Annotated in this window: 57 protein-coding genes (1 of these 57 only partly in view); 42 read left to right on the forward strand and 15 right to left on the reverse strand. The window is 72.1% G+C overall.

Annotation, left to right across the window (positions count from 1 at the left end):
- On the forward strand, positions 1-1582 hold the 3' portion of the coding sequence (gene clpB / locus ACIRB4_RS22040; RefSeq protein ID WP_403293604.1) for an ATP-dependent chaperone ClpB. 1007 nt of this gene lie to the left of the window's left edge; the window shows 1582 of its 2589 coding nt (coding positions 1008-2589); the start codon falls outside the window, past its left edge; its stop codon occupies positions 1580-1582.
- Positions 1583-1765: 183 nt separating this feature from the next.
- Entirely contained in the window at positions 1766-2299 is a 534-nt protein-coding gene (locus tag ACIRB4_RS22045) for a YbjN domain-containing protein (protein ID WP_356888176.1), read from the forward strand.
- Between the two features lie 13 nt (positions 2300-2312).
- Here ACIRB4_RS22045 and ACIRB4_RS22050 read toward each other — a convergent pair whose 3' ends face one another.
- Together ACIRB4_RS22050 and ACIRB4_RS22055 are read right to left on the reverse strand one after the other, a co-directional pair.
- Positions 2313-3488 (reverse strand): glycosyltransferase family 39 protein, encoded by a 1176-nt coding sequence (locus ACIRB4_RS22050; protein WP_403294005.1) that lies wholly within the window; start codon positions 3486-3488, stop codon positions 2313-2315.
- A 252-nt stretch (positions 3489-3740) separates the two neighbouring features.
- Positions 3741-4913 carry a pyridoxal phosphate-dependent aminotransferase gene (locus ACIRB4_RS22055; protein WP_403293606.1) on the reverse strand — a complete coding sequence of 391 codons (1173 nt, stop codon included), beginning with the start codon at positions 4911-4913 and terminating at the stop codon, positions 3741-3743.
- A 100-nt stretch (positions 4914-5013) separates the two neighbouring features.
- On the opposite strand from ACIRB4_RS22055, the gene ACIRB4_RS22060 reads away from it, so the two are divergent.
- From ACIRB4_RS22060 to ACIRB4_RS22140, 17 genes are all read left to right on the forward strand, one after another.
- Positions 5014-5238 carry a hypothetical protein gene (locus tag ACIRB4_RS22060; protein ID WP_403293607.1) on the forward strand — a complete coding sequence of 75 codons (225 nt, stop codon included), beginning with the start codon at positions 5014-5016 and terminating at the stop codon, positions 5236-5238.
- A gap of 324 nt (positions 5239-5562) precedes the next feature.
- Positions 5563-6081 carry a DUF2617 family protein gene (locus ACIRB4_RS22065; protein WP_403293609.1) on the forward strand — a complete coding sequence of 173 codons (519 nt, stop codon included), beginning with the start codon at positions 5563-5565 and terminating at the stop codon, positions 6079-6081.
- 75 nt (positions 6082-6156) lie between these two features.
- The gene (locus ACIRB4_RS22070) at positions 6157-7824 is read left to right on the forward strand and encodes a polyamine aminopropyltransferase (protein ID WP_403293610.1); all 1668 of its coding nucleotides are present in this window, start codon (positions 6157-6159) and stop codon (positions 7822-7824) included.
- Between the two features lie 153 nt (positions 7825-7977).
- Positions 7978-8862 (forward strand): SRPBCC family protein, encoded by an 885-nt coding sequence (locus tag ACIRB4_RS22075; RefSeq protein WP_403293613.1) that lies wholly within the window; start codon positions 7978-7980, stop codon positions 8860-8862.
- Between the two features lie 36 nt (positions 8863-8898).
- Positions 8899-9690, forward strand: a complete 792-nt coding sequence (locus ACIRB4_RS22080; protein WP_403293615.1) for an aldose 1-epimerase — start codon at positions 8899-8901, stop codon at positions 9688-9690.
- 36 nt (positions 9691-9726) lie between these two features.
- Positions 9727-10266 (forward strand): orotate phosphoribosyltransferase, encoded by a 540-nt coding sequence (gene pyrE / locus ACIRB4_RS22085; RefSeq protein WP_403293617.1) that lies wholly within the window; start codon positions 9727-9729, stop codon positions 10264-10266.
- A gap of 269 nt (positions 10267-10535) precedes the next feature.
- Positions 10536-11558, forward strand: coding sequence for a class II fructose-bisphosphate aldolase (gene fbaA / locus ACIRB4_RS22090; RefSeq protein ID WP_403293618.1), 1023 nt, complete (start codon positions 10536-10538; stop codon positions 11556-11558).
- 83 nt (positions 11559-11641) lie between these two features.
- Positions 11642-12808: a MalY/PatB family protein gene (locus tag ACIRB4_RS22095; protein ID WP_403293619.1), complete on the forward strand. Its 1167-nt coding sequence runs from the start codon at positions 11642-11644 to the stop codon at positions 12806-12808.
- 42 nt (positions 12809-12850) lie between these two features.
- Entirely contained in the window at positions 12851-14341 is a 1491-nt protein-coding gene (locus ACIRB4_RS22100) for an MFS transporter (protein WP_403293621.1), read from the forward strand.
- Positions 14342-14473: 132 nt separating this feature from the next.
- On the forward strand, positions 14474-14887 hold the full coding sequence (locus ACIRB4_RS22105; RefSeq protein ID WP_356888196.1) for a DUF3151 domain-containing protein: 414 nt from the start codon (positions 14474-14476) through the stop codon (positions 14885-14887).
- Between the two features lie 311 nt (positions 14888-15198).
- Complete coding sequence (locus tag ACIRB4_RS22110; protein ID WP_403293623.1) at positions 15199-16020, forward strand: DUF3152 domain-containing protein; 822 nt, start codon at positions 15199-15201, stop codon at positions 16018-16020.
- 109 nt (positions 16021-16129) lie between these two features.
- On the forward strand, positions 16130-16978 hold the full coding sequence (locus ACIRB4_RS22115; RefSeq protein ID WP_403293624.1) for a tryptophan 2,3-dioxygenase: 849 nt from the start codon (positions 16130-16132) through the stop codon (positions 16976-16978).
- Entirely contained in the window at positions 16971-18191 is a 1221-nt protein-coding gene (gene kynU / locus ACIRB4_RS22120; protein ID WP_403293625.1) for a kynureninase, read from the forward strand. Before ACIRB4_RS22115 ends, kynU begins: the two co-directional genes overlap by 8 nt.
- Before the next feature lie 103 nt (positions 18192-18294).
- Positions 18295-19164: an alpha/beta hydrolase gene (locus tag ACIRB4_RS22125; RefSeq protein WP_403293627.1), complete on the forward strand. Its 870-nt coding sequence runs from the start codon at positions 18295-18297 to the stop codon at positions 19162-19164.
- Between the two features lie 124 nt (positions 19165-19288).
- Positions 19289-20596, forward strand: a complete 1308-nt coding sequence (locus ACIRB4_RS22130) for a sensor histidine kinase (protein ID WP_403293629.1) — start codon at positions 19289-19291, stop codon at positions 20594-20596.
- Positions 20593-21252 (forward strand): response regulator, encoded by a 660-nt coding sequence (locus ACIRB4_RS22135; RefSeq protein WP_403293631.1) that lies wholly within the window; start codon positions 20593-20595, stop codon positions 21250-21252. Before ACIRB4_RS22130 ends, ACIRB4_RS22135 begins: the two co-directional genes overlap by 4 nt.
- A gap of 46 nt (positions 21253-21298) precedes the next feature.
- Positions 21299-22504, forward strand: a complete 1206-nt coding sequence (locus ACIRB4_RS22140) for a cytochrome P450 (RefSeq protein ID WP_403293632.1) — start codon at positions 21299-21301, stop codon at positions 22502-22504.
- A gap of 13 nt (positions 22505-22517) precedes the next feature.
- On the opposite strand, the gene ACIRB4_RS22145 is transcribed toward ACIRB4_RS22140, so the two are convergent.
- The gene (locus tag ACIRB4_RS22145) at positions 22518-23339 is read right to left on the reverse strand and encodes a diacylglycerol kinase (protein WP_403293635.1); all 822 of its coding nucleotides are present in this window, start codon (positions 23337-23339) and stop codon (positions 22518-22520) included.
- 142 nt (positions 23340-23481) lie between these two features.
- Here ACIRB4_RS22145 and ACIRB4_RS22150 point away from each other — a divergent pair, with 142 nt between their 5' ends.
- From ACIRB4_RS22150 to ACIRB4_RS22180, 7 genes are all read left to right on the forward strand, one after another.
- Entirely contained in the window at positions 23482-24765 is a 1284-nt protein-coding gene (locus ACIRB4_RS22150) for an adenylosuccinate synthase (RefSeq protein WP_356888214.1), read from the forward strand.
- 92 nt (positions 24766-24857) lie between these two features.
- Positions 24858-25709 carry a Scr1 family TA system antitoxin-like transcriptional regulator gene (locus ACIRB4_RS22155; RefSeq protein ID WP_403293637.1) on the forward strand — a complete coding sequence of 284 codons (852 nt, stop codon included), beginning with the start codon at positions 24858-24860 and terminating at the stop codon, positions 25707-25709.
- A 13-nt stretch (positions 25710-25722) separates the two neighbouring features.
- Positions 25723-25911 carry a DUF397 domain-containing protein gene (locus ACIRB4_RS22160; RefSeq protein ID WP_403293639.1) on the forward strand — a complete coding sequence of 63 codons (189 nt, stop codon included), beginning with the start codon at positions 25723-25725 and terminating at the stop codon, positions 25909-25911.
- A gap of 242 nt (positions 25912-26153) precedes the next feature.
- A complete protein-coding gene (locus ACIRB4_RS22165; RefSeq protein WP_403293641.1) occupies positions 26154-26477 on the forward strand; it encodes a hypothetical protein in 324 nt (107 codons plus the stop codon).
- On the forward strand, positions 26477-26749 hold the full coding sequence (locus ACIRB4_RS22170) for a hypothetical protein (RefSeq protein WP_403293643.1): 273 nt from the start codon (positions 26477-26479) through the stop codon (positions 26747-26749). The genes ACIRB4_RS22165 and ACIRB4_RS22170 overlap by 1 nt, the downstream gene beginning before the upstream one ends.
- Positions 26750-26884: 135 nt before the next feature.
- Positions 26885-27127: a type II toxin-antitoxin system HicB family antitoxin gene (locus ACIRB4_RS22175; RefSeq protein ID WP_403293645.1), complete on the forward strand. Its 243-nt coding sequence runs from the start codon at positions 26885-26887 to the stop codon at positions 27125-27127.
- Between the two features lie 36 nt (positions 27128-27163).
- Positions 27164-27343: a type II toxin-antitoxin system HicA family toxin gene (locus ACIRB4_RS22180; protein ID WP_403294007.1), complete on the forward strand. Its 180-nt coding sequence runs from the start codon at positions 27164-27166 to the stop codon at positions 27341-27343.
- A gap of 82 nt (positions 27344-27425) precedes the next feature.
- Here the strand turns inward: ACIRB4_RS22180 and ACIRB4_RS22185 are convergent, their stop codons facing one another.
- Positions 27426-28256, reverse strand: coding sequence for an oxidoreductase (locus tag ACIRB4_RS22185; RefSeq protein WP_403293647.1), 831 nt, complete (start codon positions 28254-28256; stop codon positions 27426-27428).
- 93 nt (positions 28257-28349) lie between these two features.
- Here ACIRB4_RS22185 and ACIRB4_RS22190 point away from each other — a divergent pair, with 93 nt between their 5' ends.
- On the forward strand, positions 28350-29336 hold the full coding sequence (locus ACIRB4_RS22190) for a LysR family transcriptional regulator (protein ID WP_403293649.1): 987 nt from the start codon (positions 28350-28352) through the stop codon (positions 29334-29336).
- On the opposite strand, the gene ACIRB4_RS22195 is transcribed toward ACIRB4_RS22190, so the two are convergent.
- Together ACIRB4_RS22195 and ACIRB4_RS22200 are read right to left on the reverse strand one after the other, a co-directional pair.
- Positions 29324-31264 (reverse strand): serine/threonine-protein kinase, encoded by a 1941-nt coding sequence (locus ACIRB4_RS22195; RefSeq protein WP_403293651.1) that lies wholly within the window; start codon positions 31262-31264, stop codon positions 29324-29326. The two genes, ACIRB4_RS22190 and ACIRB4_RS22195, sit on opposite strands and share 13 nt — an antisense overlap.
- Positions 31265-31332: 68 nt before the next feature.
- Positions 31333-32853, reverse strand: coding sequence for a substrate-binding domain-containing protein (locus tag ACIRB4_RS22200; protein ID WP_403294009.1), 1521 nt, complete (start codon positions 32851-32853; stop codon positions 31333-31335).
- 172 nt (positions 32854-33025) lie between these two features.
- Between ACIRB4_RS22200 and ACIRB4_RS22205 the strand changes: the two genes are divergently transcribed.
- The 3 genes from ACIRB4_RS22205 (at position 33026) to ACIRB4_RS22215 (ending at position 35593) form a co-directional block, all read left to right on the forward strand.
- The gene (locus tag ACIRB4_RS22205; RefSeq protein ID WP_403293653.1) at positions 33026-33970 is read left to right on the forward strand and encodes an NADP-dependent oxidoreductase; all 945 of its coding nucleotides are present in this window, start codon (positions 33026-33028) and stop codon (positions 33968-33970) included.
- Positions 33971-34067: 97 nt separating this feature from the next.
- On the forward strand, positions 34068-34607 hold the full coding sequence (locus tag ACIRB4_RS22210; protein ID WP_403293654.1) for a MarR family winged helix-turn-helix transcriptional regulator: 540 nt from the start codon (positions 34068-34070) through the stop codon (positions 34605-34607).
- Between the two features lie 98 nt (positions 34608-34705).
- On the forward strand, positions 34706-35593 hold the full coding sequence (locus tag ACIRB4_RS22215; RefSeq protein ID WP_403293656.1) for a glycoside hydrolase family 19 protein: 888 nt from the start codon (positions 34706-34708) through the stop codon (positions 35591-35593).
- A gap of 68 nt (positions 35594-35661) precedes the next feature.
- On the opposite strand, the gene ACIRB4_RS22220 is transcribed toward ACIRB4_RS22215, so the two are convergent.
- The 3 genes from ACIRB4_RS22220 to ACIRB4_RS22230 form a co-directional block, all read right to left on the reverse strand.
- Complete coding sequence (locus ACIRB4_RS22220) at positions 35662-35949, reverse strand: hypothetical protein (RefSeq protein ID WP_403293658.1); 288 nt, start codon at positions 35947-35949, stop codon at positions 35662-35664.
- A gap of 171 nt (positions 35950-36120) precedes the next feature.
- On the reverse strand, positions 36121-36576 hold the full coding sequence (locus tag ACIRB4_RS22225) for a MarR family winged helix-turn-helix transcriptional regulator (RefSeq protein ID WP_403293660.1): 456 nt from the start codon (positions 36574-36576) through the stop codon (positions 36121-36123).
- Positions 36573-37181 (reverse strand): DJ-1/PfpI family protein, encoded by a 609-nt coding sequence (locus ACIRB4_RS22230; protein WP_403293662.1) that lies wholly within the window; start codon positions 37179-37181, stop codon positions 36573-36575. Before ACIRB4_RS22230 ends, ACIRB4_RS22225 begins: the two co-directional genes overlap by 4 nt.
- 166 nt (positions 37182-37347) lie before the next feature.
- Between ACIRB4_RS22230 and ACIRB4_RS22235 the strand changes: the two genes are divergently transcribed.
- The gene (locus ACIRB4_RS22235) at positions 37348-38709 is read left to right on the forward strand and encodes an aspartate aminotransferase family protein (protein ID WP_403293663.1); all 1362 of its coding nucleotides are present in this window, start codon (positions 37348-37350) and stop codon (positions 38707-38709) included.
- Positions 38710-38797: 88 nt separating this feature from the next.
- On the opposite strand, the gene ACIRB4_RS22240 is transcribed toward ACIRB4_RS22235, so the two are convergent.
- On the reverse strand, positions 38798-39421 hold the full coding sequence (locus ACIRB4_RS22240; RefSeq protein ID WP_403293664.1) for a TetR/AcrR family transcriptional regulator: 624 nt from the start codon (positions 39419-39421) through the stop codon (positions 38798-38800).
- Positions 39422-39484: 63 nt separating this feature from the next.
- Between ACIRB4_RS22240 and ACIRB4_RS22245 the strand changes: the two genes are divergently transcribed.
- From ACIRB4_RS22245 to ACIRB4_RS22255, 3 genes are all read left to right on the forward strand, one after another.
- On the forward strand, positions 39485-39874 hold the full coding sequence (locus ACIRB4_RS22245; protein ID WP_403293666.1) for a DUF6463 family protein: 390 nt from the start codon (positions 39485-39487) through the stop codon (positions 39872-39874).
- A 100-nt stretch (positions 39875-39974) separates the two neighbouring features.
- Positions 39975-40697: a GntR family transcriptional regulator gene (locus ACIRB4_RS22250; protein ID WP_403293668.1), complete on the forward strand. Its 723-nt coding sequence runs from the start codon at positions 39975-39977 to the stop codon at positions 40695-40697.
- A gap of 123 nt (positions 40698-40820) precedes the next feature.
- Positions 40821-41471, forward strand: a complete 651-nt coding sequence (locus ACIRB4_RS22255) for a hypothetical protein (RefSeq protein ID WP_403293670.1) — start codon at positions 40821-40823, stop codon at positions 41469-41471.
- A 147-nt stretch (positions 41472-41618) separates the two neighbouring features.
- On the opposite strand, the gene ACIRB4_RS22260 is transcribed toward ACIRB4_RS22255, so the two are convergent.
- Positions 41619-42326 carry an SLATT domain-containing protein gene (locus ACIRB4_RS22260; RefSeq protein ID WP_403294011.1) on the reverse strand — a complete coding sequence of 236 codons (708 nt, stop codon included), beginning with the start codon at positions 42324-42326 and terminating at the stop codon, positions 41619-41621.
- Positions 42327-42593: 267 nt separating this feature from the next.
- Here ACIRB4_RS22260 and ACIRB4_RS22265 point away from each other — a divergent pair, with 267 nt between their 5' ends.
- The 7 genes from ACIRB4_RS22265 to ACIRB4_RS22295 all read left to right on the forward strand — a co-directional run bounded on the left by ACIRB4_RS22265 (position 42594) and on the right by ACIRB4_RS22295 (position 49253).
- The gene (locus ACIRB4_RS22265; protein ID WP_356888579.1) at positions 42594-42929 is read left to right on the forward strand and encodes a YbaB/EbfC family nucleoid-associated protein; all 336 of its coding nucleotides are present in this window, start codon (positions 42594-42596) and stop codon (positions 42927-42929) included.
- Between the two features lie 162 nt (positions 42930-43091).
- Positions 43092-43691 (forward strand): recombination mediator RecR, encoded by a 600-nt coding sequence (recR, locus tag ACIRB4_RS22270; protein WP_356888252.1) that lies wholly within the window; start codon positions 43092-43094, stop codon positions 43689-43691.
- Positions 43692-43747: 56 nt separating this feature from the next.
- On the forward strand, positions 43748-44410 hold the full coding sequence (locus ACIRB4_RS22275) for a DUF5063 domain-containing protein (protein ID WP_403293673.1): 663 nt from the start codon (positions 43748-43750) through the stop codon (positions 44408-44410).
- 283 nt (positions 44411-44693) lie between these two features.
- Positions 44694-45965: an aspartate kinase gene (locus ACIRB4_RS22280; RefSeq protein ID WP_403293674.1), complete on the forward strand. Its 1272-nt coding sequence runs from the start codon at positions 44694-44696 to the stop codon at positions 45963-45965.
- 28 nt (positions 45966-45993) lie between these two features.
- The gene (locus tag ACIRB4_RS22285) at positions 45994-47073 is read left to right on the forward strand and encodes an aspartate-semialdehyde dehydrogenase (RefSeq protein ID WP_403294013.1); all 1080 of its coding nucleotides are present in this window, start codon (positions 45994-45996) and stop codon (positions 47071-47073) included.
- Between the two features lie 414 nt (positions 47074-47487).
- Positions 47488-48075, forward strand: a complete 588-nt coding sequence (locus ACIRB4_RS22290; RefSeq protein WP_403294015.1) for a SigE family RNA polymerase sigma factor — start codon at positions 47488-47490, stop codon at positions 48073-48075.
- The gene (locus ACIRB4_RS22295) at positions 48072-49253 is read left to right on the forward strand and encodes a hypothetical protein (protein ID WP_403293676.1); all 1182 of its coding nucleotides are present in this window, start codon (positions 48072-48074) and stop codon (positions 49251-49253) included. The genes ACIRB4_RS22290 and ACIRB4_RS22295 overlap by 4 nt, the downstream gene beginning before the upstream one ends.
- A 116-nt stretch (positions 49254-49369) precedes the next feature.
- Here ACIRB4_RS22295 and ACIRB4_RS22300 read toward each other — a convergent pair whose 3' ends face one another.
- Entirely contained in the window at positions 49370-50110 is a 741-nt protein-coding gene (locus ACIRB4_RS22300; protein ID WP_403293678.1) for an SURF1 family protein, read from the reverse strand.
- A 22-nt stretch (positions 50111-50132) separates the two neighbouring features.
- Positions 50133-51956, reverse strand: a complete 1824-nt coding sequence (locus ACIRB4_RS22305; protein ID WP_403293680.1) for a prolyl oligopeptidase family serine peptidase — start codon at positions 51954-51956, stop codon at positions 50133-50135.
- Positions 51957-52017: 61 nt separating this feature from the next.
- Here ACIRB4_RS22305 and ACIRB4_RS22310 point away from each other — a divergent pair, with 61 nt between their 5' ends.
- On the forward strand, positions 52018-52848 hold the full coding sequence (locus tag ACIRB4_RS22310; protein ID WP_403293682.1) for a class I SAM-dependent methyltransferase: 831 nt from the start codon (positions 52018-52020) through the stop codon (positions 52846-52848).
- A 10-nt stretch (positions 52849-52858) separates the two neighbouring features.
- Here the strand turns inward: ACIRB4_RS22310 and ACIRB4_RS22315 are convergent, their stop codons facing one another.
- Both ACIRB4_RS22315 and ACIRB4_RS22320 read right to left on the reverse strand, forming a co-directional pair.
- On the reverse strand, positions 52859-53146 hold the full coding sequence (locus tag ACIRB4_RS22315; RefSeq protein WP_403293683.1) for a hypothetical protein: 288 nt from the start codon (positions 53144-53146) through the stop codon (positions 52859-52861).
- A 92-nt stretch (positions 53147-53238) separates the two neighbouring features.
- Positions 53239-54354 (reverse strand): protein kinase, encoded by a 1116-nt coding sequence (locus ACIRB4_RS22320; protein WP_403293685.1) that lies wholly within the window; start codon positions 54352-54354, stop codon positions 53239-53241.
- Positions 54355-55036 lie beyond the last annotated feature (682 nt).

Raw genomic sequence — 55036 nt, forward strand, 5'->3', positions numbered from 1 at the left:
GCAGGTCCTGGTCGCCGAGCCGAGCGTCGAGGACACCATCGCGATCCTGCGCGGCCTCAAGGGCCGGTACGAGGCCCACCACAAGGTCCAGATCGCCGACTCCGCGCTCGTCGCGGCCGCCACCCTCTCCGACCGCTACATCACCTCCCGCTTCCTGCCCGACAAGGCCATCGACCTCGTCGACGAGGCCGCCTCCCGGCTCCGGATGGAGATCGACTCCTCGCCCGTCGAGATCGACGAGCTCCAGCGCGCCGTGGACCGGCTGCGCATGGAGGAGCTGGCGCTGAAGAACGAGAGCGACCCCTCCTCCGTGCAGCGGCTGGAGAAGCTGCGCCGCGACCTCGCCGACAAGGAGGAGGAGCTGCGCGGCCTCACCGCCCGCTGGGAGAAGGAGAAGCAGGGCCTCAACCGCGTCGGTGAGCTGAAGGAGAAGCTCGACGAACTGCGCGGCCAGGCCGAACGCGCCCAGCGCGACGGCGACTTCGGCACCGCCTCCAAGCTGCTGTACGGCGAGATCCCCGCCCTTGAGCGGGAGCTGGAGGAGGCCAGCGAGGCCGAGCAGGAGGCCGCCAAGGACACCATGGTCAAGGACGAGGTCGGCCCGGACGACATCGCGGACGTCGTCGGCTCCTGGACCGGCATCCCCGCCGGCCGCCTCCTGGAGGGCGAGACGCGCAAGCTGCTGCGCATGGAGGACGAGCTGGGACGGCGGCTGATCGGCCAGTCCGAGGCCGTCCAGGCCGTCTCCGACGCCGTGCGCCGCACCCGGGCCGGCATCGCCGACCCCGACCGGCCCACCGGCTCCTTCCTCTTCCTCGGCCCGACCGGTGTCGGCAAGACGGAGCTGGCGAAGGCGCTCGCGGACTTCCTCTTCGACGACGAGCGGGCCATGGTCCGCATCGACATGTCGGAGTACGGCGAGAAGCACAGCGTCGCCCGGCTGGTCGGCGCGCCTCCCGGCTACGTCGGCTACGAGGAGGGCGGCCAGCTCACCGAGGCGGTGCGCCGCCGGCCGTACAGCGTCGTCCTGCTCGACGAGGTCGAGAAGGCGCACCCGGAGGTCTTCGACATCCTGCTCCAGGTCCTCGACGACGGCCGCCTCACCGACGGCCAGGGGCGGACGGTGGACTTCCGCAACACCATCCTGATCCTGACGTCCAACCTCGGCAGCCACTTCCTGATGGACCCGCTGACCTCCCAGGAGCAGAAGCGGCAGCAGGTCCTGGAGGTGGTGAGGGCCTCGTTCAAGCCGGAGTTCCTCAACCGGCTCGACGACCTGGTGGTCTTCTCGGCGCTCGACAAGACCGAGCTGCGCCGGATCGCACGCCTCCAGGTCGACCGGCTCGCCAAGCGCCTGGCCGACCGCCGGCTCACGCTCGACGTCACCGACGCGGCGCTGGACTGGCTGGCGGAGGAGGGCAACGACCCGGCCTACGGCGCCCGCCCGCTGCGCCGTCTGATCCAGACGGCGATCGGAGACCGGCTCGCGAAGGAGATCCTGGCGGGCGAGGTCCAGGACGGCGACACGGTCCGGGTGGACCGTGTCGAGGACGGCCTGATCGTGGGCGCGGCCACGGCCTGACGGCGCGGGCCCGGCAGGCGCTGGACGGCGACGAGGGGGTGCCCCCGCCCTCGTCGCCGTACTCCAGGCGCGCGAGATCCTGTCCGCCCGCAGCGGATCTCGCCCGATCCGGCGCGGTCGGGCTTGCGCCGTACCGCCCGGCATGGGAGAGGATGGCCGCAACCGTACGAAGGGATATTCACGGTGAGCATCGACCCGTCCTCGATTCCGAATTTCGGGGGCCAGCCCCAGCCTCAGGCCGCAGGACCGGCGGGCCCCGTCGTCCCTGATCAGGACCTGGTCAAGCAGCTTCTCGACCAGATGGAGCTGAAGTACGTCGTCGACGACGAGGGTGACCTCGCGGCGCCGTGGGAGGAATTCCGTACGTACTTCATGTTCCGCGGCGACGACGAGCAGAAGGTCTTCTCCGTACGGACCTTCTACGACCGTCCGCACTCGGCGGACGACCGCGCCAAAGTCCTCGACGCGATCGACGACTGGAACCGCCGCACCCTGTGGCCCAAGGTCTACACCCACCTGCACGAGGAGGAGGACGGCTCCGCCACCCTCCGGCTCATCGGCGAGGCGCAGATGCTGATCGGCACCGGCGTCGCCCTGGAGCACTTCGTGTCCTCGACCGTCAGCTGGGTCCGCGCGTCGATCGAGTTCGACAAGTGGCTCGTGGAGCAGTTCGGCCTGGAGTCCCCCGAGGACAAGGAGCCCGGCGCGCCCGAGTAGGACGCGCCCGGACTCACAGCGCCATGTGCGCGAAGAGCAGCAGATACGCGCCATAGCCGAACGAGAGCCCGGCCAGGGCCGTGATCACCACGATCGCGGCTCTCGGCCGGGCTCTCGTCAGTGCGAGCGCCAGCGGCAGCAGCAGCGGGAAGGCGGGGAGCAGGAAGCGCGGCTTGGACTCGAAGAAGCCGGACCCGCCGACGGCGATGAGGACCAGCACGCCCGTGTAGACCAGGACGCACAGCGGCGGGCGCTCCACCAGCGCGAGCAGCGCGAAGAGCAGCACGCCGGCCGCCGTGATCACCAACGCCATCGCGAAGCCGAACTGCGTCGGCCCCTTCAGCATGCCCCGTACGAAGAGCAGCGCGCCGGCCCCCAGGTCGAACCGTGAGGACCAGCCGTCCTGGACGGCGAAGTAGCCGCCGAGCGGATCACCGCGGCGGGCACCGACCCACAGCAGGTACGAGAGCCATCCGGCCGGAGCCAGCGCCGCGGCCGCCCACATCCGCCCGCCCACCCCGCCGCGCCGCCTCCACAGCTCGCAGGCGACCGTGGCGAGGACGGCCGCCGCGACGGCGATCCCGTTCGGCCGGGACAGGCCGGCCAGAGCCGCGAGCGTGCCCGCCCAGAGCCAGCGGTGGGTGAGCAGCGCGTAGAGCGACCACGCGGCGAAGGCGGTCATCAGCGGTTCGGTGTACGCCATCGTCAGCACCACCGAGTGCGGCAGCAGCCCCCAGAGCAGCACCAGGACGACCGCGGTGGGGCGCCCGTACAGCCGTTCGCCGACCAGGTAGACGCCCCAGGCGGCGGCGCCGGCCGCGAGCCACGACAGGAGCAGGCCGGCGGTGCCTCCGGTGACCGGGAGGACGGTGGTGACGGCCCGGACGAGCGCCGGGTAGAGCGGGAAGAACGCCAGGTCGGACTGGACCATGCCGTTGGGCCAGTGGAGGGTGCGGCCGTATCCGTGGGCGGCGATCCGGATGTACCAGTCGGAGTCCCAGGACGTCGCGAGCAGCGCGCGCGGTGAGCGTCCGACGTGCCAGGCCCAGAGCGCGAGAGCGAGCGTCCCGGTCAGCCGCGCGGCGGCGAACAGGCCGAGCGCGGGGGCGGCCCGGTGCAGGGAGGCCCGCCATCGGGGGACCCCCCTGACAGCGGCGGACGCCGGGCGGTCGAGAGTCTCGGCGGACAGGGTGCACCTCCGTGCGCGCGGGAATCAGGTCGGCCCGACAAATCGGTCTACCTGACGATCCTCACGGCACGGAGGGGGCGCGCGAGCGCGGTGGGCCCACCCGGGTGAAAGATTCCCGGGCGCCGTGGGGGCCCGCGTGCTGCGGGTGGCTCGATGTACGCCGGGCTCCCCGCGCGCTTCGGGTGGGCCGGACGCCCCGCGTGCCCCGCGTCCTTCGGGTCGCCCGGGCGCCCGGGTCCCTGGGCGCCCGGGTCAGCCGGCCAGTGTCTTCAGCCGGGAGACCGCCTCTTCCAGGACGGGGCGCTGCTTGCAGAACGCGAAGCGGACGAAGGGGGCGCCCGCGTCGCGGTGGTCGTAGAAGACCGCGTTGGGGATGGCGACCACGCCCGCCCGTTCGGGCAGGGCACGGCAGAAGGCGACGCCGTCGGACTCGCCGAGCGGACGGATGTCGGCGGTGACGAAGTAGGTGCCGGCCGGGCGGTGGACCGCGAAACCGGCCCCGGCGAGCCCGTCGCTCAGCAGGTCCCGCTTGGCGAGGAGATCGGCGCGCAGGGCGTCGAAGAACGTGTCGGGCAGCCGCAGCGCCTCGGCGATCGCGTACTGGAAGGGGCCGGAGGCCACGTATGTCAGGTACTGCTTGGCGGAGCGGACCGCCGTGGTCAGGCCGGGGCTCGCGGTGACCCAGCCGACCTTCCAGCCGGTGAAGGAGTACGTCTTGCCGGCCGAGCCGATGGTGACCGTGCGCTCCCGCATGCCGGGGAGGCTCGCGATCGGCAGGTGCTCGGCACCGTCGAAGACCAGGTGTTCGTAGACCTCGTCGGTGACCACGAGCAGATCGCGCTCGATCGCCAGTTCGGCGACGGCGGTGAGTTCGGCGCGGGTGAGGACCGTGCCGGTGGGGTTGTGCGGGGTGTTGAGGAGGATCAGCCGGGTCCGGTCGGTGACGGCGGCCCGCAGCTCGTCCAGATCGAGGACGAAGCGGCCGTCCGCCGGGCGGAGGGTGACCGGGACGCGGGTGCCGCCGGCCATCGCGATGCAGGCGGCGTACGAGTCGTAGTACGGCTCCAGAGCGATCACCTCGTCGCCCGGCTCCACGAGGGCGAGCAGCGCGGCCGCGATCGCCTCCGTCGCGCCCACCGTGACCAACACCTCCGTGTCGGGGTCGAACTCCAGCCCGTACCGCCTGCGCTGGTGCTCGGCGACGGCCGTGCGCAGCTCCGGGACGCCGGGGCCCGGCGGGTACTGGTTGCCGCGTCCGTCGCGCAGCGCCCGTACGGCGGCCTCGCGGATCTCCTCCGGGCCGTCGGTGTCGGGAAAGCCCTGGCCGAGGTTGATCGCCCCGGTCCGTACGGCCAGCGCGGACATCTCGGCGAAGATCGTCGTCCCGAACTCGGCGAGTCGGCGGTTGAGCAGCGGTCGTGTCATGCCGCCATCGTGGGTGGAAGCTCTGGACTTCCTCAAGTGCGCTTTGGGCGCGGATGGCGTGGGGCATCTCCCCTCCACACAACACACGGGGGTGAAACTGATGACAGCACTGCTGATCGGAGCCGTGATCCTCGTCGTCGCGCTGGGCGTGCTGGCTGGTCGTGGCAGTCGGCGCAGTCAGAGCGGGCGGCGGCACAGCTGGTGGGAGGGCGGCGGCTCCTCCTGCGGCGGCAGCTCGTCGTGCGGGGGCGGTGGCGGCGGGAGCAGCTGCGGCGGGGGCGGCGGCGGAGGTGGCGGCGGAGGCGGCTGCGGCGGCGGCAACTGACACGGGGGTGGTCGCGACGCATCCCCGATGCCGACGAGGCTTGAGGTGCCCTTGGGGTCAACGCCCCATGGGCACCTTCTTGTTGAAGGCGCGCGAGCGATTCCGACTGAACAGTTGAACCGTGAGGCCCCCGAGGGGATGGAAACCACTGCAAGTTGGGTAAAAACGCTGTGAGCTTCCCACAGTTCATGATTCCCTCGCTGTTGAGAACATCCAGCCCTCGGACCGTGTGTGGACCCGAGTCGGCGATCCCCCACTCCCGTTGAACCCTTTCTCCGGGGCGCCCCCGGCCCACCCGTCAAACCGTGTTTGCGGAGCCGACCCATGCTCACGACCCTGAAGACCTCCTATACCGACACGCGCGCGGCCGACCTGGCCTGGGCGCTGGGGCGCGAGCCGCTGCCCGCCCTCGCCGTGCTCGACCTCGAACTGATGGGAGCCAAACTGCAGTTGCGCCTGCTCGGCGCCTCTCATCAGGTACTTCTGCAAGAGGAGGACCGTAGTTGCTCGGAGACCGTCGCCTGTCTGCCCGGCAGCAGTACGCCGCTGCCGCTGGGCGTCTCCAAGCGCGTCGGCGGGTGGGAGTACGAATTCGCGGCGCGCGTCGAGACGTTGTCGCACGGCTCCTTCGCCGGCCGCGCCCAGGAGTTGCTCGCGCTCGTCGCCGACCATCCGAACGGCCTCGCGGGGACGTTCCCCGGCTCGCCGCACGCCTTCACGGCGATGCTGGCGCAGCGCCACGAGGGCCAGGTGCGGTGGCGCACCTGGCACGCCTATCCACAGGAGGGGCAGTTGGTCGTCACGCGGACCCGGGTCGGCGACCGTATGCCCGCCGCAAACTGATGCGCCGTCGGAATGCATCAGCTCCACTCGTGTGGGTGACATAAAGCGATACGGGTGTGACGTAGCGTTACGCGCATGATCGATCCGCCCGTGACCATGCCACCCCGGAGGGTGACAGGGCCGCCCGCGCGTCCGGGTGCGGTGCGGTATCCGGTCCTCGCGGTGGTCTTCGTCTGCGCGGCCTGCGGACTGGTCTACGAGCTGGAACTGGTCGCGCTCGCCTCGTATTTGATCGGCGATTCCGTGACCCAGGCGTCCGTCGTGCTGTCCGTGATGGTCTTCGCGATGGGCGTCGGCTCACTGCTCGCCAAGCGGTTGCGCTGTCGCGCGGCGGTCGGCTTCGGCCTGGTCGAGGCCGGCCTCGCGCTCGTCGGCGGCTGCTCCGCGCTCGTGCTCTACGCCGCGTTCGCCTGGCTCGGCGAGTCCCGGTACGTCCTGGTGGCGTTCTCCCTCGCCATCGGGGTGCTCATCGGGGCCGAGATCCCGCTGCTGATGTCCCTGATCCAGCGGGCCGGGTCGGCGCGCGCCCCCGGCGCGGGGGACGAGGACGACGCGGCCGGGACGGTCGCCGACCTGTTCGCCGCCGACTATGTGGGAGCGCTGGTCGGCGGCCTCGCCTTCCCCTTCCTGCTGCTGCCCTGGCTCGGCCAGTTGACGGGAGCGCTGGTCACGGGCGCGGTGAACGCCGTGGCGGGCGGCGGCCTGGTGCTGTGGCTGTTCCGGCGTGATCTGACCGCCCGGTCCCGGGCACTGCTGATCGGCGCCAATCTCACCGTCCTCACCGTCCTCGCCACCGCCACCGTCCTCGTCGACGACTTCGAACGGGCGGCGCGGCGCGCGGTGTACGGCGACAGCGTGCGGGTCGCCGTACAGACGGAGATGCAGGAGGTCGTGGTGACCGGGGCCCCGGGAGGGCCGCCGGAGCTGTTCCTCGACGGTCGGCTGAGGGTCGGCGGACAGGACGAGTACCGCTACCACGAGGCGCTGGTGCACCCGGCGATGAACGGGCCGCACGCGCGCGTGCTGATCGTCGGCGGCGGCGACGGCCTCGCCGCGCGCGAGGTGCTGCGCCATCCGGGGGTCCGCTCGGTCACCGTCGTCGAAGTCGACCCCGGAGTCGTACGCCTGGCCCGGACCGACCCCCAGCTCGCCACGCTCAACGAGCACGCGCTCCGGGACCCCCGGGTGCGGGTCGTCCACGCGGACGCCTTCCACTGGCTGCGCGGGGCCGGCCAACGGGCCGGAGCGGGGCCGGCCGCCGGTGGCGAGCGGTACGACGTGATGATCTCGGACCTGCCCGACCCGGGGATCACCGCCAGCACCAAGCTGTACTCGGAGGAGTTCTACGGGCTGGCGGCGCGGATCCTCGCGGACGGCGGACGCCTCGTGGTCCACGCCGGATCGGCCTCGGCCCGCCCCCGTACGTTCTGGACCGTTTACTCCACCCTGCGGGCCGCCGGTTTCGCGGTCCGGCCCTACGGCGCGAGCGGGCACGCGGCCGGATTCGCCACGGGCCCCGACCGGGGCGATCGCGCCGAGGACGGGAGCGCGGGCCCGGCGGAGTGGGGCTACCTCCTCGCGGCCCGGGGCCCGCACCCACCCGCGCTGGGCCTCGCCGCCGGCACACCCCCGCTGCGCTCCCTCACCGTCGAAGCCCTGGCGACGGGCGCGCGGACCGTGGAGCGGACCCGGAGCGGCGACCTCCCCGCGTCCACGCTCGTGCACCCGCGTTACAGCGGCTGACACCGGCGGACGCGGGACCCGAGGCCGACCCGGCCGCCGTCCACACTGATGCACCCACGACAGCGGCTGACACCGGCCGGCGCGGGACCCGCGGGCGAGCCCGGCCGTCGAAACAGGCGACGGGGCGGGCGGGGCTGAGTAGGCTCGGCTTCCATGGAGCATGAGGTGTTCGTTCCGGTTCCGGCCGAGGTCCTGCGCGAGACGCTGACGGACCCGGCACGGGTGGCGCACTGCGTCCCCGGCCTCCAGCAGGACGCCGACACGGAGGCGGGCCCCCTCTCGGGCCGCCTCAGGATCCGGGCCGGCGGCAACACCATCACCTACCGGGGCACGCTCCGGCTGACCGAAAGCGACGGAGTCGTCGCCGTCGAGGGCGAGGGCGCCGAGGTGCGGGGCAAGGGCTCGGCCCGGCTGTCCCTGACGATCGCGCTCGCCCCGGTGCCGAACGGTACGGCACTCACCTTCACCGGCACCCTGACCTCGGACGGCCGCCTCGCCGACCTCCCCGACGAGACGCGCGCCTCGGCCGGCGGACGGCTCCTCGACCGGTTCGCGGAGAGCCTGGCCGCAGCGGCGATCGACCACCTGCGCGCCGACGCCGACGCGGACGACGCCGACGACGCCGAAGCCCACACCGCTTCCGGTCTCGACGCCGGGCTCGACGCCGACCTGGAGGCGGAGGACGACATCGACAGCGACGGGGTCGACGACGGCGTGGAGGAACCCCACCGCCCCTCCGTCTACGACACGCCCGTCCCCCCGCCCTCGCTCGACCCGCTCGGCGAGGAGGAGTTCGACGAGACGGCGGGCGACTACCCGGCCGGAGCCCCCGCCGCCGAGGCCGCCCACGCCCGCCGGACCATGATCGGACGCAGCGCGGAGGAGGTCGACCACGCCCCGCCGCGCGGCCGTTACGCCCCCGTTCCCGCCCCCGACTCCTCCACGGCAGGTGCCACCCTGCGCTGGATCGCGCCCGCCGCCGCGCTCGCCCTCGCCTCCGCCGTCGTCATCGGCCGGGCCCTGCGCCGCCGCCGCTGAGGGCGTTCCCGGGCGGGCCGGTCTAAGGTCGGGGTCGTGAGCGAGCAGACGCGACTGACGGCGGGCGACGCCGAGTTGACCATCAGCCCCGACAACGGCTGCCGGATCGAGAGCCTGCGCATCGGTGGTACCGAACTGCTGCGCCAGGGCGAGCGGTACGGCTGCTTCCCCATGGTGCCCTGGTGCGGGCGCACCGCGAACGGACGCTTCCGCGACGGTGCGACCAGTCATCAGCTGCCCCTCAACGCGCCCCCGCACGCCGTCCACGGCACCGGCCGCGACACGGCGTGGAAGACCGCCCGCGCCGGTGAGCGGGAGGCCGCCTTCACCTACGACCTCGCCGAGCCCTGGCCGTACACCGGCCGGGTCACCCAGCTCTTCGAGCTGACCGAGGACGCCCTCACCCTCACCCTCGGGGTCGAGACGGTCGACGACTCCTTCCCGGCCCAGGCCGGCTGGCACCCCTGGTTCCTGCGGAACCTGGGCGACGGCGGCGAGGACGTACGGATCGACTTCACCCCCGGCTGGCAGGAGGAGCGCGGCCCGGACCACCTCCCCACCGGCCGCCGGATCAGCCCCACCCCCGGCCCGTGGGACGACTGCTTCGGCATGCCCGACGGCGTCGACGTCACCCTCACCTGGCCGGAGCGACTGGAGCTGAAGGTGACCAGCCGGGCGGAGTGGGTCGTGATCTACGACGAGCAGAAGGAGGCGGTCTGCGTGGAGCCGCAGTCCGGCCCGCCGAACGGCCTCAACACCCACCCCCGGTACGTGACCCCGATCGACCCCCTGGAGATCACGGCGACCTTCGCCTGGCGGCGGCTCTGAGCGTGCGGCGCGAGGACACCGCATAAGCTCGGGGTCATGACTGACGTACGCGCTGACCTGCTCCAGCAGATCAAGGACAAGGCCGTGGTGCACGGCAAGGTGACCCTCTCCTCGGGTCGGGAAGCCGACTACTACATCGACCTGCGCCGGATCACGCTGGACGGCGAGGCCGCGCCGATGGTCGGTCAGGTCATGCTCGACCTCACCGCCGATCTGGACTTCGACTGCGTGGGCGGTCTGACGCTCGGCGCCGACCCGGTCGCCACCTCGATGCTGCACGCCTCCGCCGCGCGCGGGCAGCGCCTGGACGCCTTCGTCGTCCGGAAGGCGCAGAAGGCGCACGGCATGCAGCGCCGTATCGAGGGCACGGACGTCAAGGGCCGCCGCTGCCTGGTCGTCGAGGACACCTCCACCACCGGCGGCTCGCCGCTGACCGCCGTCGAGGCGGTCCGCGAGGCGGGCGGCGAGGTCGTGGCCGTGGCCACGATCGTCGACCGGGGCGCGGCGGGCGCGATCGCCGAGGCCGGTCTGTCGTACCTCACGGCGTACGAGCTGAGCGACCTCGGTCTCGCCTGACCGACGCCGACCACCGACGCCGACCACCGACGCCGACCGACGCCGACCGGCGCCGACCGACGCGAAGTCGTGACGTCGGCCCCGGGCCGTGTGCTCCATGGGCCTGACCTGCGACTTTGGTAGGGGGTGGACCGTTTCACGTGAAACAGTCCGCCCCTTCGCCCTGGTGTCCGGGAAAGAGTCTGGAAAGATGGGGCCCGACGATGACGTCGCCCCAGGTCAGGGCCAAGCACGCCACGCACACACCGCACATCACAAGGAGCGGACGAATGCCCATCGCAACCCCCGAGGTCTACAACGAGATGCTCGACCGGGCGAAGGCAGGCAAGTTCGCCTACCCGGCCATCAACGTCACCTCGTCCCAGACCTTGCACGCTGCGCTGCGCGGCTTCGCCGAGGCCGAGAGCGACGGCATCATCCAGATCTCGACCGGCGGCGCCGAGTTCCTGGGCGGCCAGTACAACAAGGACATGGTCACCGGCGCTGTCGCCCTGGCCGAGTTCGCGCACATCGTCGCCGCGAAGTACGACATCACGGTCGCCCTGCACACCGACCACTGCCCGAAGGACAAGCTGGACGGCTACGTCCGCCCGCTGCTCGACATCTCCGCCGAGCGCGTCAAGGCCGGTCGGGACCCGCTGTTCCAGTCCCACATGTGGGACGGCTCCGCCGAGACCCTCGCCGACAACCTGGCCATCGGCCAGGAGCTGCTTGCCAAGGCCGTCGCCGCCAAGATCATCCTTGAGGTCGAGATCACCCCGACCGGCGGCGAGGAGGACGGTGTCACCCACGAGATCAACGACGAGCTGTACACCACCGTCGACGACGCGATCCGCACCGCCGAGGCCCTGGGCCTGGGCGAGAAGGGCCGCTACCTCCTGGCCGCCTCCTTCGGCAACGTCCACGGCGTCTACAAGCCGGGCAACGTCGTGCTCCGCCCCGAGCTGCTGAAGGACCTCCAGGCGGGCGTCGCCGAGAAGTACGGCAAGGCCTCCCCGTTCGACTTCGTCTTCCACGGCGGCTCCGGCTCCACGGCCGAGGAGATCGCCACCGCGCTGGAGAACGGCGTCGTGAAGATGAACCTGGACACCGACACCCAGTACGCCTTCACGCGTCCGGTCGCCGACCACATGCTGAAGAACTACGACGGCGTGCTGAAGGTCGACGGTGAGGTCGGCAAGAAGTCGACCTACGACCCGCGCACCTGGGGCAAGCTGGCCGAGGCGAGCATGGCCAAGCGTGTGACCGAGGCGTGCGCGGCGCTGCGCTCGACCGGCACCAAGCTGAAGTAACCGCGGTCCACCTTCCGCGGAAGGGGCCCGGCACCATCGCCACCGCGGTGGTGCCGGGCCCTCCGTCTGTCTGGAGGCTGTGAGTGACGACGTACGACTTCGACCGGGAGATCGACCGGCGCGGCACCTCGTCGGTCCAGTGGGACGGGATCGCGGACCGCTTCGGCGCCGGGGACCTGCTCCCCTTCACCATCTCCGACATGGACTTCGCCTCCCCGCCCGAGGTCCTGGCCGCCCTGCGCGAGCGGGTCGACCACGGGGTCTTCGGCTACACGGACTGGCGGCTCGGAGAGTTCCGGGAGGCGATACGGCACTGGTACGCCACCCGGTACGACACCGGGGTCGACACCGAGACGCTGGTGTACGCCCCCTCGGTGCTGAGCCAGCTCTCCCAGCTGCTGCGGATGTGGACGGCGCCCGGCGACGGGGTGGTCGTGCACACCCCGACGTACGACGGCTTCCGCAAGGTGGTCACCGGCCTGGGGCGGGAGCTGCGGGGCGTGCCCGTCGGTGACACGGAGGCGCTGGCGGCGGAGCTGGCCCGGCCGGACGCCCGGATGCTGCTGCTCTGTTCGCCGCACAACCCCACGGGGAGGGTGTGGCGGGAGGAGGAACTGGCGGAGTTCGCCCGGCTGGCCGAGCGGTACGGCGTCGCGGTCGTCAGCGACGAGATCCACGCCGACCTGGTGGCGGACGGCCACCGCCATCTGCCGTTCAGCCGCTTCGCCGAGACCGGACGCGGCCGGCGGTGGGCCCTGATCACCTCGGGCACCAAGGCCTTCAACTTCCCGGCGTTGACCGGCTCGTACGGGATCGTGGGCGACCCCGACGAGCGGGAGGCGTTCGTCCGCCGCATGGAGACGGGCGAGGGCCTGGCCTCCCCGGCCGTGCTCTCCCTGACCGCGCACATCGCCGCCTACCGGCACGGCGGGCCCTGGCTGGACGAGCTGCGGCGTTATGTGGCCGGCACCCTGCGGATGCTCGCGGAGCGGCTGGCCGAGGGCCTGCCCGGGGTGGAGTGGACACCTCCGCAGGCCGGCTATCTGGCCTGGATCGATCTGCGGCCGCTCGGTATCGACGAGAGCGCGCTCCAGCGTGAGCTGATCGAGCGCGAGAAGGTCGCGATCATGCCGGGTGCGGTGTACGGAGCGGCGGGTTTCGTGCGGCTGAACCTCGGCTGTCCCAGGAAGAAGGCGGAGCGGGGCGTGGACGCGCTGGTGCGGGCGGCGGGGAGACTGCGGACCGGGTGAGGCCGATGGGCGGAGCGGTCGCGTCGGGGGCAGCATGCAGGCATGGAGGACATCAGGCTCGCCTCGGGGACCGGTCGGTGGATCGTGCTCACCACCGTCCTCGGCTCGGGGATGGCGCTCCTCGACTCCACCGTCGTCAACATCGCCCTGCCCCACATCGGCCGGGAGTTCGACACCGACATGGCGGCCCTTCAGTGGACCGTCAACGCCTACATGCTCACGCTCGCCGGACTGATCCTGCTGGGCGGGGCCCTCGGCGACCGCTACGGCCGGCGGAAGGTCTTCGTCGTCGGCGTGGTGTGGTTCGCGGCCGCCTCGCTGCTGTGCGGGCTCGCCCCGAACGCGGGCGTGCTGGTCGCCGCCCGCGCCCTCCAGGGCGTCGGCGGAGCCCTGCTCACCCCCGGGTCCCTCGCGCTGATCCAGGCGACCTTCCACCCGGACGACCGGGCGCGGGCGGTGGGGCTGTGGTCGGGGTTCGGCGGTGTGGGGGCGGCGATCGGTCCGTTCGTCGGCGGCTGGATGGTCGACGGGCCCGGCTGGCGGTGGGTCTTCCTGATCAACGTGCCGCTGGCGGCGCTGTGCGTGCCGGTGGCGTTGCGGCACGTGCCCGAGTCGCGCGACGAGAGTGCCCACGGCCGGTTCGACATGACCGGTGCCGCCCTCGGCGCCGGTGCGCTCGCGCTGCTCACCTACGCCCTGATCGTGGAGGCGTGGTGGCCCGGCGCGCTCGGTGTCGTGGCCGGTGCCGCGTTCGTGGTGGTGGAGCGGCAACGGGCCGAGCCGATGGTGCCGCCCTCGATCTTCGCCTCCCGCCAGTTCACCGCGGTCAACCTGGTGACGCTGTGCGTGTACGCGGCGTTCGGCGGTTTCTTCTTCCTCGCCGCGCTCCAGCTCCAGGTGGTGTCGGGGTACAGCGCGCTCGGCGCGGGTACGGCCCTGCTGCCGACGACGGTGCTCATGCTGCTGCTGTCGGCGAAGGCCGGTGAGCTGGGGGAGCGGATCGGGGCGCGGATCCCGCTGACCGTGGGCCCGCTGCTGTGCGCGGCCGGGATGCTGCTGATGCTGCGGGTGGGGGAGGACGCCTCGTACGTACGTGACGCGCTGCCGGCGCTGTTCGTGCTCGGCCTGGGCATGACCGTCCTGGTGGCGCCGCTGACCGCGACCGTGCTGTCGTCCGTGGAGGTCTCCCGGGCGGGCCTGGCGAGCGGGATCAACAACGCGGCGGCGCGGGCGGCGGGGATGCTGGCGGTGGCGGCCCTGCCGATGCTGGCGGGAATGGGCCCGGAGGCGTACCGGTCGGCGGCCGAGTTCGGGGAGACGTTCCGGCGGGCGATGCCGATGTGCGCGGGGCTCCTGGTGGCCGGTGCGGTACTGGCGTGGGCGACGGTCCGGGCGCCGGCCGCGGCCGCGGAATGCCACCCCGGATGCCGCGTCCACTGCGGAGTGACCTCGCCACCGCTCGACCCGGGCGGGCAGGAGGGGTCCGCGGGTCGGCGAGGCGGGGACGAGGGTGAGGGCTCCGGAGGGCGGTGAGCGGGGACGAGGGTGAGGGCTCCGGAGGGCGGTGAGGCGGAATCGACGGAAGACTCAGGGGGCCGGTGAAGCCGGGATGAACGGGAGGGCTCCGGGGGCCGGTGCGGTGGGGCGCTGAGGCAGACTGGGGCCATGGCCATCCACGAGAACCTGCTGGGGGGACCTCCCCCCACCCACCTGCCCGACGATCCCGAGCCGCGCGAGCTGCTCGCGAACGGCACGGCACCGGCGGACGTCGCCGCGAAGTACCCGACCTCCTCGCTGGCCTGGGCCCAGCTCGCCGACGAGGCGTACGAGGGCGGCCGGGTCATCGAGTCGTACGCCTACGCCCGTACCGGGTACCACCGCGGCCTGGACGCGCTGCGCCGCAGCGGCTGGAAGGGCCACGGCCCGGTCCCGTGGGAGCACGAGCCGAACCGGGGCTTCCTGCGGGCGCTGCACGCGCTGGCGCGGGCGGCCGGCGAGATCGGTGAGAAGGACGAGTACGAGCGCTGCTCGACGTTCCTGCGCGACTCCTCCCAGACGGCGGCCGACACCCTCGGCTGAGGCGCGGTGACCCCGGGGGCGGGCCCCGCCCCCGGGGTCGCACCCCGGCCCTCGGGCCGCCCGCCCCCCCACCCCCCGGCGTGCCGGAGGAAACCGGTCATAGTTCCGCGAGCGTTCGAGAGCCGTTCGAAAGGACGGTTACGATCCTCCGGACCGTTGTACCGATCCGCCGGCACAGAGGCCCCACCCTCTCCCCCCATCCGGCCGACGCAGGGGAGAAGTCTGTCTTGGGCAAGCGTGCCGCCGCACCCACAGGACGACGACGAGCGCCGAGCCGCGGACGCGGCCGGGGGCGGTCCGGACGGCGTCCGGTGGCGCGGCTGCTCTTCCTCGCGCTCGGTCTGGTCGTGCTCTCCCTCGGCGGCGGCGCCGCCCTCGCCCACTTCCACGGCGGCGGGGACGCCGCCACCGCCGCCGGGCCACCGGAGCCGGCCAGCGAGACGACCGGCGAGACGACCGCCCCGCGAGCCATCCCGCCGAAGCCGAAGCCCACGCCGACGCCTCCCCCCAGACCCCCGTCCAAGCCCAAGCCGAGCACGAAGCCCACGCCGAAGAGGACGACGGTCCCCGCCTCCGGCGCGGGCACCTTCACCACCGCCCGGTCCAGCGGCGACCCCGTCGGCACCGGTGGTTCGCTGCGCCGCTACCGCGTCCAGGTCGAGGACGGCATCGACCTCTCCGCCCGCGAGGCCGCCGCCGAGATCCAGCAGATCCTCGCCCACCCGCGCGGCTGGGCGGCGCACGGCCGTGGCCGGTTCCAACTGGTCGCGGAGAACGCCGACTTCGTCATCCGGATCGCCACACCCGCCACCGCCGACCGGCTCTGCCTCGCCAACGGACTCGACACCCGCGGCGAGCTGAACTGCGAGACGACCACCGGCGTCGTGGTGAACCTCAGGCGCTGGATGCTGGGCTCGCCGCAGTTCGCCGGGCCGCCCTCCGAGTACCGGCATCTGATCATCAACCACGAGGTCGGCCATGAGATCGGGATCCGGCAGCACATGGGATGTCCCGGGCCGGGGCGGCTCGCGCCCGTGATGATGCAGCAGATCAAGGGACTCGACGGCTGCCGTTCGAACGCTTTTCCGTATGACGAAGACGGCACCTACATCACCGGTCCGATCGTGTCATGATGCGCATGGGACCGCGTGCCCGCAGCGCGCGGACCCGAGGGGACCGGGGCTCCACTGCCACACGGAAGGAGCGGACCGCTACCCGGTAGTACGTATCGAGGAGACAGAAATGTCCACCTTCCCCGATGCCTCCGGAGCCGGTTCGGTCGATGACCCGAACCTCGACTTCGCGGGCACGACGCCGTACGAGGACTATGTCCAGGCGGACGTTCTCACCCACCTCCAGCATCTGCGCTCCGACGATCCGGGCGAGATGGTCTTCCTGGTCACCACCCAGGTCATGGAGCTGTGGTTCACCGTCATCGTCCACGAGTGGGACACCGCGAGCCGCGCGCTGCGCGAGGACCGCATACCCGTCGCGATGGACGCGCTCAAGCGGTCCGTGCGCGAGCTGGAGGCGCTGAACCACTCCTGGCGGCCGCTCGCCCAGCTCACCCCGGCGCAGTTCAACTCCTACCGCGGCGCCCTCGGCGAGGGATCCGGCTTCCAGTCGGCGATGTACCGGCGGATGGAGTTCCTGCTCGGCGAGAAGTCCGCGTCGATGCTGGTGCCGCACCGCGGCGCGCCCCGCGTCCACGCGGAGCTGGAGAAGGCGCTCCAGGAGCCCAGCCTCTACGACGAGGTGCTCAGGCTGCTCGCCCGGCGCGGGCTGCCGGTGCCGGCCGCCGCCCTCGACCGCGACCTCGCCAAGAAGTACGAGCCCTCGCCCGAGGTCGAGCAGGTCTGGGCCGGGATCTACGCCGAGCCCGACCAGAACGGCGAACTGGTCCGTCTGGGCGAGGCGTTGAGCGATGTCGCCGAGCTGGTCTGGCGCTGGCGCAACGACCACCTGGTCGCCACCCGCCGGGCCATGGGCTCCAAGACGGGCACGGGCGGTTCGGCGGGCGTGGCCTGGCTGGAGAAGCGGGCGCAGAAGAACGTGTTCCCCGAGCTGTGGACGGCGCGCAGCCATGTCTGAGCCCCTGGAGACCCGGGAGACCTTGCGCGAGAAGGCGCTGCGCCTGGACGCCCACGACGGACTCGGCAAGCTGCGCGAGAAGTTCGCCCTCGACGAGGTGACCTACCTCGACGGGAACTCGCTCGGCGCCCTGCCCGCCCACGTCCCCGCCCGGATGGCCGACGTCATCACCCGCGAGTGGGGCGAGCTGCGCATCCGGTCCTGGGACGAGAGCGGCTGGTGGACCGCGCCCGAGCGGATCGGCGACCGGATCGCCCCGCTCGTCGGCGCCGCCCCCGGCCAGGTCGTGGTCTCCGACTCGACCAGCGTGAACGTCTTCAAGGCCGTCGTCGGAGCCGCCCGGCTCGCCGGTGAGGGCCGGGACGAGATCCTCGTCGACGCGACCACCTTCCCCACCGACGGGTACATCGCCCAGTCCGCGGCCCGGATGACCGGTCACCGGATCGTGCCGGTCGCACCCGCCGACGTCCCCGGCGCCGTCGGCCCGCGCACCGCCGCCGCGCTCGTCAACCACGTCGACTACCGCACCGGCCGGCTGCACGACCTGCCCGGCATCACCGCCGCGCTGCACGCGGCGGGCGCGCTCGCCGTGTGGGACCTGTGCCACAGCGCGGGCGCCCTGCCGGTCGGCCTGGACGAGCACGGAGTCGACCTGGCCGTCGGCTGCACCTACAAGTACCTGAACGGCGGCCCCGGTTCGCCCGCGTACCTGTACGTCGCCGAGCGGCACCAGGCCGCCTTCGATTCCCCGCTTCCCGGCTGGAACTCGCACGCCGACCCGTTCGGGATGACACCGGGCTACGAGGCGGCGGCGGGCGCGCTCCGCGGCCGCGTCGGCACCCCGGACATCCTCTCCCTGATGGCGCTCGAAGCGGCGCTGGACGTGTGGGACGGTGTCGCGATCGAGGACGTCAGGGAGAAGTCCCTCGCCCTGACGGACTTCTTCATGGAGTGCGTACGGGAGTACGTCCCGGCCGGCCGGGTCACGTCGCTGACCCCCGAGCCGCACGGTGAGCGCGGCAGCCAGACGGCCCTGAGCTGTGCCGAAGCGCCCGCCGTCATGGCGGAGTTGATCCGGCGCGGAGTGGTCGGCGATCTGCGCCGCCCGGACGTGCTGCGGTTCGGTTTCACACCGCTGTACGTCGGCTTCGCCGACACCGAGCGGGCCGCGCGCGTCCTCGCGGACGTTCTCGGGGACGTGCCCGCCTCCTGAGGCCGGAAGGTCGGATGATCGCTTGATCTGCGGGGGCCGTACTCCTGGTACCGTCCCCGCAGGTCAGGCCAATTCGGCCCCGACACCGAGAGGTTGGAACAGCATGCCGGACCCCGCCGCGCGCGACGCCGCCGAAGAGGCATCGGCCTTCTCGCACCCGGCCGTCGCCCCGGACGCCTCCGCTCCGTACGGCGAACACCCCGACCAGGTCGTCGACTTCTACGCCCCGCGCGACGGCCGGCTGCGGGCCCCGCTCGTCGTCGCGCTGCACGGCGGCGCCTGGCGGGCACCGTACGACCGGAGACACCTGACCCCTTTCGTGGACTTCCTGGCCCGCCGCGGCTTCGCCGTCGCCAACGTCGAGTACCGGCGCGGCAGCGACATCCCCCGGCAGGGCGGTACGGCACCGGTCGCCGGGCGCTGGCCCGAGACGTTCCACGACGTGGCCGCCGCCCTGGACGCCGTACCCGCGCTGGCCGAGGAGCACCTGCCGCAGGCCGACGCACGGCGGATCGTGCTCACCGGCCACTCCGCGGGCGGCCACCTGGCCCTGTGGGCGGCCGCCCGGCACGTCGTCCCGGCGGACTCGCCCTGGCGGCTGCCCGCGCCGCCCGCGCTGCGCGGGGTGGTGGCCCTGGCCCCCATCGCCCACTTCGACCGGGCGGTGGAGCTCGGCGTGTGCGGCGACGCGGTGACCCAACTCCTCGGCGGACAGGGAGAGTTCGACGTGCGGGCGCGGTACACCGACCCCGCGCTGCTGCTGCCGACCGGGATTGCGACCACGGTCGTCCAGGGCCGGGACGACATCGTCGTCCCGCAGGCCGTCGCCGAGGCCTATGTGGAGGCGGCGGCGAAGGCAGGGGAGATGGTCGGCTTCACGCTCCTCCAGGACGTCGGTCACTTCCCGCTGATCGACCCGGCGGCGGACGCGTGCGCGGTGGTGGCGGAGGAGATCGCCCAGCTCGCCTTCTGAAATCACCCGGCTCGGCCCCCGCCGGGGCAGGGCGCGGAGGAGGCCGGTAGTACTCAGGAATGACGCGGAAGGATCCCCATTCCTGGTGACGACCGGGTCACCCGGGCCCGCCTACCGTTGACGCGTGACCGAGACCCGTGAAACGAGCCGCAGCCCCGAGTTCCGCCTGGCCCAGGGCGCACTCGGCGGGCTGCGCAAGGACCTCTTCCACAACGCCTTCGCCTACCGGCCGCTGCTGCCGTCGCCGCCGGACGGACGGCTGCTCCGGCGGCTTCCGGAGCGGATACGGGGCCGGATGGCGTGGGCCCCGCACGCCGCCGTGGCCGTCTGCGCCTTCTTCGTCTTCCTGATCGGCGCGGCGGTCGCCGACGGGTCCGCGCCTCCGCTGATGGTGGTGTACGCCTTCCTGCCCGCGGTGATCGTGCTGCTCACCCTGGTCCGCCCGGTCCTCGCCTTCTGGGCCTCGCTCGCCTCCACGCCCTTCCTCGCGTACATGGGCGAGTCCGGCGACGGCTGGCCCTGGGCGCCGAACTCCTTCGCCGCGCACGTCGTCGTCCTGACGGTGGTCGCCGCCCGCACCCGGCCCCGCACCGCGGCCTGGATGTGGGTGCTGACCTGCGGGTACGCGGTCTTCGCCGAGTTCTTCCTCGGGATCGGCTACAGCACCGACGCACCGCAGCTCCTCTTCTTCGCCGCGCTCGCCCTGCTCGTCGTGACCGTTCTCCAGGTCCGCCGCCAGGCCGAGGAGCAGGTCACCGCCCAGCAGACCGTGACGGCCCACGAGCGCTCCCGCCGCACGCTCCTGGAGGAGCGCACCACCATCGCCCGCGAGCTGCACGACGTCGTCGCCCACCACATGTCGGTGGTCGCCATCCAGGCCGAGGCCGCCCCCTACCGGGTGGAGAACCCGCCGCCGGAGCTGGAGCAGGCGTTCGTCACCATCCGCGAGAACGCCGTCGCGGCCCTCACGGAGCTGCGGCGCGTCCTCGGAGTCGTACGGGCGGAGGACTACGAGGCCCCCGACGCCCCGCAGCCCACCCTCGCCGACCTGGAAGGGCTGGTCGCCAACGTCCGCGACGCCGGGCTCGACGTCGAGAAGACGGTTACGGGCGCGGTGCGGGAGCTTCCGCAGGGCGTCGAGCTCTCGGCGTACCGGATCATCCAGGAGGCGCTGAGCAACGTCCTGCGGCACGCGCCCGGCGCGGCGGCGAAGGTCGAGGTCAGCTATGTCCTCGGCGGGCTCGGTCTGCGCATCGTCAACGGCCCGGCGCGCGGCCTGGTGAAAGCCTCGCCGGGTGCAGGCCACGGCATCACCGGCATGCGGGAGCGTGTGACCATGCTGAGCGGCGAGATGACGGCCGAGCCGACCGAGGACGGCGGCTACGAGGTGACGGCGTTCATCCCCGTGACGCGAGAGGGAACCGAACAGTGATCCGCGTACTGATCGTCGACGACCAGATGATGGTCCGCGAGGGCTTCTCGGTGCTGCTCGGCGCCATGCCGGACATCGAGGTCGTCGGTGAGGCCGTCAACGGCCGGGAGGCGATCGCGCAGGTGGCGGCCCTGCGCCCGGACGTGGTCCTGATGGACATCCGGATGCCGGAGCTGAACGGCATCGAGGCGACCCGCGAGATCGTGGCGGCGGACGCGGACGCGAAGGTGCTGGTCCTGACGACCTTCGACCTCGACGAGTACGTGTACCAGGCGCTGCGCGCCGGAGCCTCGGGCTTCCTGCTGAAGGACGCGTCGGCACGGCAGCTGGCCGACGGGGTACGGGTGGTGGCGGCCGGCGAGGCGCTGCTGGCGCCGACCGTCACGAAACGGCTGATCACGGAGTTCGCGAAGGCGGCCGAGACGCCCAGGCAGCCGCCGTTGTCGCAGGTCGGGGAGTTGACCGAGCGGGAGACGGAGGTCCTGGTGCTGATCGCCCAGGGCCTGTCGAACGCCGAGATCGCGGACCATCTGGTGGTGGCCGAGTCGACGATCAAGACGCATGTGAGCCGGATCCTGGTGAAGCTGGGGCTGCGGGACCGTACGCAGGCGGCGGTCTTCGCGTACGAGGCGGGACTGGTGCGGGTCGGCGGGTGACGCGGGACTGGTGCGGGCCGGCGGGTGACGCGGGTAGCGTCCGTCCATGGACGCTGCCTTCGACCCCTGGTCCCCCGCCTTCGTCGCCGACCCGTACCCCGCCTACGCCGAGCTGCGGGCCCGGGGCCGCGCGCACTGGTACGCGCCGACCCGGCAGTGGCTGATCCCGCACCACGAGGACGTGTCGGCGCTGCTGCGGGACCGGCGCCTGGGCCGTACGTACACGCACCGCTTCACGCACGAGGAGTTCGGCCGCCAGGCGCCGCCGGCGGCGCACGAGCCGTTCCACACCCTGAACGACCACGGTCTGCTCGACCTGGAGGCCCCGGACCACACGAGGATCCGGCGGCTGGTGTCGAAGGCGTTCACGCCGAGGACGGTGGAGCGTCTGGAGCCGACGGTACGGCGGCTGGCGGCCGCGCTGGTCGGCGGCCTGGTGGACCGGGGCGGCGGTGACCTGCTCGCGGAGGTGGCCGAGCCGTTGCCGGTGGCCGTGATCGCGGAGATGCTGGGCATCCCGGACGACGACGAGGAGCGCGGCCGGCTGCGGCCCTGGTCGGCCGACATCTGCGGGATGTTCGAGCTGAACCCGTCGGAGGAGACGGCGCGGCGGGCGGTGCGGGCGTCGCTCGAGTTCTCGGCGTATCTGCGGGAGCTGATCGCCCGGCGGCGGAAGGAGCCCGGCGACGACCTGATCTCGGGTCTGGTGGCGGTGGAGGAGCTCACCGAACAGGAGATGGTCTCCACGTGCGTGCTGCTGCTCAACGCCGGGCACGAGGCGACGGTCAACACGACCGTGAACGGCTGGTGGACGCTGCTGCGGCACCCGGAGCAGCTGGCGGCGCTGCGGGCCGAGCCCGAGGAAATGTTGTCCACAGCTGTGGAAGAACTGCTGCGGTACGACACCCCGCTGCAGATGTTCGAGCGCTGGGTCCTCGACGACATCGAGATCGGCGGCCAGGTGATCCCGCGCGGCTCGGAGGTCGCCCTCCTCTTCGGCTCGGCCAACCGCGACCCGGCGCGCTTCGGCGCCACGGCCGACGCACTGGACCTGCGCCGGGCCGACAATCCGCACATCACCTTCGGCGCGGGCATCCACTACTGCCTGGGCGCCCCGCTGGCACGACTGGAGCTGACGGCGGTCTTCGCGGAGCTGCTGCGCCGGGCACCACGGCTTCGGGCGGCGGCGGAGCCGCGCTGGAAGCCGGGGTACGTGATCCGGGGGTTCCACGAGCTCCTGGTGGAAGTCTGAGCCCGGCGGGGGATCAGGCCCCGGCGTGAGTCGGCGCCTTCGGCAGCACCAGGCCCCACGCCTCCGGGCGGACCGCCCAGGTCCGGCGGCGCACCGGGCCCGACACCACGGAATCGGCCCGGTAGCGGAAGTCCGGACCGGAGACGGTGAGGGTGCGGGCGCTCGCGTGGACGGCGGGCCCGGACGGCGGGCGCACCGTGACATCCGCCACTCCGCCCAGCGAGCGGACCGTCACCCCCTCCACCGGCGCGTCCACGTCGCTGAGCAGGACGCCGTCCGCCTCCACCCGCAGCCGGTGGGTGCGCACCACCAGCTGCGCGGGGGACGGGCGCACCAGCGTGCGGACCAGGGAGCGGCAGGTGCCCCACACGGACGGCGGGGCGAAGGCCAGGGAGTCGCCCGGCACGGCGGGCACGTCCAGGTCACCGAGGACGACCCCGTCGCTGTCGTCGACGAGCAGGTCGAGGCGGCGTACGGCCCCGTCCAGGACCGCGCGGGCCGCCGCCACCGCGCTCTGCGGCACGCCGAGGGCGTGCGTCACTTCGAGGGAACCGGGAGCACCGATCGGAACGAGGGCGAGCATCCCGTCCGCGAGGTCACGCTCCCGGTGCAGAAACGTCACGGTACGTAGCAGCGCACGGTCGTCCCCTATCACCACAGGGCGGCGCGAACCCCGCCGCGCCAGGGCCCGGAAGAATTCTTCCGGGGTGTCCGGCAGGCAGATCTTCGCTTCCGCTCCCGCACACAGCACATCTTTCGCGATCCGTACGGACTCGCCGTCACTTCGGCGGGCGACCGGGTCGATGACCACCAGCAGCTGGTCGTGAGCCGACACCTCGGTCCTTCCTCGGGTAGCATCTTTGTGCAAGAGCCCCTTGCGCTATTGCGCCAGGGGCTTCGTCTATTCCGGGGCACACCGGTGAGGCGGCGGAAGCCCGCTGACCTTGACATGCCCCGCCCGGAAGGGGTGTACGCCTGTGCCCGCACTTGTGCTGCTCGGTGCTCAGTGGGGTGACGAGGGCAAGGGAAAGGCCACCGACCTCCTCGGTGGATCCGTTGACTATGTGGTGCGCTACCAGGGCGGCAACAATGCCGGCCACACGGTCGTCGTAGGCGACCAGAAGTACGCGCTGCATCTTCTCCCTTCCGGAATCCTCTCCCCGGGGTGCACCCCGGTGATCGGAAACGGTGTCGTCGTCGACCCGGCGGTCCTGCTCTCCGAGCTGAGCGGGCTGAACGAGCGCGGCGTCGACACGTCCAAGCTCCTCATCAGCGGAAACGCGCATCTCATCACGCCGTACAACGTCACCCTCGACAAGGTGACGGAACGGTTCCTCGGGAAGCGCAAGATCGGCACCACCGGTCGGGGCATCGGCCCGACCTACGCCGACAAGATCAACCGCGTCGGCATCCGGGTCCAGGACCTCTACGACGAGTCGATCCTGACCCAGAAGGTCGAGGCGGCGCTGGAGGGCAAGAACCAGCTCCTCGCCAAGCTCTACAACCGTCGCGCGATCGACGCCGCGCAGATCGTCGAGGAGATGCTCCAGTACGCGGAGCAGATCAAGCCCTTCGTCGCCGACACCACGCTGATCCTGAACCAGGCGCTGGACGACGACAAGGTCGTGCTCTTCGAGGGCGGCCAGGGCACGCTCCTGGACGTCGACCACGGCACGTACCCGTTCGTCACCTCCTCGAACCCGACCGCGGGCGGCGCCTGCACCGGCGCCGGCGTGGGCCCGACGAAGATCAGCCGGGTCATCGGCATCCTCAAGGCGTACACGACCCGCGTCGGCGCCGGTCCGTTCCCGACGGAGCTGTTCGACGAGGACGGCGAGGCGCTGCGCCGCATCGGCGGCGAGCGCGGTGTCACCACCGGCCGTGACCGCCGCTGCGGCTGGTTCGACGCGGTCATCGCCCGGTACGCCACCCGCGTCAACGGCCTGACCGACTTCTTCCTCACCAAGCTCGACGTGCTGACGGGCTGGGAGCAGATCCCGGTCTGCGTCGCGTACGAGATCGACGGCAAGCGCGTCGAGGAGCTGCCGTACTCGCAGACGGACTTCCACCACGCGAAGCCGATCTACGAGATGCTGCCGGGCTGGACCGAGGACATCTCCAAGGCCCAGACCTTCGCGGACCTGCCGAAGAACGCGCAGGCGTACGTGAAGGCCCTGGAGGAGATGTCGGGCGCGCCGATCTCCGCGATCGGAGTCGGCCCGGGCCGCACCGAGACGATCGAGATCAACTCGTTCCTCTGACGGGTGGCGGGTGACCACGGAAGCCGGTGGGGTCTCCTCACCGGCTTCCGTGCACCGCTACGGTTCCTCCGAGGGTACGGAAGGGGGAGGCGATGGCTGCGAGGAAGCCGCCGACGGAGCGTCAGCGCCGGCTGGGCGCGGAGCTTCGCAAGATGCGGGAGCATGTGGGCCTGTCGATCAACGAAGCCGCCGTGTTGCACCGCACCGACCGGACCACGGTCAGCAACACCGAGTCCGCGCGGTCCGGTGTCAGCAGTGACCGCGTGCGGGTGTGGGCCGCCAACTACTCCTGCCCCGACGCTCGGTACGTCGACGCCCTCGCGGAGATGGCCAGGGAGCGCGGCACGTACTGGTGGGACGAGTACCGGGCTTCCCTTAGCCCGGCGCTGCTCGACCTCGCCGAGATGGAGCACCACGCGGTCGCCCTCCGCTCCGTGCAGATCACGCACATGCCGGGGCTTCTCCAGCACAAGGACTACATCCGCGCGGTCTTCCAGGAGGCGGTGCCGGCCCTGTCGCCGGAGAGCCTGGAGAGGCTGGTCGCCTTTCGGGCCAGGCGCAGTGAGGTCCTCGACCGGCCGGAGCCGCCGGAGTGTACGTTCGTGATCCACGAGACCGCACTGCGGATGTGGTTCGGCCATCGGACCGTACTCGCCACGCAGTTGGACCACCTGCTGAAGCAGTCCGAGCGGGGCAACGTCACGCTCCGGGTGGTGCCGTTCGCCGCCGGCGGGTTCGCCCACGCGGGAAGCTCGACCCTCTACGCCCATGGGCCGGTCCCCGCGCTCGACACCGTGCAGATCGACGTTCCCACGGGTCAGGCATTCCTTCACGCGGAGACGCACCTCGTGAACTACCGTGCGGTGCTGGATCGCATAGAGCAGCGTGCTCTCAGTCCGGACCGCTCTCTGGACTTCGTCCGCGACGTGGCACAGCAACTATGAAGGCGTGAGACCCATGGACATCCAGTGGCGTAAGGCATCGTTCTCGACGGACACCGGCAACTGCCTCGAACTCGCGTCACTCAATGGCGACATCCTGGTGAGGGAGAGTGACCAGCCGGACGTGGTGGTGACGACCTCGCGGGAGAAGCTCCGGGCCTTCCTGGAAGGCGTGAAGGCGGGCGAGTTCGACGACCTCGTGTAGCCGCCGCCTCTGCCGGGCCCCTCATCTGGTCGCAGGTGGGGGGCTTTTCGTGTGCTCACTCTGTGGCATATGCCGATCACGGCTGGTTGACGCAACATGTTGTCTCAAGCCGCATGCGGGGCTACGGTTCTCGTAGTGCTCGTCAACTGGCGGCGCAGTGCGCCGGGTTGCGGGCATGCAAAAGCCCCGGAGGTGTTAACGGCACCCCCGGGGCATGGCCAACGCTTACCAGGAGCGTCAGCATGAACCACCGTATCTGGTCCGCCCTGTGGCGAACCCTCGCCCGACTCCTCGCCCCGCCCGCCGCCGCGAGCGCCACCCGTACGACCACCGGCCGGTGCCTGGTCGTCCGTCGTACCGGTCCCCTCCGCGTCCCCGCCCTGCCGCGCGCGGCGACCGGCGCCGACGCCCCCGTCATGGACCCGGGCGGACCCCTCGTGCGGCCGTACCTGCTGGCTCACGAGCAGCGGGCCCGCCGTACCGCCCTCGCCCTGGCGCTGGACGGGGTCGATGTCGGACCCTGGGTGATCCACGGGCGGCTGGTCGGGGCCGGGGGGACCGTCTGATGGGCACTCCTACGTCCGGACTCCGGATCAGCCGGGTCCCCAGCAAGCCCGTACTCCGTGACGCCGACGGCAGCCTCTCCATCCCGCTCTGGCTCCAGCGCGATGGCCAGTTCGACACCGACGTCGCCCTGCGGCTCACGCCCGGCGAGGCCGAGATGCTGCACGCGCAGCTCTGCTTCGCCCTCGACGGCGAGCCGGTGACCACGCCCCGCGCCCAGACCCCGGACTGCCGCAAGACCGCTCTGGGGCCCACGAGCGGATGGAGGCTGTAGCGCCGTAGCGCGCCCTGTACGAGTCCCGGGCCCCGCCCCTCAGCGGCGGAGCCCGGGAGCCGCACCGGCGACGCCTCTCGTCGCGCCGCCCATACACTCCCTCACGGACATCGCCTCACCACGACGGAGACCGGCATGCCTGAACAGCACCTCACCTTCCACATCCTCTACACGCCCGACGGGGGCGGTTACAACGCCTTGGAACCGGTGACCGGCACGACGAGTTGGGGCAAGGACCTCGCCGAGGCCAAGACGATGATCGCCGAGGCCCTTGAGCTCTACCTGGCCGAACTGTCACCTGAGGAGGCCGCGGAGATCGCCGCCCGCCAGGCTGACGCGTGGTCCGGTGATGTCGACGTGACGGTGAGCGCTGCCTGATGCCACCGCTTTCCGCAGATCTCTTCCGATCGGCTCATCAAGGCCTTGGAGCGGTTGGGGTTCACCCGCAGGGCAGACAAGGGGTCGCACACCGTCATGCGGCGCGGAAGCATCGTGTGTGTCGTGCCGCATCGAAATCCGGTTCCACGCGGCACTCTCACGAACGTACTGCGCCAGGCCGGGGTCACCGCGGAGCAGCTCGTCGACGCCATGTGACCGTCAGCCGGACAGGCCGGCCGGCCCGCGCCTGAGGGCCCGTACCCCCGTCGGGGTGCGGGCCCTCACGCGTGCCGATCCCTCACGCGTCCAGCTTCGTGTCCCGGCCCACCTTCTCCCAGGTCTCCACGTCCGACCGCACCTGGTCCAGGTGGCCCAGGATCGTGTCGATCGAGTCGTCGCCCAGTGCGAGGCGCAGCGGAGTCCTCTCCGCGTTCAGGGCCGACAGGACCGCCTTCGCCGCCTTCGCCGGGTCTCCGGCCTGTGTGCCGCCGCCGGACTCCACGTAGCGGCGGGTCGCGCCGACCGTGGCCGCGTAGTCCGGGATGCCGTCCCCGCTCATCGTGTGGTTGCCGAACAGGCTCGTGCGGAAGGCGCCCGGCTCCACGATCAGCACGTCGATGCCCAGCGGGCGCACCTCGTCGGCCAGCGCCTCCGACATGCCCTCCAGGGCGAACTTCGTGGCGCTGTAGGCGCCGAACCCGGCCATCGACATCTGTCCGCCGACGCTGCTGAGCTGCACGATCGCGCCCGAGCGGCGGGCCCGCATGTGGGGGAGGACCGCGCGGGTCAGGGCCCACGGGCCGAAGACGTGCAGGTCGAAGAGGGAGCGCAGCTCGGCGTCGCCGGTCTCCTCGACCGAACCGACGTGCGTGCGCCCGGCGTTGTTCACCAGGACGTCGATCCGGCCGTGCCGCTCGGCGACCTCCCGCACCACCCTGTCGATCGCCGCGCCGTCCGTGACGTCCAGGGTGACCGCGTCGACCTGGTCGGGGTGGGCGGCGACCAGGTCGTCCAGCGTCTCGACGCGGCGGGCGGCGGCGACGACGACGTCGCCGGCGTCGATCGCCACCTCGGCGAAGGCGCGCCCGAAGCCGCTGTTGGCGCCCGTGATCAGCCAGACCCTGCTCATGTCCGTACTCCCTCGTTCGTTCTCTCGATGGCTCAACCAGCTTGCACCGCAAAGGCGTTGTGCGTCCAAGACCTGTCGTGATAGCCCATGGTCATGACCATGGACGTGCACGGGCGCGAGCTGCGGTACTTCGTCGCCGTCGCCGAGGAGCTCCACTTCACCCGGGCCGCCGACCGGCTGTTCGTCTCCCAGCCGGCGGTGAGCAAGCAGATCCGGGTCCTGGAGCGGCAGCTCGGCGCGCCGCTCTTCGACCGCGACCGGCACGGCGTGCGGCTCACCGCCGTCGGTACGGCCCTGCTGCCGCACGCCCGCGCGGTGCTCGCCGCCTGGGACGAGGCGTGGGCGGCGGCCCGGCGCGCCGGGGAGGCCGCGAGCGCCACGCTCGTCGTCGGGATGAGCACCAGCCCCGGCCGGGGCGGGCTGCTGCCCGCCATCCGCTCCCGCTTCACCGAGCTGCGCCCCGACGCCCGGCTGAAACTGCGCCAGGTGGGCTGGGAGGACCCGACCGCCGGCCTCGCCGACGGAACGAGCGACGTGGCCTTCGTCTGGCTGCCGCTCGCCGCTCCCGAACGGTTCCGCTGGATCGTGGTGGCGACCGAGCCACGCCTTGTGGCCCTGCCCGAGACGCACCCGCTCGCCGGCCGGGCGAGCGTCGACTTCACCGAGCTGCTCGACGAACCCTTCCTCGCCCTGCCGGCGAGCACACCCGAACTGCGCGACCACTGGCTGGCCATCGACGCCCGGGACGGCCGCCCTCCGGTCGTCGGGGGCGAGATCGCCAGTACGGACGAGACGTACGAGGGGCTCGTCGACGGCCTCGGCATCTGCCTGGTGGCCGCCGGCAACGCGCCCCTGCTCACCCGCGGCGGCGTCGTCACGCTTCCCGTGCACGGCCTGACCCCGAGCCGCTTCGCCCTCGCCTGGCGCGCGGACGACCCCAGCCCGCTCGTCCGCGACTACGCCCGCGCCGCCGCGCTCGGCGCCAACGGCGGGGCGGGCGGCACCGGCACGGTCGGTCACCGGTCGCCGACGGCCGCCGCGCAGTCGTACGCCTCGGCGCCTGACGGTCAGCGGCGGTAGTACTCGCCCGGCTCCCCGTCGGTCATCGGGTAGAGGAGCAGCCGCTCCCGGCCCTTCCAGCGGTCCACCGCCACGTATCCGGACAGGCCGGTCCGCTCGCAGTCGCGGTCCGAGGAGTCCGGGTCCGAGGTCCCCGGGCCGATGATCAGCGGCGTACCGGCGCCGGCGAGCAGGGACGTGAAGGAGCAGTTGACCGTGTCGGCCGTCGGGTTCCCCTCGTCGTCCAGGCGGGGGAAGCCGCGCTGGATACGGAAGAGGGGGGCGCCGACGGGGCCCTGGGTGACGGTCACCTCGTCGGTGTAGCGGTCGGCGTTCGGCCCGTACACCAGTGGGTCCGGTTCCGACTTCCAGACGCCGACGAACGCCGCCGGGACGACGTCCGTACCGGCCTTCGCCTTGCGGAACGTGGCCTTCGCCGCACCCGAGCTCCACTCCAGGACGTCCGGCGAGCGCAGCGTGAGGGTCTGGTGGGCGGCGGCCGTACAGCGCTGGGCGGGCGCGCTCGTCGTCACGCTGGACTCGCCGAGGACGACCTTGTCCTCGTCGGCGGAGACCAGCCGGGAGCGCCCCATGCACAGCCGCTCCTCGGTGACGTGGACGTAGACGACGCTCTTCGCCCCCGCCGCGCCCTGGGCGATCTCGATCCGGGAGGTCTCCCGGGGGTGGTCGGCCGAGCCCCGCAGCACGCCCTCCCAGGCGCCGAGGAACGCGGCCGGCACGATGCCGGCCGGCCGGGCGGAGACGTCTCCGGTCTCGCCCCGGGCCCGGTTCTTCTGCCCGTCGGCACCGGTGGCCGGGTCCGGCCAGAGGACATACGTGAGGCAGGCCGCCGCGGCGACGGCGAGCGCGGTGGCGCCGGCGACGACCGGACCGGCGCGGCGGCGCGGTGGCTTCGGAGCGGGTACGGGAGTGGGATCGCCCGCGGAGCCGGTACCGGAGGACAGCGCGCCCCCGATCGCAGCCCCTGACCCGGCCCCTGTCCCGGCCGCGCCCGATCCCGCTCCCGTGCCCGTTTCCGCCGACGACTCCGCCGACGTCTCCGTCTCCGTCTCCAGGAGCCGGGCCGCGTGCCGGCCGAGGCGGGCCAGCAGGTCGGCGGGGAGCCAGGGCTCGGTGACCGTGATCGTCTCGGCCAGCTCCGCGGCCGTGGGCCGGGCGGCCGGATCCTTGGCGAGACAGGCCCGTACGAGCCCGGTGAGTTCGGGCGCGATTCCGGTCAGGTCCGGCTCGTCGTGGGCGATGCGGAACATGGTGGCGTGGACGCCGCTGTCCGCCGTACCGAACGGGGCGCGGCCCGTCGCCGCGTAGGCGAGGACCGAGCCGAGCGAGAAGATGTCCGAGGCCGAAGTGAGCTTCTCCCCGCGAACCTGCTCGGGCGACATGAAGCCGGGGGACCCGACCACCGCGCCGGTGCTGGTCAGCCCGCCGTCGGTGACCGTGTCGACGGCGCGCGCGATGCCGAAGTCGATGATCTGCGGGCCGTCGACGGTGAGCAGGACGTTGGAGGGCTTGAGATCGCGGTGGACAAGCCCGGCGGTGTGCACATGGGTGAGCGCCCGGGCGAGCCCTGCCGCCAGCGCCCGTACGCTCGCGGCGGGCAGGGGCCCCGGCTCCTCCCCCACGACCTCCCGCAGCGAGGGCCCGGGGACGTAGCCGATCGCGACCCAGGGCGGTTCGGCCGCCGTGTCCGAGCCGAGCACCGGAGTCGTCCCCGTACCGCCGACCCGCTCCAGGGCCGCGACCTCGCGGGCGAACCGGCGCCGGAACTCCTCCTGCGCGGCGAGTTCCGCGTGCACGACCTTCACCGCGACCGTCCGCCCGCCGGCCGAACGCGCCAGGAACACCCGGCCCATGCCGCCGACCCCCAGACGGCCGAGCAGACGGAACGGGCCGATGCTGACCGGGTCTTCCGCGTTCAATGGCTCCACGTCGAAAGAGGATGCCAGACGGCCCCGGCCGTCTCCCGCCGGTTCTCGCCCCCGCCGTCTCCCGCCGGTCAGTCCTCACCGCAGATCCGCAGGCCCTTCGGCGTGGCGCACGGCAGATGGCCGTGGGTGCGGATGATGTCCTGGCCGCCGCCCCGGCTCATATAGGTGAGGAAGCCGGCGGTCAGCGAGTCGGCCGGCGGCTGCCCCCAGGTGTAGGCGTACTCGATCTCCCGGTACGGGTACGTCGACTCGCCGATCTCGTCCACGTTCGGCACCCGGCCGTCGATGGCGACCCGGTGCAGGCCCTTCAGGCCGCTCGCGGCACGCAGTTCGGTGTAGCCGATGGCCCCGGGCAGCCGGGCGACCGTCGACAGCACCTGCTCGGTGCTGTCGAGTTCGCAGCGCAGGACGGGCGCCTCCGGGTCGTCCTGGTTCTCGCAGTCGCGCGAGGAGTTCGCGGGCTCGTTGCGGCCGAGCACCCGGCGCTGGAAGACCTCGCGCGTCCCGGAGTTGGCGTCCCTGCTCACCAGCAGGACCCGCCGGGCGGGGCCGCCGAGCCGGCTCCAGTCGGTGATCTCGCCCCGGTAGAGGCGGCGGACGTCGTCGAGGGAGAGGTTCTCGACCGGCACGTCGTCGTTGAGGACGAGGGTGAAGAGGGAGACGGCGACCATGCTCTCGCGCAGCTGCGGGTAGCCGCCCGGCTTGCGCCCGTCGGAGAGCGCGATGACGGCCGGGGAGCCCTTCCCGCTGCCGGCCCCGGCCGCGGCCAGCTCCCGTATGCCCGCCGTCGAGCCGTGCGCGTCGACGATGACGGTGGCGCCCTCGCACTGCTGCTCGTACTTCTCCGCCAGATCCCGTACGACGGGGGCGAACGCGGTCGATCCGGTGACGGTGAGCGTGCCGCGGGCGCAGCCCATGGGCGGCGGGGTCTCGTCGCGGACGATGATCGCGGCGAGGGTGACCACGCAGGCGGCGAGGACGAGGGCGATGTTGCGGGCCGCGGGGCTGAACGTCGGCGTCCTGTCGTCCACGCTCCGGCTGTGGTTGCGGTGGATGTCGGTCTCCCTGAGCGTGCCGGTGAGCTCGATCTCGTCGAGGGCGACCCGGCCGGAGAGCAGGACGAGCAGCTTGAAGTACTGCTTGCGCCCGAGCGACACCTTGGGCATCAGGACGGCGTTGCCCTCCCTGCGCAGTCCGGGCTCCGCCTCCAGGTGGCGTTTCACCCGCTCGAAGGCCTGGGGGACGGTGGCGACGACGGCCTGCACGGTCTTGTCGTCGAAGGTGACCTTGAGCCCCTCGAACCCGTCGGAACGGTCGTAGTCCGCGTGGCTGATGTCGCGCAGGCCGTCGTTCTCGATCCGGAGCAGGACGAGGGTGGAGCCCTCGGTGCCCCCGACCTCGCCGACCCGCACGGTCAGGTCTCCGACGGTCTGGTCACCGTCGCGAAGGGGTGTGTTGAGCTGCACGCGGTAGCCGAGCCGTCTGCCCCGCTGCATGAAGCGTTCGTACGCGACGACACCCGCCGAGACGAGGACACCGATGAGCGCGGTGACCATGGCGATGACGTTCTCTGCGGTTATCCACTCCATGGCGGTCATCCACTGCATGGCCGCGACGGTACGGACGCTTCCGCGCCCCCAGGGACGGTGTCGCGGGCCGCCACCGGGAATTCTTCCTTCCTTCAGGTGGCGGCGCTTCTGTTGCTGGGGCTGGGGAGCGTGGGTGTAATGGCCACGAGGGGGCCCGTCGGAGAGGAACCCCATGCGTGTCGTCGAAGTGACCGCCTACGGCGGCCCTGAGGTCCTGAGGATCGCCCGCCGGCCGGAGCCGGAGCCCGGCGACGTCCCGGGCCGGGTACGGGTGCGGCTGAAGGCGGCCTCCGTGAACCAGGAGGACCTGAAGATCCGCTCCGGCGCGCGGGCCGACGCCCTCGACGCCCTCGCTCCGCCGTTCGTCCTCGGCTCCGACTTCGCGGGCACCCTCCTCGACCCGGCGCCCGGAATGCCGGCGGGAACCCGCGTGGCCGGGTTCGTGCCCTGGATGGAGACGGGTGGCCATGGCACGTACGCCGAGATCATCCTGGCCGAGCCGGAGTGGCTCGCCCCGATCCCGGACGACGTGGACTACACCGCGGCGGCGTCGCTGCCGCTGTCCTCCGTGACGGCCCGGCAGGCGGTCGACCAGCTGGGGCTCCCCTCGGGCTCGACCGTGCTGATCACGGGTGCGAGCGGAGTGGTGGGGCGGTTCGCGGTGCAGCACGCGGTGGCGGACGGCCTGCGGGTGATCGCTCTCGGCCTCCCGGGCGACGAGTACGAACTCGGTGTGCTCGGCGCCGCGCACGTCATGCCCGTGCCCCGGGGCGCGCCGCCGGCCGTGGTCACGGGCGTGCTCACGTCCCTCCCGGAACGCGTGGACGGCATCTTCGACGCGGCGCTGATCGGCGCCCCGCTGCTGTCGGCGCTGAAGGACGACGGCGTCTTCGTCTCGGCCTCGCAGGAGCGGATGCCCGGTGCCGAGCGGGGCATCTCGGTCTCGGCGGTGCGGGGCAGGCCGGACCAGGCGCGGTTGAAGGAGATGCTGGAGCAGGTGGCGGCCAGGAAGCTGATGACGCGGGTGGCGGACGTCATGCCGATGGAGGAGGCGGCGGAGGCGCACCGCAGGGTGGAGGCGGGCCACCGGCCGGGCCGGCTGGTGCTGCTGATCTGAGGAGAGGGTCCCGGCGCTCCAGGCGTACGCGCAGGCTTCGTTCGGACCACTAACAGCACGGGTACCCACGGGTACTCTGCGCGGCATGATTCGCGACATGACCGCAGAGGGCGGGGACGGTGCCCCAGAGACGGACCATGCCCCTGAGACGGACGACGCCCCTGAGACGGACGATGCGCCCGGGGCGGACGACGCCCGTGAGACGGACGAGCGGCAGACCCCGGCCCGCCTTCGCGCGCTGCCGAGCCGGCTGCTCGCCCTGACCGCCGCGCGGGCGGACCGTCTCGTCAGCGCGGGTCTCGCGGGCGAGGACGCCCGCAAGTGGCACTACGCGGTGCTCGTCTCCCTCGACGAGTTCGGCCCGACCAGTCAGGCCGGCCTGAGCCGCCGTACCGCCATCTACCGCAGCGACCTGGTCGCCGTCATCAACGAACTCGCCGAACGCGGCCACGTCGAGCGCACGCCGGACCCGGAGGACCGCCGCCGCAACGTCGTCACGCTCACCGCGCGGGGCCGGGAGCACCTCGAACGCCTCGACCGGATCCTCGCCGAGGTCCAGGACGAGTTGCTTGAGCCGCTGTCCCGGGCCGAACGCGCCGTGCTGACAGGGCTGTTGGAGCGGATGCTGCACCGCTGAGCACACCCGGCCACGCGTGTCACGGAATCTGGTCTAGACCTTGACAGGTCCAGACCAAAGACGCTTGTCTGGCCTTCCCCCCACGGAAGGACGAGCGCATGCCGCGACGCCTGTTCACTCTCATGGCCGCCCTCTGTGCGGCGATCGGTCTCGCCGTACTCCTCCCCGTCCACGCGGGCGCGGCTCCCGCGTGCGTGGCGGGCTGGAACTCCTCCAGCGTCTACACGGGCGGCATGACCGCCTCGTACAACGGCCGCAACTGGTACGCGAAGTGGTGGACGCAGAACGAACGTCCCGGCACCGCCGACGTCTGGCGTGACGAGGGCGCGTGCGGCGGCGGTGGTACGACGCCGCCTCCGTCCCCCTCCGGATTCGTCGTCAGCGAGGCGCAGTTCAACCAGATGTTCCCGAACCGGAACTCCTTCTACACGTACAGCGGCCTGACGGCGGCACTCAGCGCCTACCCGGGCTTCGCCAACACCGGCGGCGACACCGTGAAGAAGCAGGAGGCCGCGGCCTTCCTCGCCAACGTCAGCCACGAGACGGGCGGCCTGGTCCACATCGTCGAGCAGAACACCGCCAACTACCCCCACTACTGCGACAGCGGCCGGCCCTACGGCTGCCCCGCCGGCCAGGCCGCCTACTACGGCCGGGGCCCGATCCAGCTCTCCTGGAACTTCAACTACAAGGCCGCCGGTGACGCCCTCGGCATCGACCTCCTCAACAACCCCTACCGCGTCGAGCGCGAGGCGGCCGTCGCCTGGAAGACCGGCCTCTGGTACTGGAACACCCAGAACGGCCCCGGCACGATGACCGGCCACAACGCCATGGTCAACGGCGCGGGCTTCGGCCAGACGATCCGCTCGATCAACGGCGCGCTGGAGTGCGACGGCAAGAACCCGGCCCAGGTCCAGAGCCGGGTGACCAAGTACCAGCAGTTCGCCCAGCTCCTGGGCGTCCCGACGGGCTCGAACCTGTACTGCTGAGCCCCACGACCACGCACGCCACTCGGTTCCCGGGCCCTCGGCAGAGGTCCCGGGAACCGCCGTGTTCGTCAGTACGTGTTGACGAAGCCCCACCAACTACCACCGCTCCTCTGGCAGTAGCCCGAGGTCGCGGGAGTGGCGGCGATGTGACGCCGGACGCCGGCGCCGCACTCGGCCTCGCTGCCGTACGACGACAGGCAGCGGTAGCCCGCACGGGGCGTCGGTGAGGTCGGCGGGGGTGGGCAGGACATGATCACGACATCGGTCACCGACGCCTGTCCCGGCGCGGCCGACGCGGGAGCGGCCATAGCGCTCATCGCGAGCAGGGCACCCACCCCCGCGCTCGCGAACAACATGCGAACCATCATGCTGAGGACTCCTCCGTCGCTTGGGCCCCGGCCTTCCGGGGCCCGACGCGGCGCCACTCTGGCCGCCGGACGGGAACGGGCGAAAGCCCCTCACCTGTCCGGGACACGCACGACCGCGTCCCGGACGCCGCTCGCACCTGTCCGGGAAGCCGTCGTCACCTACTGGTGATCCGCCCCGATCTCGTCCAGCGCCCTGGAGAGCCGCTCCAGCACCCGCGCCGTCTCCTCGAACCGCTCCTGGCCGCCGAGGGCGTCCGCGAGGCGGGATGCCAGGGCCGCGTGGCCCGGGGCGAGGCGTTCGACGGCCGCCCGGCCCTCGGGCGTCGGGGTCAGGAGCTTGGCGCGGCGGTGGGCCGGATTGGGCTCGTACGCGGCGAGGCCACGCTCCACGAGGAGGTCCGCGACGCGCTGCACGCTCTGACGCGTGATGCCCATGGTGCGTGCGATGCCGGCGACGGGCTGCGGTTCGCGCAGGACGGCTCCGAGGACCTGCCACCACGCGGCGGTGAGGCCGACCGGGCGGGCCAGCTCCTCGGACACGGCGAGGAACTGGCCGTTCAGGCGGAAGACGCCGAGGGCCGTGCGGGTGAGGGCGTCCCGCTGCGCGCGGTTCATGCGTTGAGCTCTTCGTACGCCGCCGGGTCCGAGTCGTGGAACAGGCGGTACCAGGCGTCCAGCCGGGCGCCCTCGAAGGCGCCCATCCGTCCGAGCACCTCGCGGGCGAAGGCCACCGGCTCGGTCGGTCCCGCCGTGATCAGGTCGCCGGCGCCGTCGGCGCCCTTGTCGGTGACCGCGTCCGCGTCGACGTAGTGCTCGCCGCCCTTGTAACCGGTCGCGGCCAGATAGAACGAGACGGCGCTGGTGTGCGCGCGGTCGTCGAGGAGGCCCTCGCGGGCCAGTCCCGCCGTGGCGCCGCAGATGGCCGCCACGGGGACGCCCGCGTCGAGGAAGCGGCGGGCCGCGGCCGCGAAGGGGGCGAGGTCGTCGCCGGTGTCCCAGAGGTCGCCGCCCGGCAGGATCAGGAGCGCGCTGTCCTCGGGCCGGAGCTCCTCCAGGGCGAGGTCGGGGACGATCCGCATCCCGCCGATGGTGGCGACGGGGTCCGTGGTCGCCCCGACGGTGCGGATCTCGTGTCCCGCCCGGGCGAGCCAGGCGGTGGCGTGGCCGGGCTCCCAGTCGGCGAGGGTGTCGTAGACGGCGAGGTGGACGGTGCGGGCCATGACGGGCTCCTGCTCGTGTGGATGCCGTTCACTTATGACAGAAGGCTGTCATGTCGACAGAATACTGTCAATGGCGAGACGGCCCGGCAACGTGTCGGGTCCCCCCGGGTCTCGGTGGACAAGATGGCCATGGCCGCTCCGACCTGCGCGTACTTACCCTGGCGCCATGACCCCTCATGTCGAACCCGACCCCCAGGCCGGCGCGGCCGTGAAGGCCGCCGACCGTGCGCACGTGTTCCACTCCTGGTCCGCCCAGGGCCTGATCGACCCGCTCGCCGTCGCCGGCGCCGAAGGTTCGTACTTCTGGGACTACGACGGCAACCGCTACCTCGACTTCACCAGCGGCCTCGTCTACACCAACGTCGGGTACCAGCACCCGAAGATCGTCGCCGCCATCCAGGAGCAGGCCGCGAAGCTCACCACCTTCGCGCCCGCCTTCGCCCTCGACGTACGCTCCGAGGCCGCACGCCTCATCGCCGAGCGCACCCCGGGCGACCTGGACAAGATCTTCTTCACCAACGGCGGCGCCGAGGCCGTCGAGAACGCCGCCCGGATGGCCCGCCTGCACACGGGCCGCCCCAAGATCATGAGCGCCTACCGCTCGTACCACGGCGCCACCTCCACCGCGATCAACCTCACCGGCGACCCGCGCCGCTGGGCGTCCGACACCGGCTCGGCGGGCGTCGTGCGCTTCTGGGCGCCGTTCCTCTACCGCTCGCCGTTCTACGCCACCACCGAGGCGCAGGAGTGCGAGCGGGCGCTCGCGCACCTGGAGGACACGATCGCCTTCGAGGGTCCCGCCACCATCGCCGCGATCATCCTGGAGACCGTCCCGGGCACCGCCGGCATCATGACCCCGCCGCCCGGCTACCTCGCCGGCGTCCGCGAGATCTGCGACAGGTACGGGATCGTCCTCGTCCTCGACGAGGTCATGGCCGGTTTCGGCCGTACGGGCAGGTGGTTCGCCGCCGACCACTTCGGCGTCGTGCCCGATCTGCTGACCTTCGCCAAGGGCGTGAACTCCGGTTACGTCCCCCTCGGCGGTGTCGCCATCAGCGCCGAGATCGCCGCGACGTTCGACAAGCGGCCCTACCCGGGCGGGCTCACCTACTCCGGGCACCCGCTGGCCTGCGCCGCCGCCGTCGCCACCATCGAGGTGATGGAGGACGAGAAGGTCGTCGAGCACGCCGCCCACATCGGCGAGGCCGTCCTCGGTCCCGGTCTGCGCGAACTCGCCGAGCGCCACCCGTCGGTCGGCGAGGTGCGCGGCCTGGGCGTGTTCTGGGCGCTCGAACTCGTCAAGGACAAGGAGACCCGCGAGCCGCTCGTGCCGTACAACGCGGCCGGCGAGGCGAACGCCCCGATGGCGGCCTTCGGCGCGGCGGCGAAGAAGAACGGCCTGTGGCCCTTCGTCAACATGAACCGCACCCATGCCGTCCCCGCCTGCAACGTCTCCGAGGCGGAGGTCAAGGAGGGCCTCGCCGCCCTGGACGCGGCGCTGAGCGTGGCCGACGAGTACACGGTGTGACGGCGTAGACCGCCTTCAAGAGGCGCCAGTGGCCGGGGGCCGTCCGGAGTGCGTTCCGGGCGGCCCCTTCGCCGTACCCGGACTCGGCCTAGCGTGTCCCGGTCCCGGTCCCGGTCCCGGATCCGGATCCGCCCCCGGTCAGCGCCGCCGCGATCAAACCGCCCAACCGCCCCGCGATCGCCAGCGGGTCCCGGTGCTGGAGGAACAGCATCGTGAAGATCGGCCCGGTCACCAGGGCGTGGACGACGTGGACGTCCGGGCGGTCCGGGGGTGGCGGAAGCTCGCCACGGGCGACCGCGCGGTCAAGCAGCCGTTCGACACCGGCCAGTTCACCGACGAGGAACCGCTCGCGGAAACGGGCCCCCAGGCTCGTGTCCGGCCTCATGTCCGCCAGCAGCCCCAGCGCCGCGGCGGAGGACGCCGGGCTGCTCATCGTGACCGCGATCTCCTCGACGAGCGCGGTGACGTCGCCGACGAGGCTGCCCGTGTCGGCCGGATCGAGGGGTTCCGCCGCATGGATCGTGGCGGCGAAGACCATCTCCTGCTTGGTGGCGTGGCGCCGGTAGATCGCGGCCTTGCCGACCCCGGCGCGCTCGGCCACCGCGTCCATGGTGAGCCGGGCGTACCCGTCCCTGGCGAGGAGTTCGCGGGTGGCCTGAAGGATCGCCGCGTCCACCCGAGCGTCCCGTGGTCGTCCTGTTCCGGCTGCCATGACCTCATGTTACGGTACCGATAGTTCCGAAACCGTCGGTTTCGAAAGTGGGGGAGCACGGTCATGGTCGTTCTCGCGGGTCGCATCCTGGTCTTTCTCGGCACGCTGCATCTCGTCCTGCTCCTGGCGAGGAGCGCCGGGCGCGTCGACGACTGGTTCGGCGGGGCCATGTGGTTCCTGAAGGGGGAGGCGTTCTTCGAGCCGTCCGGCGCGGCGAGCGCCTTCTGGATCTCGCTGGGCAGCTTCGCCCTGCCCCTGCTGCTCCTCGGGCTTCTGGTCTCGTACCTCGGAAAGACGGGCGTGCCGGTGCCGCGCTCCATCGGCTGGGGGCTCGCGCTGTGGGGTGCCGTCTGCGCGGTGGTGGTCGTACCGACACCGATGCCGCTGGTCCTCGTCCCGGCGGTGATGCTGATCCGCCGGAAGACGGCGGTCGCGAGCCCGAAGGCGGGGTAGCGGGGCGGTCACGGGCCCGAAGGCGCCGGGTGGCGATCCGGCCGGCCTGTCAGCGCTCTGGACTAGGGTGTCCCGAACCGGACGGAGGGGGCCGACCATCATGCCCGCGAGCGGAGCTGTCACCCGCAACACCCTGCGGCAGCAGATCGCGGACGCGCTGCGTGACGAGGTGCTCGCCGGGCGTCTCCAGCCCGGGGAGGAGTTCACCGTCAAGCAGATCGCCGAGCAGTACGGGGTGTCGGCGACGCCGGTACGCGAAGCGCTCGTCGACCTGTCCGCGCAGGGGCTCCTCGACTCCGACCAGCACCGCGGTTTCCGCGTCCACGAGTTCTCCGTCGACGACTACCGCGGGATGGTCGAGGCCCGCATGCTCGTCGTCGACGGCATCTTCCGGCGCCACGCGCCCGCCACGGCACCGCTCACGGCCGCCGTGCCGGACGTGGGGATCGGGGTCGCGCTCGTCTCCGTACGGCGCCGGGGCGAGGCGGCCGCGCGGGCGGCCCGCGCCGGGGACCTGGACATCCTCATCGGCTACGACATCCGCTACTGGCGCGAGCTGGGCCGGCTGGTGTCCGCCAACGACTACATCGCCGACTTCCTCCACCGGCTGCGGATCCAGGCCTGGGTCTTCTCCGTGCCCTATCTGCGCGCCGACCCGGACCTGCGCGGCTGGCTGTGGAGCGGCCACGTGGACCTGGTCGACGCGATCACGCTCGGGGACCCGGAGGCGGCGGTCGCCGTCGTACAGGCGTACAACACGCAGTCGCTGGAGTGGGCGGACCGGCTGGAGCGGCCCGGCGGCGGCCGGGCGGCACGGCGCTGAGCCAGCCGGACCGGGATGGCGGGTTGACCGGGGGCGACGGGGGGCAGGTCACCAGCGGGTGTGCGACGCGGACCGCGCCGACTACCCTGGCCGTCCCTGCAACTGACGGAGAGCGAGCCTCCCTTGGCCTGTGACCTGTGGCTGGTCCCCCTTGTCGACGTGCTGTGCCACAGCCCCGACAATCCCTTCGCCGAAGAGATCGCCGCCTACGACAAGGCCCTCACCGAGTCCGGTCTGCCCACCGTGCCCGTCTTCGCCTACATGCCGGGGCTCTCCGGTGACGTGGCGCCCGTCGCCGGGTTCGACTACGACGCCCTGCACTTCCTGCGCCGCGCGTATCTGCTGCGGATCTGCGGTCTGCCGGTCGAACCGGTCGACGAGCTGGGTGGGGACTACGAACAGCTCCTGGAGATGTTCGAGGCGACCGCTCAGCAGTCCCACCTCGTCTGGCACTACGACCACGCCGGTGCGTACGTCCCCGTGGACTTCCCTGCCCCGCTCTCCAACGACGAGCTCCTGGAGGGTGGCGGCCCGCTCGGGTCCTCGCACGGGCTGCTGCGCGAGCTGGAGTTCGTCGCGCCCGCGATCGGGATCGACCCGGCCAACCCGCCGGCCGCGCCGCTGCCACCGGAGCGGCCGACCGAGCTGGAGGAACCGGCGGGACCCATTCCGTACGACGACAGTCCGTTCGCCCGGGAGCGCCATGTGTGGCTGGGCCTGCACGCGGCGGCGACCCGGAGCCTCGGACAGGGCTCGATGATCATCCTCAGCTGACTCATCCTCGGCTGACCTGCGCCGTGGAGGGCGCGTCTCAACCCTCGCCGCCCTCCACGGCCCGCGCGGCACGTTCAGCGCGGCTCCGGCCGTGGTCGCCCGGCCCGGCGTCGGTCGACGTGGCTCGGGGGCGCGGCCCGGCGTCGGTCAGCGTGGCTCCGGTGGGCGCTGCCTCGGCATGTTCGGGCGGGTGCCCGGCGGCAGCGGGAAGCGGGCCGGCGGCTGGCCGGCCTCCTGGCGGGGCGCGGGGGTGGCCACCGACTGGAGGGCCAGCGGCGACGGGCCGGAGCGGAACTCCACCATCCAGTCCGCGGTCTCCACCCGTACCAGCTCCGTCACGTCCTCCGAGAAGCGCCGCAGCACCCCCAGGCACCGTTCCGCCGCCTCGCTCGCGGTCCCCTCCGTCGGCCCGAGCACCTCGCGGACGCTCTCCGACGCCCAGTCGAACTGCAGCGTCTGCAGTCTGCGCTGCACCGCCTGCGCCGTCGCCACGCTCCTCATCCAGCCGGACGTCAGCCCGAAGTACCGGTCGCACGCCACACAGGCCGCGCCGAGCAGCAGGGACAGGTACCCCCACGCCGCCGCCCCGTCCGCGACCTCCGTCAGGTCGAGCAGCGGCAGCGCGGCGCCCGCGATGACGCCCAGCGCCGTACCGAGCCGCAGCGCCCGCGCGCAGCGGCGCTTCCAGACGCGGTCGGAGAGATACCACTCCGCCGTGCGAAGCGCCTGGGACTCGACCCAGCGGTACAGCTCGTCCAGCCGTTCCGCGGGCTCGCCCCAGTCGCCGAGCGGGAAGGGCGTCCCGGTCAGATCGCGGCGGACCGGCCCCTCGGGCTGCCCCGGCGGCGGCTGCATCTCCGGCTGCTGGCTCACCGGGGGACTCCTCTGTTCAGCTCAGCGCTCGTGTCCTTCTGTGACATGCGGTGCACGTGGTGCCTGCCCTTCCTACCGCCGAATGGTGGGCTGTGGGCCCGGAATCCCGGGTTTTCCGCCCGCAAGAGGGTCTTGATCAGGTAGAGGAGCCCGCAGTTTCTCACTCGAAAGAGTTGTGGCGGCGGCCCGCGCGGGGACCACGTAGGCTCGGCGTACCGAACATCAGTCGTCGAAATGCCAGGAGTGACCGTGATTCCCGGTGGTGGTCAGCCCAACATGCAGCAGCTCCTCCAGCAGGCCCAGAAGATGCAGCAGGACCTCGCGCGCGCCCAGGAGGAGCTCGCCGCGACGGAGGTCGAGGGACAGGCGGGCGGTGGCCTGGTCACGGCGACGGTGACCGGCTCCGGTGAGCTGCGCGGCCTGGTGATCGACCCCAAGGCCGTCGACCCGGAGGACACCGAGACGCTGGCCGATCTGGTCGTGGCCGCGGTCAAGGCCGCCAACGACAACGCCCAGGAGCTGCAGCAGGCCAAGCTGGGCCCGCTGACCCAGGGCCTGGGCGGCATGCCGGGCCTGGGCTTCTGAGCCCCGCGCTCGTGTCCCCGGGGTTTCTGAGCCGCGCGCTCGTGTCCCCGGGCCGCTGAGGCCGCTGAGCCCTGGCTCGCGTCCCCGCGCTGTCCCTGGGCTTCTAAGGCGTCGCTTCAGCCACTACCGTAAGAATCAAGCAGACCCGAGAAGGGCGTTCCGTTGTACGAAGGCGTGGTTCAGGACCTCATCGACGAACTGGGCAGGCTGCCCGGCGTCGGTCCCAAGAGCGCGCAGCGGATCGCCTTCCACATCCTCCAGGCCGAGCCGACCGACGTACGCCGGCTCGCGCACGCGCTGCTGGAGGTCAAGGAGAAGGTCAGGTTCTGCGCGGTCTGCGGCAATGTGGCGCAGCAGGAGCAGTGCAACATCTGCCGCGACCCGCGCCGGGACCTGTCCGTCATCTGTGTGGTCGAGGAGCCGAAGGACGTCGTGGCGATCGAGCGGACGCGCGAGTTCCGCGGGCGGTACCACGTGCTCGGCGGCGCCATCAGTCCGATCGAGGGCGTCGGCCCGGACGATCTGCGCATCCGGGAGCTGCTCGCGCGGCTCGCGGACGGCACGGTCACCGAGCTGATCCTGGCGACCGACCCGAACCTGGAGGGCGAGGCCACCGCGACGTACCTGGCGCGGATGATCAAGCCCATGGGACTGAAGGTCACGCGTCTCGCGAGCGGCCTGCCGGTCGGCGGCGATCTGGAGTACGCCGACGAGGTCACCCTCGGCCGTGCCTTCGAGGGGCGGCGCCTGCTAGATGTATGACGACAGGGCCGACACGGCTCGTGCGCTCGCTCGTGAGCTCAAGGGAGGCACCCTCGATGTCTGACCCCACGCTGCACTCCATCATGCAGGACCCGGACGACTTCGCGGTCCAGATCGCCGACTCGATCGAGTCCTTCATCGTGGCCACCACGGAAGTCGCCAAGGGCGACGAGCCCGACAGCGCGGTGCCGTTCCTGCTCCTGGAGATCTCGCAGCTGCTGCTCGCGGGCGGGCGGCTCGGCGCGCACGAGGACATCGTCCCGGACGAGCGCTACGAGCCGGACACGGGCCCGGACCTGGACGTCGACGACCTGCGTATGCGGTTCGCGGCGCTGCTGGAGCCGGTGGACGTGTTCTCGGAGGTCTTCGACCCGTACGAGCCGCGCAAGGCGCCGGTGCCGTGCCGGATCTCCGACAACCTCGCCGACATCGTCATGGATCTGCGCCACGGCCTGGCCCACTACCGCGCCGGGCGGACGAGCGAGGCCCTGTGGTGGTGGCAGTTCTCGTACTTCTCCAACTGGGGTCCGACGGCCTCCGGGACCCTGCGCGCCCTGCAGTCGCTGGTCTCCCACGTCCGCCTCGACCAGCCGCTGGCCGCGCTGGACGGGCTCGACACGGACGAGGACCTGACGGAGGACGACCTCGCGGAGGAGGCGGGCCGCGTCATGGCGGCGGAGATCGCGGGCCCGCTGGGCCTCGGGACGCTGAAGAAGTAGACGGAACCCTCCTGCCCATCTCGGCAGAGCGTCGACGGGCGACGCCTGAGCGCGGGCGTGGAGGCCGGGGAGCGCCCACCCGCCATGTGACCCCTCCCACAACTCCGCGTACCGCGCCGCCCCTGGGGCAGGGAGTCGACCACGGGCAGTCCGGGCGACCGGCCGAGATCACTGATTGAGCGGGACATCTCAGGATGTGATATACGGTCGGCGATTCCGGGCTGCTCGTTAAACTGAGCCGACCGCAGTGATGACTGCGGCAGAGACCGAGCGAGGAGCGCACGTGGGCCTTGTCGTGCAGAAGTACGGAGGCTCCTCCGTTGCCGATGCCGAAGGCATCAAGCGCGTCGCCAAGCGGATCGTGGATGCCAAGAAGAACGGCCACCAGGTGGTCGTCGTGGTTTCCGCGATGGGCGACACGACGGACGAGTTGATCGATCTCGCCGAGCAGGTATCCCCGATCCCTGCCGGGCGTGAATTCGACATGCTGCTGACCGCCGGAGAGCGGATCTCCATGGCCCTGCTGGCCATGGCGATCAAAAACCTGGGCCACGAAGCCCAGTCGTTCACGGGCAGCCAGGCCGGTGTCATCACCGACTCGGTCCACAACAAAGCGCGCATCATCGATGTCACGCCGGGCCGGATCCGTACCGCCCTCGACGAGGGCAACATCGCGATCGTCGCCGGCTTCCAGGGCGTCAGCCAGGACAAGAAGGACATCACCACGCTGGGGCGTGGCGGTTCCGACACCACGGCCGTGGCGCTCGCCGCCGCGCTGGACGCCGAGGTCTGCGAGATCTACACCGATGTCGACGGTGTGTTCACGGCGGACCCGCGCGTGGTGAAGAAGGCGAAGAAGATCGACTGGATCTCCTTCGAGGACATGCTGGAGCTCGCCGCCTCCGGCTCCAAGGTGCTGCTGCACCGGTGCGTCGAGTACGCACGCCGTTACAACATCCCGATCCACGTCCGCTCGTCCTTCTCGGGGCTGCAGGGTACGTGGGTCAGCAACGAACCGCGAGGGGACCGCAAGGTGGAGCAGGCCATCATCTCCGGTGTCGCCCACGACACCTCCGAGGCGAAGATCACCGTTGTCGGCGTGCCGGACAAGCCGGGCGAGGCGGCGGCCATCTTCCGGGCCGTCGCGGACGCCGAGATCAACATCGACATGATCGTGCAGAACGTGTCCGCCGCCTCCACCGGTCTGACGGACATCTCCTTCACCCTCCCCAAGGCCGAGGGCCGCAAGGCCATCGACGCCCTGGAGAAGGCGAAGGGCGCGATCGGCTTCGACTCGCTGCGCTACGACGACCAGATCGGCAAGATCTCCCTGGTCGGCGCCGGTATGAAGACGAACCCGGGCGTCACCGCCTCCTTCTTCCAGGCGCTGTCCGACGCGGGCGTGAACATCGAGCTGATCTCGACCTCCGAGATCCGCATCTCGGTCGTGACCCGCCAGGACGACGTCAACGACGCCGTGACGGCCGTCCACACCGCCTTCGGACTCGACAGCGACTCGGACGAGGCCGTTGTCTACGGCGGCACCGGCCGGTGACGTGGTCGCGGCCGCTGACGTGCCGCAGTTGAGCCGCAAGCCGACGCTCGCGGTCGTGGGAGCGACCGGAGCCGTCGGTGCGGTGATGCTCCAGCTCCTGTCGCAGCACGCCGACGTCTGGGGCGAGATCCGGCTCGTCGCCTCCTCCCGCTCGGCCGGCCGCAAGCTGGCCGTGCGGGGGGTGGAGACGGAGGTCCTCGCGCTGAGCGAGGACGTCCTGGAGGGCGTCGACCTCGCCCTCTTCCTCGTGCCCGAGGACGTGGCGGCGCGGTGGGCGCCGATCGCCGCCGCCAAGGGCGCGGTGGTCGTGGACACGTCGGCGGCCTTCCGGCTGGATCCGGACGTGCCGCTGGTGGTGCCCGAGATCAACCCGCACGCGGTACGGGTGCGGCCCCGCGGGATCGTCGCCAGCCCCGGCTGCTCCACGCTGGCGCTGATCGTCGCCGTGGGCGCCCTGCACGCCGAGTTCGGGGTCAGTGAGCTGGTGGTGACCGTCCAGCAGGCCGCGAGCGCCGGCGGGCAGGCCGGCGCCGCCGCCCTGCGCCGGCAGCTGTCGCTGGTGGCCGGGACCGATCTCGGCAACCACCCCGGTGACGTACGGCGTGCCGTCGGCGACGACACCGGCCCCTTCCCCGGGCCCGTCGCCCTCAACGTCGTGCCCTGGTCGGGGGTGCCGATGGAGGACGGCTGGTCCTCCGAGGAGCTCCGCGTCCGCCACGAGACGCGCAAGATCCTCGGCCTGCCCGGGCTGCCGGTCGCCGCCACCTGTGTGCGCGTACCCGTGCTGACCGCCCACTCCGTCTCCGTCCACGCGCGTTTCGAGCACCCCGTCACCGTCGGGCGCGCGCACGAGATCCTGGCCACCTCGCCGGGCGTGGTCCTGTACGACGACCCGGCCGCGGGCGACTTCCCCACGCCCGCCGACGTCGTGGGCACGGACCCCACCTGGGTGGGGCGGGTGCGCCGCTCGATGGACGACGAACGGTCCCTGGAGTTCTTCGTCTGCGGCGACAACCTCCGCAAGGGCGCCGCCCTCAACGCCGTACAGATCGCCGAGGCGGTCATCCGGCCGGAGCGCCGCGAGCGTCCGGAAATCGACACCCGGTGACCGTTCGATTTCGTAGAATCTGTGGACGTCCTGTGATCAAGTCGCCAGCGAAGCGCTCTTGAACTGGGACGATGCCATGTTCGAGGATGTTTTTCTCCCTTACTGCAACCGGTGGTCGGGTGGGAAGCGTCTCCGCGTGCGCCCGTGCGGTGTGCCGCGAAACGTGCTGCGAATACGGGGCATTGGGGATGAACGGGTGCGCATGACGGCAAAGGGAACACCGTCGAAAACGGTGGCGTACGCGTACAACCCTGACGGGGGGAAGCGTGTCCAACAGGCGTGGCAGAGGTACTCGACATCGCAGCGGTCGTCCCGCTCCGCGGCGCGGCGGCCGCCCCGCTCAGGGGCCCCGTCGCCGTCCCCGTACGCGGCACCGTCGTGCACCCGCTCCGGCGTCCGCGCCCGGCGGGCGGCATGCCGGTGATCGCACGCACGCCCGCCAGAGCCCGGACGTCCGGAGTGATCGGCATCCCCGCGCCGCGCGACAGCGCTGACGGCACCGTGGCGGCGGGCACCACCGTCGACCACCTGACCGAGACCTACCGCGCCCACTACCGCTCGCTGCTCGGCCTCGCCGCGCTGCTCCTGGACGACACGGCCTCCTGCGAGGACGTGGTGCAGGAGGCGTTCATCCGCGTCCACTCGGCGCGCAACCGCGTCCGGGACCCGGAGAAGACGCTCGCCTATCTGCGTCAGACGGTCGTCAACCTCTCCCGTTCCGCGCTGCGCCGCCGCATCCTCGGACTCAAGCTGCTGTCCAAGCCGATGCCGGACATGGCGAGCGCGGAGGAGGGGGCGTACGACCAGCTGGAGCGGGACGCGCTCATCAAGGCGATGCGCGGGCTGCAGCGCCGGCAGCGCGAGGTGCTGGTCCTGCGGTACTTCGCGGACATGACGGAGGCCCAGGTCGCCGCGACGCTCGGCATATCCCTCGGGTCGGTGAAGGCGTACGGCTCGCGGGGCATCGCGGCGCTGCGTGTCGCGATGGAGGCGACGGCATGAGCTCCGGCGACACGAACCCCCGCCTCGACGGCGGCTCCGGCGGCGTCTTCGGCTCCGGTGGTGCCAGTGGGCCGCCCGACGATGAACGCGACGACATGGGACTGGGACACGGGATTGTGAACGACGGGCCCGACAAGGCGCAGGCCGACGACCTCCTGGGGGGCGACGACCCCTTCGGAGACGACGAGCTCGCGCTTCGACGGCTGCTCCAGGGCGCCGTCGCCGACCTCGAGCCCACCGACGGCGCGCTCGACCATCTGCGCCGCGCGGTGCCCGCGCGACGCGCCCGCAAGCGCCAGGCCATCGTCGGCATCGCCGCCGCCGTCGTGCTGATCGGCACGGCCGTCCCGGCGTTCGTGCACGTCGCCAACTCCGGCGGGACCTCCACCGACCAGGCCGTCAACGCCGGACACGGCGAGCAGGCCCAGGGCGGCACCGGCGCCGAGACCGGGATCGAGGGCGGCGAGAAGGGCGCGGACACGCCGACCGGGACCACCGGCCCCCGCCAGGGCGAGGCCGAGGGCGGGAAGCCCGCGGCATCCGCCTCCGGCGAGACGGGCGGCGCGGAGCCGGGCACGAAGCCGTCCGCCGGCGAACAGCCGGACGCCTCACCCGTGTGCGAGGCCGACCAGCTGGGCGTCAGCTCGGTGTGGGCGGGCGCGCCCGACGCGGAGGGGAAGGTCTACGGCACCTTCCGCATCGCCAACGTCTCCGGCCGCGACTGCGTGGTGAACGGCGCGGGCAGCGTCGGCTTCGCGACCAAGGGAGCGGCCGACCCGTCCAAGATCACGGTCGTCACCCACACGCCAGGGGACGCGGCGAGCGGACTGCCCGACCCCTCGCAGGAATCCCCGAAGCTGCTCCTGGCGCCGGACAACGCCTACGAGGTGAAGTTCGCCTGGGTCCCCAAGGAGACCTGTCCCACCACGGGAACCTCACCCGATCCCACCACCCCGACGGACGCCGGCGGGGCCTCGTCCGGGTCCACCGGATCGACCGACAGCGGATCGGCGAGCAACGACGCGTCGACCCAGCTCGGCGCGGAGGACGGCACCCCGGCCGAAGGCAGCGTCGAGGTCACCCACACCGCGGAACCGGGCGCCCCGGCCGCCGCGACGACGATCCCCCACGCCTGTGCCGGAACGATCTATCGCACGGGCGTGCTGGACGCGTCCTGACCCGACGGCCGGCACCGGCACCCGCCGGGGCGGCACCCGCCGGAACCGGCACCGAAACCCAGCGGCACCGAAACCCAGCGGCACCCGCACCCGTCGGGGCGGCACCCGCCCGGCGGCTACAGGCCCAGCTCCGCGTCCCGCTGGGCCTCCACCTCGCGGCGCAGCAGGCGGAACCACATGAAGACGACGAAGCCGGCGAAGACGAACCACTCCGCGGTGTAGCCGAGGTTCTGGAACGCCTTCAGGTCCAGGGACGTGCCCGCCGCGGCCGCCGCCGGGACCGGGGTCAGGCCGTCGGGGGAGTCGGTGAGCGTCACCCACGCGTCGTACACGTCGTCGCTGACCACGTTGATCAGGGCTCCCGCGCTGATCATGCCGACCTGGCCCTCGGGCAGCCCGCCCGCCGCGTGGACGCCCTTGGTGCCGGCGTTCTCGGACGCCTGGAGGGCGCCCACCACCGTGACCTCGCCGGACGGCGGGGCCGGCGCCTTCGCACCGGCCGGCAGCCAGCCCCGTACCACCGGCAGGGACTTGCCACCGTCCGTCCGCAGCATCGTCAGGACGTAACCGCCACTGCGGCCGTCGAGCTCACGATCCGGCACCAGGAACTGCTCGCCGTACCGGCCGCTCGCCTCCGCGTGCCTGCCGGAGGTCTCCTTGTCCACCGGCAGGAGCTTCTCCAGCGGCTCGGTCCTCAGCGTGCCCGGGTCCGGGGCCCGCTCCGCCTCCCGGTGGGTGTCGACGCGATCCTCGAACTTGCCCATCTGCCAGGTCCCCATGAACAGGCAGAACGGGATCGCCAGCAGGACGAAGACGTTGATCCCCCACCAGCGGGGCGTTCTCAGGAACCGGTACACCCCTCCACGGTACGCAGCCGCCTCACCCCCCGACCGGCCGGGTCCCCAGGTGACGCGCGGCGAAGGCGAGCTCCAGGCGGACCTGCTTGATCCGCTCCTCCACCACCAGGGAGCCGTGCCCCGCGTCGTACCGGTACACCTCGTGGACCGCGCCCCGGGCCGCGAGCCGCTCGACGTAGTTGTCGATCTGCCGGATCGGGCAGCGCGGGTCGTTGACGCCCGCCGAGATGTAGACAGGGGCCGTCACCTTGTCCACGTACGTCAGCGGCGACGAGGCCTCGAAACGGTCCGGCACCTCCTCCGGCGAGCCGCCGAACAGCGTCCGGTCCAGCGCCTTCAGAGCCTCCATCTCGTCCTCGTACGCCGTCACATAGTCCGCGACGGGCACGGCGGCCAGCCCCACCGACCAGGAGTCCGGCTGGGTGCCGAGCCCGAGCAGGGTCAGATAACCGCCCCAGGACCCGCCCGACAGGACCAGCTTCGCCGGGTCGGCGAGCCCCGAGACCACCGCCCACTCACGGACCGCCGCGACGTCCTCCAGCTCGATCAGACCGACCCGGTGCTTCAGCGCGTCCGTCCACTCCCGGCCGTAACCCGTCGAGCCGCGGTAATTGACCCGCACCACCGCGTAGCCGTGGTCGATCCAGGCCGCCGGGCCGGAGGCGAAGGCGTCGCTGTCGTGCCAGGTCGGACCGCCGTGCACCTCGAAGACGGTCGGAAAGGGCCCCTCGCCCTCCGCCGGCCGCTGCACCAGGGCGTGGATGCGGCCGCCGGGCCCCTCCACCCACACGTCCTCCACCGGCACCGAGTCCGGGGCCTTCCGGCCCGGCGGGTCGAGGACGACCCCGCCCGCGGTCGAGCGCACCACCGGCGGCCGCGCGGCCGACGACCACAGGTACTCCACGCTGCCGTCGGGGCGGGCCGTGGCGCCCGACACCGACCCGGCCGGGGTCTCGACCCGTACCAGCGCGCCCGTGGCGATGTCGTACCGCCACAGCTCACTGCGTGCCTCGAAGCTGTGCACGATCAGAAGCCCGGAGCCGTCCGGATACCACTCCGCCGACACGTCGCCCGGCAGGTCGAGCCGGAGATCGGTCTCCTCGCCCGTCGCCACGTCCCACAGCAGCGGCTCCCAGCGGCCCCGCCGCTGATGGCCCACGAGCAGCCGGGTGTCACCGGCCACCGGAGCGAAGCCGAGCACCGCGAGACCCAGCTCCTCCGTGCCACCCCGGGTGTCGTCGAGCTCAGCCAGCACCGAGGAGTCCGCGGCCCGCAGCACGCGCAGCGCCGCGTGCATGGCGTCCCCGTGCTCCGTGTGCTCGATCGCGATCAGGGACCCGTCGTAGGAGAGATCACCGACACCCGCCGACTCCCGGTGCCGGTAGATCTCTATCGGCGCCGAGCCGTCCCGTACGAGATGGACCGTCGATCCCTCCTCGTCCGTCGAGCGGCCCACGACGACCGTGCCGTCCCGGCCGATCGCGAGCCCCGCCGGATAGGAGGGCGCGAGCCCGGGCACCGCCGGCTCGTCCGCGCCGCCCTCGAAGGGCTGGCGCATCCACACCCCGAACTCGTCCCCGTCCTTGTCGGAGAACCACCAGATCCACCGGCCGTCCGGGGACAGCATGCCGTCCGTCGTCCCGTTCGGCCGGTCCGTGACCTGCCGCTGCGTGCCGCTCGCCCGGTCCCAGGCGTACAGCTCGTACGTACCCGTCGCGTTGGACACGAACAGCGAACGGTCCGGCGCCTCCTCGGCCCACTCGGGCAGGGACACGCGCGGCGCCCGGAAGCGCTGCTCCCACAGGGGCATGTCGGCGAAGTCATTGGTCTCAGTCATGGCCCCCATCATGCTCCGTGCCGCCGACAAACCGCTCGCATCGTCCTCAGCCTGTGGATAACCTCCGGCCATGTACTCACCGACCCCCGCCGACTGGCGCGAGACCAACCGGGCCCGCTGGGACGAACGCGTCGCCATCCACGCCGCCAGTGAGTTCTACGACCTCGACGCGTTCCGGGCCGGCAAGGAGGCACTGCGCGACTTCGAACTCGCGGAGGTCGGCGACGTCACCGGCCGCTCGCTGCTCCACCTCCAGTGCCACATCGGCCTGGACACCCTCTCCTGGGCCCGGCACGGCGCCTCGCACGTCGTCGGCCTCGACTTCTCCGAGCCCGCCGTCGAAACCGCCCGCTCGCTCGCCGCCGACCTCGGCCTCGCCCCCGACCGGGCCGCGTTCGTCGCCGCCGACGCCTATGACGCCGTCGAGGCCGTCCCCGACTCCTCGTACGACATCGTCTACACCGGCACGGGGGCGCTGTGCTGGCTGCCGGACATCGACCGCTGGGCCGAGACCGCCGCCGCGCTCGTCGCCCCCGGCGGCTTCCTGTACGTCGCGGAGTTCCATCCGCTCGCCGACTCCCTGGACGACGAGACGGGGACGCGGGTCGTGCACGACTACTTCACCCGCGACGCCTGGGTGGACACCACTCCGGGGACGTACGCCGACGTCGACGCCGCCACCGTCCACAACCGCAGCGTGGAGTGGGTGCATCCGGTCGGCGAGGTCGTGACGGCGATAGCCAGGGCCGGACTGCGGATCGAGTTCCTGCACGAGCACGACGTCTCGCTCGTCCCGCGCTTCGGAACGCTGCGGCGGCGGGAGGACGGGTACTACCGCTTCCCCGCCGACCGCCCGCGCGTCCCGCTGATGTACTCGCTCAAGGCGTCCCGCCCGGAGTGAGGCCGCGCGGTCAACCGCGGGATCTGTCCGCCACCGGCTCCGTCGGTGGCGGCGGCGGTGGTGGCCGCTTGCGTACGAGGGTGGTGGCGACCGCGGCGGCCAGCGCGGTGGCGCCGAGGCCGAGCGCGAGGCCGGAGGGACCGGAGTCGTCGACGGTCTCGGAACGGGTCTCGGGCTGGACTCCAGCCGGACCGGGCTGATCGGCGGCGGCCGGCCCGCCGCCGAGTACGTAGACGAGGGCGAGGACGAGTACGACGGCGGCGGGTACGGCGGTCCGGGGTACCTGCCTGATGTCCATGTATCCAGGGGAACGGACGGCACCGGGCCGGGCCACCCCACGGCCCCCGTTCGGGTCAACGCGCGGTTCGACGGGCGGTCCGGCGGCTGGCGTCAGCGAGGGGCGGTCACCGTCGGGTCGGCCACGGGGATCTCGTTCGACGTGCCGTCCGGCGAGAGCCAGGCCATGCCGATGAGCAGGAAGACCACGAACGCGATGCCCCCGGCCACGGCGGCCGTCTTCCTCGGACGGCGCCGGGAGAGCTCCGCGAGTCCGCTCTCGGCACGCCGCGGCGCCTGCCGACGCGACGGCGGCACGGCCGAGGGTCCGGTCCGGGGTCTCGTCGAGGGTCTGGAGTGCGGTCTCGCCTGGTGCCCGCCCTGCGGCGCCATCCGTGCGGTCGTGTGCGGTACGGGCCGGCTCTGGGGCTGGAGAGGCGGCTGAGGATGTTCGCGCCAGGCCCCGGAGGCGAACCAGTCGGCGATGGCCCGGGCGGTGGGCCGCTGCTCCGGCTGCTTGGCCAGCAGCGTGAGGAGGTACGCCTCGAACGCGGCCGGCAGTCCCACCCCCAGCTGCCGGGGCGGCGCGGGCGGCGTGTCGATGTGCTGGTACAGCAGGGCCGTCGCGGTGTCGCCCTGGAACGGGGGCCGTCCGGTGAGGAGTTGGTACAGCACGCAGCCCAGCGAGTACACGTCGGACGCCGGCGAGGCGGGCTGCCCGAGCGCGCGCTCCGGGGCGAGATAGAGGCCGGTGCCGACGATCTGCCCGGTGGTGGTGAGCGCGGCCGACGGATCGTCGACGAACCGGGCGATGCCGAAGTCGGCGAGCTTCACGGCCCCGCCCGCGTCGACCAGCAGGTTCCCGGGCTTGATGTCCCGGTGCACCACACCCTCGCGATGGGCGGCGGCCAGCCCGGCGGCGGCGTGCGCGGCGATGACGGCGACCCGCTCCGGGGGCAGCGCCGAGGGGCCGCCCGCGTCGGCTGCGAGGCTGGGCCCGTCGACCAACTCCATGACGAGGAACAGCTTTCCGTCCCACGTACCGAAGTCGAAGACGCCCACGACATGCGGATGACTCAGCCGCGCCGCCGTCTGCGCCTCCAGCCGGAACCGCTCACCCGCCGAAGGATCCGACTCGTGCCCGAGCATCAGCTTCACGGCGACGGCCCGGCCGAGGACCTCGTCGGTGGCCTGCCACACCTCGCCCATGCCGCCACGCCCGATACACATCTGAAGCCGATATCGGTCCGCGACCAGCACCTGAGACCCAGCCTTTCGTCGGTCAGCCACCTGACAGGAACACTCCAGAGTAGAGCGACCCGATCACTGCTCCGATCCCGAGCCACCCCTCGGTCCCCCCCACCTCGAAACGAGCCAGGGCCCCGACCCGCTCTCGCGGCCCGGGCCCCCGGTACTCCGACTGCCGAGACGTCAGATCCGGCGCACGCCCCTTCGTCCCGGAGTCCGTGCTGCCACTCCCCTTTGCCAAGGGGCTACTTGTGCGGCCAGCGCGTCCCTGCACCTGCCTGACCCAGCTCAACTCATCTCTTCGCGGGCGACCTTGAGGTCGTCCACCAGGCAGACATCCTGAGACCATTGCCCAGGCCATGCGGCAAGTATCAGATCTTTCGTCTCCGCTTGGCCAGCATGGTCCGCTTCTCGGTGAGGCGGGTGGCTTGAGTGACGACTCCCTCGGCGTCGATGCGGATCAAGGTGACTGTCTGGCCGCGCCAGGGAAACCCATCCTCGACGGAGCTGGTACGACGGAGGGACGAGGCGTTCAACCGACTAGAAGTGATACGCGGAGCACTTGAGGACCCGGCCACGGGTTTGAGTGTTCTGTACGTGACCTGGATCAGGTGATTCGCGACCTCGAGACGAGCGCCGCTTCCGGGAAGGATCAGGATCTGGC

Source organism: Streptomyces sp. NPDC093600 (assembly GCF_044764755.1).
In the GTDB taxonomy this organism is placed as follows: Bacteria; Actinomycetota; Actinomycetes; order Streptomycetales; family Streptomycetaceae; genus Streptomyces.

What these genes read in the sequence shown, in the direction of transcription:
- ACIRB4_RS22210 (WP_403293654.1), top strand. Translation starts at nt 34,068, where the DNA reads ATGACCGCAGAGGGCGGGGACGGTGCCCCAGAGACGGACCATGCCCCT.
- ACIRB4_RS22230 (WP_403293662.1), bottom strand. Translation starts at nt 37,181, where the DNA reads ATGGCCCGCACCGTCCACCTCGCCGTCTACGACACCCTCGCCGACTGG.
- pyrE (WP_403293617.1), top strand. Translation starts at nt 9,727, where the DNA reads ATGACTGACGTACGCGCTGACCTGCTCCAGCAGATCAAGGACAAGGCC.
- ACIRB4_RS22295 (WP_403293676.1), top strand. Translation starts at nt 48,072, where the DNA reads ATGAGCTCCGGCGACACGAACCCCCGCCTCGACGGCGGCTCCGGCGGC.
- ACIRB4_RS22055 (WP_403293606.1), bottom strand. Translation starts at nt 4,913, where the DNA reads ATGACACGACCGCTGCTCAACCGCCGACTCGCCGAGTTCGGGACGACG.
- ACIRB4_RS22310 (WP_403293682.1), top strand. Translation starts at nt 52,018, where the DNA reads ATGTACTCACCGACCCCCGCCGACTGGCGCGAGACCAACCGGGCCCGC.
- ACIRB4_RS22155 (WP_403293637.1), top strand. Translation starts at nt 24,858, where the DNA reads ATGGCTGCGAGGAAGCCGCCGACGGAGCGTCAGCGCCGGCTGGGCGCG.
- ACIRB4_RS22115 (WP_403293624.1), top strand. Translation starts at nt 16,130, where the DNA reads ATGTCCACCTTCCCCGATGCCTCCGGAGCCGGTTCGGTCGATGACCCG.
- ACIRB4_RS22200 (WP_403294009.1), bottom strand. Translation starts at nt 32,853, where the DNA reads ATGGAGTGGATAACCGCAGAGAACGTCATCGCCATGGTCACCGCGCTC.
- ACIRB4_RS22165 (WP_403293641.1), top strand. Translation starts at nt 26,154, where the DNA reads ATGAACCACCGTATCTGGTCCGCCCTGTGGCGAACCCTCGCCCGACTC.
- ACIRB4_RS22235 (WP_403293663.1), top strand. Translation starts at nt 37,348, where the DNA reads ATGACCCCTCATGTCGAACCCGACCCCCAGGCCGGCGCGGCCGTGAAG.
- ACIRB4_RS22105 (WP_356888196.1), top strand. Translation starts at nt 14,474, where the DNA reads ATGGCCATCCACGAGAACCTGCTGGGGGGACCTCCCCCCACCCACCTG.
- ACIRB4_RS22290 (WP_403294015.1), top strand. Translation starts at nt 47,488, where the DNA reads ATGCCGGTGATCGCACGCACGCCCGCCAGAGCCCGGACGTCCGGAGTG.
- ACIRB4_RS22175 (WP_403293645.1), top strand. Translation starts at nt 26,885, where the DNA reads ATGCCTGAACAGCACCTCACCTTCCACATCCTCTACACGCCCGACGGG.
- ACIRB4_RS22185 (WP_403293647.1), bottom strand. Translation starts at nt 28,256, where the DNA reads ATGAGCAGGGTCTGGCTGATCACGGGCGCCAACAGCGGCTTCGGGCGC.
- ACIRB4_RS22170 (WP_403293643.1), top strand. Translation starts at nt 26,477, where the DNA reads ATGGGCACTCCTACGTCCGGACTCCGGATCAGCCGGGTCCCCAGCAAG.
- ACIRB4_RS22275 (WP_403293673.1), top strand. Translation starts at nt 43,748, where the DNA reads ATGTCTGACCCCACGCTGCACTCCATCATGCAGGACCCGGACGACTTC.
- ACIRB4_RS22315 (WP_403293683.1), bottom strand. Translation starts at nt 53,146, where the DNA reads ATGGACATCAGGCAGGTACCCCGGACCGCCGTACCCGCCGCCGTCGTA.
- ACIRB4_RS22320 (WP_403293685.1), bottom strand. Translation starts at nt 54,354, where the DNA reads ATGTGTATCGGGCGTGGCGGCATGGGCGAGGTGTGGCAGGCCACCGAC.
- ACIRB4_RS22205 (WP_403293653.1), top strand. Translation starts at nt 33,026, where the DNA reads ATGCGTGTCGTCGAAGTGACCGCCTACGGCGGCCCTGAGGTCCTGAGG.
- ACIRB4_RS22070 (WP_403293610.1), top strand. Translation starts at nt 6,157, where the DNA reads ATGATCGATCCGCCCGTGACCATGCCACCCCGGAGGGTGACAGGGCCG.
- ACIRB4_RS22160 (WP_403293639.1), top strand. Translation starts at nt 25,723, where the DNA reads ATGGACATCCAGTGGCGTAAGGCATCGTTCTCGACGGACACCGGCAAC.
- ACIRB4_RS22125 (WP_403293627.1), top strand. Translation starts at nt 18,295, where the DNA reads ATGCCGGACCCCGCCGCGCGCGACGCCGCCGAAGAGGCATCGGCCTTC.
- ACIRB4_RS22215 (WP_403293656.1), top strand. Translation starts at nt 34,706, where the DNA reads ATGCCGCGACGCCTGTTCACTCTCATGGCCGCCCTCTGTGCGGCGATC.
- ACIRB4_RS22225 (WP_403293660.1), bottom strand. Translation starts at nt 36,576, where the DNA reads ATGAACCGCGCGCAGCGGGACGCCCTCACCCGCACGGCCCTCGGCGTC.
- ACIRB4_RS22245 (WP_403293666.1), top strand. Translation starts at nt 39,485, where the DNA reads ATGGTCGTTCTCGCGGGTCGCATCCTGGTCTTTCTCGGCACGCTGCAT.
- ACIRB4_RS22305 (WP_403293680.1), bottom strand. Translation starts at nt 51,956, where the DNA reads ATGGGGGCCATGACTGAGACCAATGACTTCGCCGACATGCCCCTGTGG.
- ACIRB4_RS22065 (WP_403293609.1), top strand. Translation starts at nt 5,563, where the DNA reads ATGCTCACGACCCTGAAGACCTCCTATACCGACACGCGCGCGGCCGAC.
- fbaA (WP_403293618.1), top strand. Translation starts at nt 10,536, where the DNA reads ATGCCCATCGCAACCCCCGAGGTCTACAACGAGATGCTCGACCGGGCG.
- ACIRB4_RS22190 (WP_403293649.1), top strand. Translation starts at nt 28,350, where the DNA reads ATGACCATGGACGTGCACGGGCGCGAGCTGCGGTACTTCGTCGCCGTC.
- kynU (WP_403293625.1), top strand. Translation starts at nt 16,971, where the DNA reads ATGTCTGAGCCCCTGGAGACCCGGGAGACCTTGCGCGAGAAGGCGCTG.
- ACIRB4_RS22140 (WP_403293632.1), top strand. Translation starts at nt 21,299, where the DNA reads ATGGACGCTGCCTTCGACCCCTGGTCCCCCGCCTTCGTCGCCGACCCG.
- ACIRB4_RS22075 (WP_403293613.1), top strand. Translation starts at nt 7,978, where the DNA reads ATGGAGCATGAGGTGTTCGTTCCGGTTCCGGCCGAGGTCCTGCGCGAG.
- ACIRB4_RS22250 (WP_403293668.1), top strand. Translation starts at nt 39,975, where the DNA reads ATGCCCGCGAGCGGAGCTGTCACCCGCAACACCCTGCGGCAGCAGATC.
- ACIRB4_RS22220 (WP_403293658.1), bottom strand. Translation starts at nt 35,949, where the DNA reads ATGTTGTTCGCGAGCGCGGGGGTGGGTGCCCTGCTCGCGATGAGCGCT.
- ACIRB4_RS22260 (WP_403294011.1), bottom strand. Translation starts at nt 42,326, where the DNA reads ATGCAGCCGCCGCCGGGGCAGCCCGAGGGGCCGGTCCGCCGCGATCTG.
- ACIRB4_RS22240 (WP_403293664.1), bottom strand. Translation starts at nt 39,421, where the DNA reads ATGGCAGCCGGAACAGGACGACCACGGGACGCTCGGGTGGACGCGGCG.
- ACIRB4_RS22060 (WP_403293607.1), top strand. Translation starts at nt 5,014, where the DNA reads ATGACAGCACTGCTGATCGGAGCCGTGATCCTCGTCGTCGCGCTGGGC.
- ACIRB4_RS22100 (WP_403293621.1), top strand. Translation starts at nt 12,851, where the DNA reads ATGGAGGACATCAGGCTCGCCTCGGGGACCGGTCGGTGGATCGTGCTC.